The sequence below is a fragment of the Sphaerisporangium dianthi genome (genome assembly GCF_042654065.1).
GTDB classification, from domain to species: Bacteria; Actinomycetota; Actinomycetes; order Streptosporangiales; family Streptosporangiaceae; genus Sphaerisporangium; species Sphaerisporangium dianthi.
In genome coordinates, this window is record NZ_JBHSFP010000012.1 from 172,183 (window position 1) to 229,853 (window position 57,671).

45 protein-coding genes (2 of these 45 only partly in view) are annotated in these 57,671 nt (G+C 72.5%); 25 read left to right on the forward strand and 20 right to left on the reverse strand.

Annotated features, from left to right (window positions below):
• A protein-coding gene (locus tag ACFO60_RS19550; protein ID WP_380841919.1) for a hypothetical protein crosses the window boundary here: on the forward strand, positions 1-715 show its 3' portion. 245 nt of this gene lie to the left of the window's left edge; 715 of the gene's 960 nt are visible here — the last part of the coding sequence; its start codon lies off the left edge, out of view; the stop codon is at positions 713-715.
• A gap of 166 nt (positions 716-881) precedes the next feature.
• A complete protein-coding gene (argG, locus tag ACFO60_RS19555; protein WP_380841920.1) occupies positions 882-2,330 on the forward strand; it encodes an argininosuccinate synthase in 1,449 nt (482 codons plus the stop codon).
• A 94-nt stretch (positions 2,331-2,424) separates the two neighbouring features.
• On the opposite strand, the gene ACFO60_RS19560 is transcribed toward argG, so the two are convergent.
• A complete protein-coding gene (locus tag ACFO60_RS19560; RefSeq protein WP_380841921.1) occupies positions 2,425-5,811 on the reverse strand; it encodes a S8 family serine peptidase in 3,387 nt (1,128 codons plus the stop codon).
• Between the two features lie 291 nt (positions 5,812-6,102).
• Between ACFO60_RS19560 and ACFO60_RS19565 the strand changes: the two genes are divergently transcribed.
• From ACFO60_RS19565 to ACFO60_RS19575, 3 genes are all read left to right on the forward strand, one after another.
• A complete protein-coding gene (locus ACFO60_RS19565; protein ID WP_380841922.1) occupies positions 6,103-6,357 on the forward strand; it encodes a Smr/MutS family protein in 255 nt (84 codons plus the stop codon).
• A gap of 174 nt (positions 6,358-6,531) precedes the next feature.
• On the forward strand, positions 6,532-7,308 hold the full coding sequence (locus tag ACFO60_RS19570; RefSeq protein ID WP_380841923.1) for a pyridoxamine 5'-phosphate oxidase family protein: 777 nt from the start codon (positions 6,532-6,534) through the stop codon (positions 7,306-7,308).
• 124 nt (positions 7,309-7,432) lie between these two features.
• Positions 7,433-9,142: an AMP-binding protein gene (locus tag ACFO60_RS19575; RefSeq protein WP_380842002.1), complete on the forward strand. Its 1,710-nt coding sequence runs from the start codon at positions 7,433-7,435 to the stop codon at positions 9,140-9,142.
• A gap of 12 nt (positions 9,143-9,154) precedes the next feature.
• Here ACFO60_RS19575 and ACFO60_RS19580 read toward each other — a convergent pair whose 3' ends face one another.
• Positions 9,155-9,877, reverse strand: coding sequence for a GntR family transcriptional regulator (locus ACFO60_RS19580; protein ID WP_380841924.1), 723 nt, complete (start codon positions 9,875-9,877; stop codon positions 9,155-9,157).
• 290 nt (positions 9,878-10,167) lie between these two features.
• On the opposite strand from ACFO60_RS19580, the gene ACFO60_RS19585 reads away from it, so the two are divergent.
• The gene (locus ACFO60_RS19585; protein WP_380841926.1) at positions 10,168-12,060 is read left to right on the forward strand and encodes an acyclic terpene utilization AtuA family protein; all 1,893 of its coding nucleotides are present in this window, start codon (positions 10,168-10,170) and stop codon (positions 12,058-12,060) included.
• Here the strand turns inward: ACFO60_RS19585 and ACFO60_RS19590 are convergent.
• Positions 12,024-13,652 carry a polyketide synthase gene (locus ACFO60_RS19590; RefSeq protein WP_380841928.1) on the reverse strand — a complete coding sequence of 543 codons (1,629 nt, stop codon included), beginning with the start codon at positions 13,650-13,652 and terminating at the stop codon, positions 12,024-12,026. The genes ACFO60_RS19585 and ACFO60_RS19590 overlap by 37 nt on opposite strands.
• Before the next feature lie 617 nt (positions 13,653-14,269).
• The gene (locus ACFO60_RS19595; protein WP_380841929.1) at positions 14,270-14,611 is read right to left on the reverse strand and encodes a winged helix-turn-helix transcriptional regulator; all 342 of its coding nucleotides are present in this window, start codon (positions 14,609-14,611) and stop codon (positions 14,270-14,272) included.
• A 97-nt stretch (positions 14,612-14,708) separates the two neighbouring features.
• Here ACFO60_RS19595 and ACFO60_RS19600 point away from each other — a divergent pair, with 97 nt between their 5' ends.
• Positions 14,709-15,062, forward strand: a complete 354-nt coding sequence (locus ACFO60_RS19600) for a DoxX family protein (RefSeq protein ID WP_380841930.1) — start codon at positions 14,709-14,711, stop codon at positions 15,060-15,062.
• A 39-nt stretch (positions 15,063-15,101) separates the two neighbouring features.
• Here ACFO60_RS19600 and dhaM read toward each other — a convergent pair whose 3' ends face one another.
• Genes dhaM through dhaK form a run of 3 tightly spaced genes read right to left on the reverse strand, consistent with a single transcriptional unit; the run spans position 15,102 to position 17,201 of the window.
• Positions 15,102-15,494, reverse strand: a complete 393-nt coding sequence (gene dhaM / locus ACFO60_RS19605; RefSeq protein WP_380841931.1) for a dihydroxyacetone kinase phosphoryl donor subunit DhaM — start codon at positions 15,492-15,494, stop codon at positions 15,102-15,104.
• Positions 15,495-15,510: 16 nt separating this feature from the next.
• Positions 15,511-16,173 carry a dihydroxyacetone kinase subunit DhaL gene (gene dhaL / locus ACFO60_RS19610; protein ID WP_380841932.1) on the reverse strand — a complete coding sequence of 221 codons (663 nt, stop codon included), beginning with the start codon at positions 16,171-16,173 and terminating at the stop codon, positions 15,511-15,513.
• A 35-nt stretch (positions 16,174-16,208) separates the two neighbouring features.
• Positions 16,209-17,201 (reverse strand): dihydroxyacetone kinase subunit DhaK, encoded by a 993-nt coding sequence (dhaK, locus tag ACFO60_RS19615; RefSeq protein WP_380841933.1) that lies wholly within the window; start codon positions 17,199-17,201, stop codon positions 16,209-16,211.
• 230 nt (positions 17,202-17,431) lie between these two features.
• Between dhaK and ACFO60_RS19620 the strand changes: the two genes are divergently transcribed.
• From ACFO60_RS19620 to ACFO60_RS19630, 3 genes are all read left to right on the forward strand, one after another.
• Positions 17,432-18,205 carry a cyclase family protein gene (locus tag ACFO60_RS19620; RefSeq protein ID WP_380841934.1) on the forward strand — a complete coding sequence of 258 codons (774 nt, stop codon included), beginning with the start codon at positions 17,432-17,434 and terminating at the stop codon, positions 18,203-18,205.
• The gene (locus ACFO60_RS19625) at positions 18,202-19,956 is read left to right on the forward strand and encodes a thiamine pyrophosphate-binding protein (RefSeq protein ID WP_380841935.1); all 1,755 of its coding nucleotides are present in this window, start codon (positions 18,202-18,204) and stop codon (positions 19,954-19,956) included. Before ACFO60_RS19620 ends, ACFO60_RS19625 begins: the two co-directional genes overlap by 4 nt.
• Before the next feature lie 92 nt (positions 19,957-20,048).
• The gene (locus tag ACFO60_RS19630) at positions 20,049-20,792 is read left to right on the forward strand and encodes a lysophospholipid acyltransferase family protein (protein ID WP_380841937.1); all 744 of its coding nucleotides are present in this window, start codon (positions 20,049-20,051) and stop codon (positions 20,790-20,792) included.
• A gap of 18 nt (positions 20,793-20,810) precedes the next feature.
• On the opposite strand, the gene ACFO60_RS19635 is transcribed toward ACFO60_RS19630, so the two are convergent.
• The 6 genes from ACFO60_RS19635 to ACFO60_RS19660 all read right to left on the reverse strand — a co-directional run bounded on the left by ACFO60_RS19635 (position 20,811) and on the right by ACFO60_RS19660 (position 27,440).
• A complete protein-coding gene (locus ACFO60_RS19635; protein ID WP_380841938.1) occupies positions 20,811-21,194 on the reverse strand; it encodes an anti-sigma factor antagonist in 384 nt (127 codons plus the stop codon).
• Positions 21,194-22,795: a PP2C family protein-serine/threonine phosphatase gene (locus ACFO60_RS19640; protein WP_380841940.1), complete on the reverse strand. Its 1,602-nt coding sequence runs from the start codon at positions 22,793-22,795 to the stop codon at positions 21,194-21,196. The genes ACFO60_RS19635 and ACFO60_RS19640 overlap by 1 nt, the downstream gene beginning before the upstream one ends.
• A 535-nt stretch (positions 22,796-23,330) precedes the next feature.
• Entirely contained in the window at positions 23,331-23,999 is a 669-nt protein-coding gene (locus ACFO60_RS19645) for a lytic polysaccharide monooxygenase auxiliary activity family 9 protein (RefSeq protein WP_380841942.1), read from the reverse strand.
• Between the two features lie 167 nt (positions 24,000-24,166).
• The gene (locus ACFO60_RS19650) at positions 24,167-25,318 is read right to left on the reverse strand and encodes an ABC transporter permease (protein WP_380842004.1); all 1,152 of its coding nucleotides are present in this window, start codon (positions 25,316-25,318) and stop codon (positions 24,167-24,169) included.
• 5 nt (positions 25,319-25,323) lie between these two features.
• The gene (locus ACFO60_RS19655) at positions 25,324-26,496 is read right to left on the reverse strand and encodes an ABC transporter permease (RefSeq protein WP_380841943.1); all 1,173 of its coding nucleotides are present in this window, start codon (positions 26,494-26,496) and stop codon (positions 25,324-25,326) included.
• 2 nt (positions 26,497-26,498) lie between these two features.
• Positions 26,499-27,440, reverse strand: a complete 942-nt coding sequence (locus tag ACFO60_RS19660; protein ID WP_380841945.1) for an ABC transporter ATP-binding protein — start codon at positions 27,438-27,440, stop codon at positions 26,499-26,501.
• Positions 27,441-27,652: 212 nt separating this feature from the next.
• Here ACFO60_RS19660 and ACFO60_RS19665 point away from each other — a divergent pair, with 212 nt between their 5' ends.
• The gene (locus ACFO60_RS19665) at positions 27,653-28,180 is read left to right on the forward strand and encodes a DUF4342 domain-containing protein (RefSeq protein ID WP_380841946.1); all 528 of its coding nucleotides are present in this window, start codon (positions 27,653-27,655) and stop codon (positions 28,178-28,180) included.
• A 224-nt stretch (positions 28,181-28,404) separates the two neighbouring features.
• On the opposite strand, the gene ACFO60_RS19670 is transcribed toward ACFO60_RS19665, so the two are convergent.
• From ACFO60_RS19670 to ACFO60_RS19680, 3 genes are read right to left on the reverse strand one after another with little or no spacing between them, the layout of a single operon-like run.
• Positions 28,405-29,811: an NAD(P)(+) transhydrogenase (Re/Si-specific) subunit beta gene (locus ACFO60_RS19670; protein ID WP_380841947.1), complete on the reverse strand. Its 1,407-nt coding sequence runs from the start codon at positions 29,809-29,811 to the stop codon at positions 28,405-28,407.
• Positions 29,808-30,113, reverse strand: a complete 306-nt coding sequence (locus ACFO60_RS19675; protein ID WP_380841949.1) for an NAD(P) transhydrogenase subunit alpha part 2 — start codon at positions 30,111-30,113, stop codon at positions 29,808-29,810. The genes ACFO60_RS19670 and ACFO60_RS19675 overlap by 4 nt, the downstream gene beginning before the upstream one ends.
• On the reverse strand, positions 30,110-31,261 hold the full coding sequence (locus ACFO60_RS19680) for an NAD(P) transhydrogenase subunit alpha (RefSeq protein ID WP_380841950.1): 1,152 nt from the start codon (positions 31,259-31,261) through the stop codon (positions 30,110-30,112). Before ACFO60_RS19680 ends, ACFO60_RS19675 begins: the two co-directional genes overlap by 4 nt.
• A gap of 174 nt (positions 31,262-31,435) precedes the next feature.
• On the opposite strand from ACFO60_RS19680, the gene ACFO60_RS19685 reads away from it, so the two are divergent.
• The 5 genes from ACFO60_RS19685 to ACFO60_RS19705 all read left to right on the forward strand — a co-directional run bounded on the left by ACFO60_RS19685 (position 31,436) and on the right by ACFO60_RS19705 (position 37,509).
• Positions 31,436-32,056, forward strand: coding sequence for a 2-oxoacid:acceptor oxidoreductase family protein (locus tag ACFO60_RS19685; RefSeq protein WP_380841951.1), 621 nt, complete (start codon positions 31,436-31,438; stop codon positions 32,054-32,056).
• Complete coding sequence (porA, locus tag ACFO60_RS19690) at positions 32,049-33,296, forward strand: pyruvate ferredoxin oxidoreductase (RefSeq protein ID WP_380841952.1); 1,248 nt, start codon at positions 32,049-32,051, stop codon at positions 33,294-33,296. The genes ACFO60_RS19685 and porA overlap by 8 nt, the downstream gene beginning before the upstream one ends.
• A gap of 2 nt (positions 33,297-33,298) precedes the next feature.
• On the forward strand, positions 33,299-34,300 hold the full coding sequence (locus ACFO60_RS19695) for a thiamine pyrophosphate-dependent enzyme (RefSeq protein ID WP_380841953.1): 1,002 nt from the start codon (positions 33,299-33,301) through the stop codon (positions 34,298-34,300).
• Between the two features lie 17 nt (positions 34,301-34,317).
• Positions 34,318-35,943 (forward strand): NAD(P)-binding protein, encoded by a 1,626-nt coding sequence (locus ACFO60_RS19700; RefSeq protein ID WP_380841954.1) that lies wholly within the window; start codon positions 34,318-34,320, stop codon positions 35,941-35,943.
• A 354-nt stretch (positions 35,944-36,297) separates the two neighbouring features.
• Positions 36,298-37,509, forward strand: coding sequence for a right-handed parallel beta-helix repeat-containing protein (locus ACFO60_RS19705; RefSeq protein WP_380841955.1), 1,212 nt, complete (start codon positions 36,298-36,300; stop codon positions 37,507-37,509).
• 50 nt (positions 37,510-37,559) lie between these two features.
• On the opposite strand, the gene ACFO60_RS19710 is transcribed toward ACFO60_RS19705, so the two are convergent.
• Together ACFO60_RS19710 and ACFO60_RS19715 are read right to left on the reverse strand one after the other, a co-directional pair.
• Positions 37,560-38,351, reverse strand: a complete 792-nt coding sequence (locus ACFO60_RS19710; protein WP_380841956.1) for an SDR family NAD(P)-dependent oxidoreductase — start codon at positions 38,349-38,351, stop codon at positions 37,560-37,562.
• A gap of 48 nt (positions 38,352-38,399) precedes the next feature.
• Positions 38,400-39,290, reverse strand: a complete 891-nt coding sequence (locus ACFO60_RS19715; protein ID WP_380841957.1) for an NAD(P)-dependent oxidoreductase — start codon at positions 39,288-39,290, stop codon at positions 38,400-38,402.
• Between the two features lie 287 nt (positions 39,291-39,577).
• Between ACFO60_RS19715 and ACFO60_RS19720 the strand changes: the two genes are divergently transcribed.
• A complete protein-coding gene (locus ACFO60_RS19720) occupies positions 39,578-40,225 on the forward strand; it encodes an SgcJ/EcaC family oxidoreductase (protein WP_380841959.1) in 648 nt (215 codons plus the stop codon).
• Here ACFO60_RS19720 and ACFO60_RS19725 read toward each other — a convergent pair.
• Positions 40,212-40,931: a hypothetical protein gene (locus tag ACFO60_RS19725; RefSeq protein ID WP_380841961.1), complete on the reverse strand. Its 720-nt coding sequence runs from the start codon at positions 40,929-40,931 to the stop codon at positions 40,212-40,214. The genes ACFO60_RS19720 and ACFO60_RS19725 overlap by 14 nt on opposite strands.
• Before the next feature lie 154 nt (positions 40,932-41,085).
• Complete coding sequence (locus tag ACFO60_RS19730; RefSeq protein WP_380841964.1) at positions 41,086-42,294, reverse strand: MFS transporter; 1,209 nt, start codon at positions 42,292-42,294, stop codon at positions 41,086-41,088.
• 291 nt (positions 42,295-42,585) lie between these two features.
• Here ACFO60_RS19730 and mftA point away from each other — a divergent pair, with 291 nt between their 5' ends.
• The 8 genes from mftA to ACFO60_RS19770 form a co-directional block, all read left to right on the forward strand.
• Entirely contained in the window at positions 42,586-42,681 is a 96-nt protein-coding gene (gene mftA, locus ACFO60_RS19735) for a mycofactocin precursor MftA (protein ID WP_380841966.1), read from the forward strand.
• 13 nt (positions 42,682-42,694) lie between these two features.
• The gene (mftB, locus tag ACFO60_RS19740; RefSeq protein WP_380841968.1) at positions 42,695-42,958 is read left to right on the forward strand and encodes a mycofactocin biosynthesis chaperone MftB; all 264 of its coding nucleotides are present in this window, start codon (positions 42,695-42,697) and stop codon (positions 42,956-42,958) included.
• Positions 42,959-43,006: 48 nt separating this feature from the next.
• Positions 43,007-44,212 (forward strand): mycofactocin radical SAM maturase, encoded by a 1,206-nt coding sequence (mftC, locus tag ACFO60_RS19745; RefSeq protein WP_380841970.1) that lies wholly within the window; start codon positions 43,007-43,009, stop codon positions 44,210-44,212.
• Between the two features lie 1,220 nt (positions 44,213-45,432).
• Positions 45,433-48,219 (forward strand): ATP-binding protein, encoded by a 2,787-nt coding sequence (locus tag ACFO60_RS19750; protein ID WP_380841972.1) that lies wholly within the window; start codon positions 45,433-45,435, stop codon positions 48,217-48,219.
• A gap of 330 nt (positions 48,220-48,549) precedes the next feature.
• Positions 48,550-50,127, forward strand: a complete 1,578-nt coding sequence (locus ACFO60_RS19755) for an acyl-CoA carboxylase subunit beta (RefSeq protein ID WP_380841974.1) — start codon at positions 48,550-48,552, stop codon at positions 50,125-50,127.
• A 9-nt stretch (positions 50,128-50,136) separates the two neighbouring features.
• On the forward strand, positions 50,137-50,340 hold the full coding sequence (locus ACFO60_RS19760) for an acyl-CoA carboxylase epsilon subunit (RefSeq protein ID WP_380841976.1): 204 nt from the start codon (positions 50,137-50,139) through the stop codon (positions 50,338-50,340).
• A gap of 28 nt (positions 50,341-50,368) precedes the next feature.
• The gene (locus tag ACFO60_RS19765) at positions 50,369-51,121 is read left to right on the forward strand and encodes a thioesterase II family protein (RefSeq protein ID WP_380841978.1); all 753 of its coding nucleotides are present in this window, start codon (positions 50,369-50,371) and stop codon (positions 51,119-51,121) included.
• A gap of 138 nt (positions 51,122-51,259) precedes the next feature.
• Positions 51,260-57,671: part of an SDR family NAD(P)-dependent oxidoreductase coding region (locus ACFO60_RS19770; RefSeq protein WP_380841980.1), annotated on the forward strand (this coding region is incomplete at its 3' end). Its footprint extends 376 nt past the window's final position; the window shows 6,412 of its 6,788 annotated nt.

A 57,671-nucleotide genomic window follows, 5' to 3' on the forward strand; every position in this document is an offset into this window, starting at 1 on the left:
GGTCTCGTACGCCGTCACCAAGGACTCCGACGGGATCGTGTACGTCACGATCCGTGACTTCAGCGACGCCGATGGGCTGCGCCGGCAGTTGCGCGACCTCGACGTCCCGGCCATCGTCGACCACGTCCCCCACGGCACGTGGTGCCGGGATCCGCGCGGCACGGTCGTGCGGGACAAGCCCGCCGGCCTGTACTCGGTGCCGGAGGGCATCCCCGGCGACGACGGCTCCGGGTGGCGGATGCGGATCGACACCAAGCTCTTCAAGCCCGGTCAGACCTTCGTTTGGACCATCTCGGAAAGCCCCGGCGGAGGCAGCCGCACCAGCACGATCCTGTACCAGGGCCCGGTCGCCCCCTGCGCGCTCATCCCCGAACCGACCAGGAAACTGTCCGAGTCCGACCTGCCCTATCGGGTGGCGACCGTCGAGGGGCGCTCCCTCGCCGGTTTCCGCGTGGACGAGAAGACCGTGGGCGAGGTGCTGCCGGAGCTGCGGCGGCGCGGGCTCAAGGTCGTCTTCGCCGTCATGAGCATCCCCCCGGGCAACCCCGGCGGCTACGGCATCGTCCGCACCCAGAAGACCCCGGTCGGGGACGGCTGGGTCGTCTGGGAGGCGGAGGAGTCCACGCGGACCCCCGGTCTCGTCCGCCTCCTGGTCACCGAGCACCGCCTGGACGGCAACCCCGTCTACGGGGGGCCCCGCGACCGCGTCAGCTGAAGTGGGGGGATGAGCGAGTCGCTGTACGACCGGGTGGTCGTGCCGGGGCGTCGCCCCGGCCCCGGCGCCGCCGGCCTCCCGTGCCAGGGCCGGCCGGAAGGAGATCGCGCGTCATGGTCGCGACTGCGTTGCATGGTCATGCATTGGTGTGTATATACTTCTACTCGTGTCCAAGGTCCTCACTTCTCTGCCCGTCGGTGAACGTGTCGGCATCGCCTTCTCCGGCGGCCTCGACACCTCGGTAGCGGTCGCGTGGATGCGCGAGAAGGGTGCAGTGCCCTGCACCTACACCGCTGACATCGGCCAGTACGACGAGCCCGACATCGCCTCGGTCCCCGGGCGCGCCACGGCGTACGGCGCCGAGGTCGCCAGGCTGGTCGACTGCCGGTCGGCCCTCGTGGAGGAAGGTCTCGCGGCCCTGGCCTGCGGGGCGTTCCACATCCGGTCCGGTGGCCGCGCCTACTTCAACACCACCCCCCTCGGGCGGGCCGTCACGGGCACCCTGCTGGTGCGCGCGATGCTCGAGGACGATGTGCAGATCTGGGGCGACGGCTCCACCTTCAAGGGCAACGACATCGAGCGGTTCTACCGTTACGGCCTGCTCGCCAACCCCTCCCTGCGCGTCTACAAGCCGTGGCTGGACGCCGACTTCGTCAGCGAGCTCGGCGGTCGCAAAGAGATGTCCGAGTGGCTGCTCGAACGCGACCTGCCCTATCGCGACAGCACAGAGAAGGCCTACTCCACCGACGCGAACATCTGGGGCGCGACCCACGAGGCCAAGGCGCTCGAACACCTCGACGCGGGCATCGAACTCGTCGAACCGATCATGGGTGTGCGCTTCTGGGACCCCGCCGTCGAGGTGGCCGCCGAGGACGTCACGATCGGCTACCTGCAGGGACGGCCGGTGACGATCAACGGCAAGGAGTTCGCCTCCGCCGTCGACCTGGTGCTGGAGGCCAACGCCATCGGCGGCCGGCACGGCATGGGCATGTCCGACCAGATCGAGAACCGCGTCATCGAGGCCAAGAGCCGGGGCATCTACGAGGCGCCGGGAATGGCGTTGCTGCACGCGGCCTACGAGCGCCTGGTCAACGCCATCCACAACGAGGACACCCTCGCCAGCTACCACAACGAGGGACGGCGGCTGGGCAGGCTGATGTACGAGGGCCGCTGGCTGGACCCGCAGGCGCTGATGCTGCGCGAGTCGCTGCAGCGCTGGGTCGGCACGGCGGTCACCGGCGAGGTGACCCTCCGGCTGCGCCGCGGCGACGACTACTCCATCCTCAACACCTCCGGGCCGGCGTTCAGCTACCACCCGGACAAGCTCTCCATGGAGCGCACCGAGGACTCCGCCTTCGGGCCGGTCGACCGCATCGGCCAGCTGACCATGCGCAACCTCGACATCGCCGACTCCCGCGCCAAGCTCGAGCAGTACGCGGCGATCGGCATGGTCGGCAGCCGGCACCCGACGCTGATCGGCGCCGCGCAGGCGGCCTCGACCGGGCTGATCGGCGCGATGCACGAGGGCGGGGCCGAGGCGATCGCATCCCGCGGCGAGGTCCCGGAGGACGACGTGCTGCTCGACCACGCCGCGATGGAGTCCGGCACCGACTGACCGGCCACGACGCGGGCGGCCCGGCCGCCCGCGCCCACGGCGCCGCGCGTGCGGCGGGGCCCGGCGGTGGTGCCGCCGGGCCCCGCCTGGGTGCCTACTGGACGGTGATCTTGTCTACTTCGATGGTGATGCCCTTCACCTCGTCGGTGGAGGTCGCGGTCGTGACCGAGCCGACGCCCGAGGCGACGCCCTTGACCTTCATGGTGTAGGTCAGCTTGCCGCCGGGGGCGCCGGGGATGCTGCTGACGCGGTAGTCCTCGGTCGGCGGCCCGGAGATCTGGTCGCCGGCCGTGCCCTCGGCGTTCTCGGCGCCCACGGTCAGCCCGTAGGAGGCGCCGGGGTCACCGGGCAGGTTGGACGGATCGTAGGAGTAGGTGATGTCCTCGGCGCCGTTGACGCCGATCCACTGCTGGAACACCTTCAGCGCCGACGTGCCGTACAGGTTGACGCGCCACTCGAGGACGAGCCAGGTGTCGACGCCGTCGGTGAGCGTGCCGGCGAGGATGCCGGGCGCCCCGGTGCCGTCCAGGTCCGTCCAGTAGGGCGCCAGCACGTTGTTCGGCGGCGCCTGATCGGGCAGGGTCTGCGGGGTGAACGAGATGTCCGCCGACCCGTTGGTGCCGCCCGCGACGGCGTAGCCGTCGGAGACCACGCCGATGCGGGTGTAGCTGTTGCCCGCGTAGGTGAAGGCCGGGACGTTGAAGTTCACCGACTCCTCGTCGCCGATCGCGGTCGGCGTGATGCCGAAGGCGTCCAGCGGCAGGTAGCCCGCCGGGCCGGTGCCCGGGGCGATCTCCGGCCGGTCGGGCTGCCGCCCCGCCAGCTTGGCCTTGGTGGTGGCGATCTGGGTGCCCACCTTGGTCGCGCCGGTCACGCTGTTCAGCCGCAGCTTGAGGTCGAGCGTGCTCAGCGCGGTGACCTCGGTGTCCTTCAGGGTGGTGTTCTCCACCGTGACCGTGCAGGTGGACTCGCCGGTGTTCTTGGCGATCGTGGCCGGCGCGCAGGTCTGGTCGACCGGCACAGCGCCCTCCTGGCGGTAGAACGCCACCGGAAGGTGGAGATCCTTGGAGCCGCCGACCTGCTTGAGGTTCACCTGGCCGAAGTACTGCCCGTCGGGCAGGTCAGGTGCGGTGACCACGACGGTCAGCTTGACGCTCTTGCCCGGCTTCACGCTGAACAGCGGGGGCAGCACCGTGATGTTGGCGCCGCTCGGCGCGGTGCCGGAGGCGGTGTAGTTGAGCGTCTTGGTGGTGACGTTGGTGACCGTCCGCTTGGCGGTGATGATGCCGGGCATGACGGGCGCGTTCACCGACGGCAGGTTGAGGTCGATGCGGTTCAGCGGGTCGGCGGCGGAGGCCGCGTAGTTGACCGCCGTCTCGTCCAGGGTCAGACCGGGGTCGCCCGCCTTGGTGAGGTCGATGCGCCCGCCGCCGAAGTCGAACGGGTCGGCGGGGGTGACGCGGTCCTGCTTGGTGACCGAGGTCTTGGCCGTGGTCTCCAGAGCCGACTTGACCTGTCCCGGCGTCCAGTCGGGGTGCAGGGCGAACAGCAGGGCGCCCGCCCCGGCCACGTGAGGCGAGGACATCGAGGTGCCGGCGATCACCTGGTAGAGGTTGCCGGGCGGGCCTTCCAGGGGAGACTCGGGCGTCGGGGTGTGCCCGGCCAGGATGTGCAGGCCGGGCGCGGTGACGTCCGGCTTGAGGAAGTCGCCGGCCGGCCCCCGCGAGGAGAACGTCGTGATGGCGTCGCCCTGCCAGGTGGTCTTGGCGCCCTGCGGGAACGAGGCCTTGGCGCCGGGGTTGGCGGCCAGGAAGTTCAGCAGGGTCGTGCTGTCCGGCTGGTCGATGTGGACGGTCGGGAGCCAGTGGTTGTCGGTCATGACGTCGAGCGGCGTCGCGTTGTACAGGATCATGCCCGCCGCGCCGCCCTGCTTGACGGCGAATCCCTTGAGCACCCGGTTGGGGCCCCGCTGGCAGGCGACGATCTTGCCGGTGAACAGGCCCGGGGGCGCGGGGTTCACGCACAGCGGGTCGGAGTACGGCGCGGCCGCCGCCGACACCACCGGCAGCGGCGCGGCGATGCCCGGCGTGATCGAGGCGCCGGACACGGTGGCCTGGACGCCGCCGGTCCCGGTCAGCGTCACCGTCGAGCGGAACGTACGGGTCTGCGTGGAGGCGGCCACGGTCGTCACCCATGGCCCGGCATGGTCGGTCGTGCCCGCGCCCGGTCCCGCGTTGCCCGCCGAGGCGGAGACGAACACGCCGGCGGCGTAGGCGTCCAGGAACGCCAGTTCCACCGGGTCGCTGTAGGGGTCGGCGCCGCCCGAGATCGAGAAGTTGATCACGCGGACGCCGTCGAGGATGGCGCGTCCCACCGCCGCGGCGGAGTCGGAGGAGAAGCAGCCCTCGGCGCCGCAGACCTTGTACACCGACACGGCCGCCGCCGGGGCGATGCCGTGGATCGGGCCGCGGCTGACGCCGAGCGGGTTGGCGTTCGCCACCTGGCCGCCGGCCGAGGTGGAGGCGGTGTGGGTGCCGTGCCCGTTGGAGTCGCGGGCGCTGTCGGGGTAGACCTCGCCGCCGTAGATCAGGTTGTAGGTGTCGATGAACGGCCGGCCGCCGATGAGCTTGTTGTTGCACGCGAACGTGTCGGCGGCGGGCGTCAGCGGGTTGTCGCCGAAGTCGCACACCCGGGGCGTGCCGTCCTTGGTGGCCGGGGGAGCGGGCAGGCCGCCCGGGTCGGCGAAGGACGGGTGCTCGGGCCAGACGCCCGAGTCGAGGGAGCCGAAGATCACGCCCTTGCCGGAGGAACTGCTGCCGCCCAGCTTGCTGTAGATCGCCGGGGCGCCGATGAAGTCGGAGCTCGCGTCGGTCAGCGGCTGCTGCAGGTCGTCCTTCTGGACGGCGGCGACACCGGGCAGCTTCAGCAGCTCGGCGGCCTTGTTCGCCGGGACGCTGAGCGCGATGCCACCGTAGACGGTGCGCAGCTTCTGGCCGGCCCTGGCGCCGGGGACGCGCTTGCCGAGCTCGCCGAGGAAGGCGTTCTCGACGCTCTCGATGTGCTTCTGGTACTGCTTGGCGGCGGCGCTGTTGACGTCCAGGCTCTTGCCGGTCACCGAAGGGCTGGTGCCCTTGAGACCGTCGACCCCGCCCTTGTAGGCGGCCAGCGAGTCGTAGTCGAGCTTCACGACCACGGTGACGGGCTTGGCCGACGTCGCCGCGAACAGGGATTCATCGCTCTTGGCCAGCTTGCCGCTCGGGGACTTGGCCCCCTGGACGCGGCCGGCGGGGGTCAGCGGGGTGGCCTTCCACTTGCTGGTCGAACCGGTCGCGGGGCTCGCCGCGCCCGACGCCGCGCTCGGCGAGGGGTCGGCGGACGCCGGCATGGCCGGGCTCATCACCGCGACCATCGCGAGACCCGCGCCGACCGCCGCGACGCGGCGCGACCGGGATAAGAGAGTGGGAAGGGACTTACGTCGCACGACACCTCCTGGTGAACCACCGGGACTCGCCGCCCGGCGGGCATGGAGGAGCCGCGTCACCCGTACGCGCACGGGAAGGACCCCACCCTCCCCGTCGGGCGACACATGGCCGGCGACCCGTCAGGGTCGCCGAACTCAGACGGAGTCTAGATGCGCGCCACTTTTCCGCCTAGATCGATACAGCCCCCGATCAGAGGCAATATGTGACCAAATGTGGACATGGAACGGTTAGATGCTGTGATCGCCGCAGTTAGAAGAACGTTCCAAAGCGGGCCGCGTAGAATCACGGTCGTGAAGCTGAAGCTTGATCTCCACGACATCTACAACAAGGGCGGCGAGATCGACCGGGCGCTGCGCGGCATCATCCAGGAGGCGGTGCAGAAGAAGGCCACCGAGGTCGAGATCATCCCGGGCAAGGGGTCCGGCCAGCTCAAGAAGAAGGTGCTGCGTTTCCTCGACCAGAAGGAGATCAAGGCCCTCTACCACCGCATCGACAAGGACGCCAAGAACCACGGCCGCCTGTTCGTCTATTTCCGGTGGAAGTGACCGCCGCCGCTGTCATATGAAGCCGCCGCCGGAGACGCCGCCGGTCGCCGCCGCCGGACGTCGCCCCGGGCGTCGCGCGCCGGCGGCGTCTCGTATGGGGAAACCCCCGTGAACCTCTCAGGTCGGACGCTTTAGGCTGAACTCGGTCCTGATCAGGTAGCGGAAGGGGACGCGGTGCCGCAGAACGCCGAGTACGTCGAGGACAACGGATCCGCCTGCATGGCGGAGCGATTCGAGGAGGCCGCCGCGCAGATGCCCGGCGCGGCGTTCGCAGAGGCGCCCGGCGCGACGCCCGCGGAGGCGCCCGCCGCCGCCGGGACGTCGCACGAGGGGATCGTGGAGATCGCGTCGGCGGCCGACCTGCGCGAACTGCTGGGCGAGGCGATGCCCCGGGCGGTCACCAAGGAACGCAAGGCGCTGCACGAGATGGACAGGCAGTGGCTCGCGGCGTCCCCGTTCTGCCTGATCGCGACGTCGGGCGCGGACGGCACCTGCGACGTCTCGCCCAAGGGCGACCCGCCCGGGTTCACGGTCGTCCTCGACGACACCACGATCGCCATCCCCGAACGTCCCGGCAACCGCCGTGCCGACGGCTTCCTGAACATCCTGGCCAACCCGCACGTCGGCCTGATCTACCTCGTGCCCGGCCGCAACGAGACGCTGCGCGTCAACGGCCGGGCCCGGCTGGTGCGCGACGCCCCGTTCTTCGACCAGATGATCGTCAAGGGGCACCGGCCGGCGCTGGCCGTCGTCGTGGAGATCGAGCAGATCTTCTTCCACTGCGCCAAGGCGTTCATGCGCTCGGCACTGTGGAAGCACGACACCTGGAACCCGGGCGTCCTGCCGCCGCACCCGCAGATCGTCAAGCGCGTCCAGCACACAGACGAGAGCCTCGAAGAGCTCGAGCGGTACTACGGCGCCCAGTACGCCGAGCGCCTCTACCGCGGCTGACCGCCGCGGCGCGCCCCGCCGGATGCCGGGCCGGCCGCGGAGATTCCCGCCGGGGGCTGGCACGAAGCTCCATACGGGTCCACCATCCTGTGCAGGTGCGGCCGCGACAGGAGGAGACGGCATGATGCGGACCGGCGACGGCACGGAGGTGTTCCGAGGGGCCAGAGACTTCCTGCTGGCCCACCGCGAGGACTACGCGACCGCCTACGAGAAGTTCGAGTGGCCGGTGCTGACCCGGTTCAACTGGGCGCTCGACTGGTTCGACGTGATCGCCGAGGGCAATGACGCCCCCGCGCTGTGGATCGTCGAGGAGGACGGCGCGGCGCGGAAACTGTCCTTCGCCGACATGTCCCGCCGCTCATCCCAGGTGGCCGGCTGGCTGCGCGCCCAGGGGGTGCGGCGCGGCGACCGCCTGGTGCTCATGCTCGGCAACCAGGTCGAGCTGTGGGAGACGATCCTGGCGGCGATGAAGCTGGGCGCGGTGCTGATCCCCACGACGCCGCTGCTCGCGACCGCCGACCTGCGCGACCGCGTCGAGCGCGGCGGCGCCGGGCACGTGGTCGCCGGCGCCGCCGAGGCCGCCAAGTTCGACGGCGTGCCCGGCGCGTACACCCGCGTGGCCGTCAGCGGGCCGGTGCCGGGCTGGCTGCGCTACGCCGACGCCTACGGCGCCGACCCGGTGTTCGAGCCGGACGCGCCCACCGCCGCCGGCGACCCGCTGCTGCTGTACTTCACCTCAGGGACGACGGCGCGGCCGAAACTGGTGGAGCACACCCACGCCTCCTACCCGGTCGGCCACCTGTCCACCATGTACTGGATCGGGCTGCGGCCCGGGGACGTGCACCTGAACATCTCCTCGCCGGGCTGGGCCAAGCACGCCTGGAGCAATGTGTTCGCCCCGTGGAACGCCCAGGCGTGCGTGTTCGTGTACAACTACGCCCGCTTCGAGCCGGCGCGGCTGCTGCGCGAGATCGACCGCTGCGGGGTCACCGCCTTCTGCGCGCCGCCCACCGTGTGGCGCATGCTCATCCAGTCCGACCTGTCCGCGCTGCGCACCCCGCCGCGCGAGGTGGTGAGCGCCGGCGAGCCGCTCAACCCCGAGGTGATCGACCAGGTGCGCGCCGCGTGGGGGGTGACGATCAGGGACGGCTTCGGACAGACCGAGACCACCGTGCAGGTCGCCAACACCCCCGGGCAGCAGGTCAGGCCGGGGGCGATGGGACGTCCCGCGCCCGGGTACCGGGTCGTCCTGGTGGACCCGGTCACCGGTGAGCCTGCGCAGGAGGGCGAGATATGCCTCGACCTCGCCCACCGCCCGCTCGGGCTCACCGCCGGCTACCACGGCGACTCCGCGCGCACCGCCGAGGCCATGTCCGGCGGGTACTACCACACCGGCGACATCGGCTCGCGGGACGCCGACGGCTACATCACCTATGTCGGCCGCACCGACGACGTCTTCAAGGCGTCGGACTACCGCATCTCCCCGTTCGAGCTGGAAAGCGTGCTGATCGAGCACGAGGCCGTCGCCGAGGCCGCCGTCGTCCCGTCCCCCGACCCGGTGCGGCTGGCGGTGCCGAAGGCGTACGTGGTGCTGGCGGCCGGGTGGGACCCGACGGCCGCGACGGCGCAGGCCATCTTCGCGCACTGCCGGGCCCACCTCGCGCCGTTCAAGCGGGTGCGGCGGCTGGAGTTCGGCGAGCTGCCCAAGACCATCTCGGGCAAGATCCGGCGGGTCGAGCTGCGCGACGGCGAGCGGGAGAAGCACGCCACCGAAGACGAGCGCCCGGCCGGCGAGTACCGCGACTCCGACTTCCCCGCAGACCCGCCCCGGTAGGCCTGCCGCCGGTCAGGCGTCCGGGGGCCCCGCGGAGGCGGGGGCGGCGTCACGCTCGGTTTCGGCGATGCCGGGGGTGTGGATGAGGTCGACGTCCTCGGGGTCGGCGGCGACGCCGTTCTCGGCCGCGACCTGGGCCAGCAGCAGCTCGCCGGCGCGCGCGACATGCGCCCGCATCGCCGCGGCCGCCGCGGCGGCGTCACGGGCCTCCAGCGCGGCCAGGATGAGCTCGTGCTCGGCGGCGATGTCCACCAGCGAACGCGAGCGGTCGACGGTGGAGGGCCCCAGCGTCATCGTGGCGTCGCGCAGGTTGCCGACGATGCCGACGAGCCTGCGGTTGGCGCCGGCGTTCAGCAGCAGGTCGTGGAAGGCGCGGTCGTGACGCATGAAGAGCGGCTCGTCGTGGTCCTCGGCGGCGGCGCGCATCCGTGACAGCTCGCCGCGCATCGCCTCGATGAGCTCGGGGCCGGCGCGGCGGGCGGCGACGCGCGCGGCCGGCACCTCCAGCAGCAGCCGGAGCTGGAACACCTCGGCGATCTCCCTGGGGTCGCGCCTGAGCACCCGGAAGCCTCTGCTGCGCTCGAAGCGGACCATGCCGGTCTCGGCCAGCCGCAGCATGGCCTCCCGCACGGGGGTGCGCGAGACGTTGAGCTGCGCCGCGAGCTGGTACACCGAGTACAGCTCGCCGGGACGGAGCTCGCCGGAGTGGATGGCCTCGCGGACGGCCTCGATCACCTGCTCTGTGAGGCTAGACGCGCCGCCGACCGTTCGCACCGGGGGGACCTTTCCGCTTCGATTCGACCTCTGGGGGACTCTACCGCTGAATGCCCGGAAGAGCCCCTGCCGTCCCGATCCACGCGCGGATTCGGCGGACAGCGCACGCGCTCGCGGTCACCGTCCCGGACGCGCCGACCGGGATGATCATCCGTTCGCGACTCTGTGACAGGCCGCGAGCGATCGGGGATCATCGGCATTCCACGACCATCCGTGCGACGTGCGCACGTGTACAGACAGAGGAGGGCGTGATGAGCGCCGCGCGCCGCCCCATCCGCATCGCCAACGCCTCGGGGTTCTACGGGGACCGGGGCGCCGCCTTCGCCGAGATGGTCACGGGTGGGGACGTCGACGTGGTCACCGGTGACTACCTGGCCGAGGTCACCATGCTCGTCCTGGCGAAGGCGCGGGCACGCGACCCCGAGGCCGGCTACGCCGCGAGCTTCCCGGCCCAGCTCGCCCCCGTCCTCGGCGCCGTCCTGTCACGCGGCCTCAAGGTCGTGGTGAACGCGGGCGGGCTCAACCCGCGCGGCCTGGCCGATCGCCTCACCGCGCAGGCGCGCGCCGCGGGCCTGGCGCCGCGGGTGGCCTGCGTGGTGGGCGACGACCTGATGGAGCGCCTCGGCGAGCTCCAGGCCGCCGGTCACCCGCTGGCGCACACCGAGCGCGGCACCCCGCTCGCAGGGTCCGGGCTGACCCCGCTCACGGCGAACGCCTACCTCGGCGGGTGGGGCATCGTCCGCGCGCTGGAGGCGGGCGCCGACATCGTCGTCTGCGGCCGGGTGAGCGACGCCGCGCTCACCGTCGGGCCGGCGGCGTGGTGGCATGGCTGGGCCCGCGACGACTGGGACCGCCTGGCCGGCGCGGTCGCCGCCGGGCACGTCATCGAGTGCGGCGCGCAGGCCACCGGCGGCAACTACTCGTCGTTCCTGCAGGTCCCCGGCCTGACCCGGCCAGGCTTCCCGATCGCCGAGGTCGCCGCCGACGGCGGCGCCGTGATCACCAAGCATCCGGGCACCGGCGGAGCGGTGACGGTCGGCACGGTCACCGCGCAACTCGTCTACGAGATCCAGGGCACCCGCTACCTCAACCCGGACGTCACCACCCTTCTGGACACGCTGTCGCTGCGGCAGGCCGGCCACGACCGCGTCGAGATCGCCGGGACGCGGGGCGCGCCCCCGCCTCCCTTCGCCAAGGTCGCCGTCACCGCGCTCGGCGGCTACGAGAACGAGATCACCCTCGTGCTGACCGGACGCCACATCGAGCAGAAGGCGGAGCTGGTGGAGCGCGCCGTCCGCGAAGGGCTCGCCGAGGGCTGCTCGGCCGCCTTCCAGCGCGTCGGCACGGCAGCGCCGGACGCCGCCGACCAGAACGCCGCCTCCTGCCTGCTGCGCATCGCCGTCAAAGGACCGGAGGAGAAGGCGGTCGGGCGGTCGTTCTCGGGCCTGGTCGTCGGGCTCGCGCTCGGCAGCTATCCGGGCTTCTACGCCACCGGCGCTCCGCGGGGAGCCCACAGTTATGGGACGTATTGGCCGGCGACCGTCCCGGTCACCGAGGTGGACCACCAGGTGGTGCTGCCGGACGGGACCGTGGAGAGCGTCCCGTGGCCGCCCACCGCCCAGCCGCCCGAGGAACCGGCGTCCAGCGCGCCGCCCGGCGGCTCGGAGTCCACGCCGCGCGGCTGGGAGTCCACGCCGCCCGGCCCGGCGGCGGACGGGACCGCCGCCGGGCGGGACGCCGGAGCCGACGGCGCCGACGGGACGCTCGTGCGCGTGCCGCTCGGAGAGGTGGCCGACGCGCGGTCGGGGGACAAGGGCGGGAACGCCAACCTCGGCCTGTGGACGCGCGACGAGGAGTCCTACGCCTGGCTGCGCGGCGCGCTCACCGTCGACCGGCTGCGCGCGCTGCTCCCCGAGGCGGCCGACCTGCCGATCGACCGCTATGACCTGCCGAACCTGCGCGCGCTGAACTTCGTGGTGCACGGCCTGCTGGGCGAAGGGGCGACGGCGACCAGCCGCTTCGACGCCCAGGCCAAGGCGCTCGGCGAGTTCGTGCTGTCGCGCCTGGTCGACGTCCCGGCCGCCGTGGCCGGGGGCCGGGCGCGGAGTCAGTCGAGCCAGGGATGGGCGGCTCGCCAAGGGTAGAGGGGGAGGCGGACGAACACGGCTGCGGCGTCGAAGGCCCCCTCCCAGTCGATGGACTCCTCTCCGCGCATGTACCGGGCGGCGAGCGTGTCGAGCGCGGAGTCGGGAGACGTGCCGGGCCCGGGAGACGGGGCGGGGCCGAGGGACGGGATGGCGGCGGGGAAGGCGGCCAGCACCTTCTTCAGGTCATCGGCCGAGTCGACCACGACGGCGAACCGGCAGGGATGGTGGTCGCGGCGGGTGGCGGCGCTGTAGCACAGGTCGCGGATCGACGGCGCGTCGTCGCGTTCGAGCAGCGCGAGGTAGGCCTGGGCGAGCCGGGCCAGGGCCTCGGGGCTGCGGGCGGACATCGTGAACAGGTGACGCCGCGGCGCCGCGGCGGGGCGGGAGACGGCGACCGGCGCGCGCGCGAGCACGACGTGGACGCTGACCGAGGACGACCCTCTGCCGCTCACGCCCGCGACGGTCCCTTCGGGCAGCTCGTGCGCGGTGGCCGCCACTTCGGTGCGGGGCCGGTCGCACGGTGTCCGCGGCCGGGGGGCGCCGGCCGCCGGCGTCGAGGGGACCCGTCCCCGTTCAAGGCACATGGCGGTCCTCATCAGCCCCGCCATGCCCGAGGCGGCCGGCCGGGACGCGGCCCCGCCGGTGGCGCCGTCGTTGGCGCCGTCGTTGGCGACCGCCGACCCGAGGATGACGGCGCGGACCGCGTCCCCGTCCGCGAGGGCGCGCTCGAGGCTCTTCAGGACGATGATCCCGATGCCGTCCTCCCGGGGCGAGCCGTCGGCGTCCGCCCCGTGGGAGTTCAGCGCGATCATCTCGTCCAGGGCGATCTTCCCGTCCAGCGAGATCATCCCGTCCTGGGCGAACAGGGAGTTCTCCCGCAGGGCGGGCACGAGGCTCTCGCCGAACAGGACGTCCTCCTCGGCGAGCGATCGGAGGTTCACCCCGCCGGCCAGCGCGAGGCCGGCCTCGCCGGCGCGCAGGCTCTGGCAGGCCAGGTGGACGGCGGTCAGCGACGAGGCGCACGCGGTGTCCAGCGTGACGGCCGGCCCGCGCAGCCCGAAGGTGAGGGACAGCCGTCTGGCGGGCAGGCCGCCGTGGTCCCGGATGACCGACGGCCGGAGCGGGGCCTTGCGGTACCGGCGCCACGCGTGGCTCATGTGCGAGTCGCCGAGGAAGACGGCGGTGCGGCTGCCCGCGATGCGGCTCGGCGCGACGCCGGCGTCCTCCAGGGCCTCCCAGGCGGTCATCAGCAGAAGGCCCTGCAACGGGTCCAGACGGGCGGCCTCGTCGTGGCCGGCGCCGGTGAACGCCGCCTCGCGCGTCTCCGGAGGCCACCGGCGCACGTCCGGCGGAGGCCGCCGGGTGTTCGGCGGCGGCCGGTGCGCGTCCCCCGGCGACCCGCCACGGCGACCCGGCGGGTGCCGGAAGAGCGCCGGGGTGTGCGCGTGCGGAGCCTCCGCGCCGGAGCGGCCGGGTGGTGGTTCACCTGTGGCGTCCATCCCTTGTTCGAGCAGCCTCCACAGCTCCTCGGGACCGGACGCGTCCGGGAACCGGCAACCGATTCCGATGATGGCGATGGGTTCACTCATCGATGTCGCCCCCCACTGGCGTCAGCGCCCGGCACCCAGGACGGGATCCGGTCGCCGGCGGCCGCGGGCCCTTGAAAGGCCCGGCTGAATTATTCATGAGTATCTCTCATATCTGGGCGGCCAAAAGCACCCGACGAATGAGATGATTGAACGCCGGAACAGTACGCGTGCGAAGCACTCTCGAGAACGCGGCCGACTATCGGCGCCAAGTGAATCCCCCTGTGCAGGAAGGCCCATTTCCCTGCCCTAATCCGGTTCGGAACTCTAGATGTGGCGACGCCCCACGTCAAGGCGGATGATAGCGACGCACCAGGGCCGGGCGGCCGAATATCCGGCCTACAGGCCGCCGACCTGGGACGGGACGGGTCCAGGGAAATAGAAGTACAACCGCTACGCAACCGTAAGTTTCGCGCGGCGGGCCGCCGGCCGCGAGTTATGGCGAGACGCCGCGCGGCACTCCTCCGCCCGCTCGTCATCGTAATTCCCGTGACGGTTCCCGCACTTCTTCTGCCGCCGGGCCGTGATATGGCCCGGACGCGAAAGCCTCCCGCGAACCGGGTTCGCGCGCCGGAACCGCCTCAATGGACGACGCCTCGCCGCGCACGCCCGGCGGATGTTCAGTGAGAGCGCGCCGACGGGCCGAGGAAGGTCTCGCCCCATCTGGACAGCTCGTGGACCGACCGGCGCAGCCCTTCGCCGGCGATGGTGAGCCGGTAGTAGACCTCCACGGGCGGCCCGGTCTCGACGTGCCGTTCGACCAAACCGACCTCGGCGAGTTCGGCGAGGCGTCGCGACAGCATGGGGCCGCGGATGCCGGGGATGATGCGTTCGAGCTCGCTGAACCGCGCGGGGCCGTCGAGCAGCGTCCCGAGGATCAGGCCGTTCCACCGCTTGCCAAGCAAGGCGAACACTTCGAACAGGTGGCCGCACGCCGCCTGATCCACCCGCTCCCCGTCCATGGGGCAAGTCTAACCCGCTTGCGGGTTCTAAAAGAGAAGTAGATACTCATCATGAATCTGAGTCGTTTTGAGTACTAGAGTTCTGGAGAACCTCCCAGTGAACATCGCGGTCATCATCCTGTCCTTCCTGCTCGCGCTCACCTTCGCCTTCTCCGGCGTCAGCAAGCTGGCCGGCGCCGCGACGATGCGGCAGAGCGCGGAACACCTCGGCATCGACTTCTCCAAATACCGCCTGATCGGGGTGCCCGAGGTCGCAGGCGCCGCCGGCCTGATCGCCGGTCTGTGGGTCGTCCCGCTGGGCATCGCCGCGGCCGTGGGCCTGGCCCTGCTGATGGTGGGCGCGGTGGTGGTCCACATCCGGGCGCACGACGGCGCCGACAAGACCGCCCCCGCCGGGGTCCTGGCCCTGCTCTCCCTGGTGCTCGCCGTCCTGCTGCCGCTGGCGGTCTAGCGGCGGGAGGGCCGGGGGCTCCGCGAGCGACGCGCGGGGTCAGAGCTTGCGGTAGGTCCTGGCGTCGTCCGCGGCGTCGAGGACGGACGGCAGTGGGGCGCCGGTGGCGGCGAGGACGGCGGCGGAGATGGCCCCTTCGACGAACGGCACGTCGGCGACGACCACCGTGGGGGGCCGCTCGAACAGGCGGGCCGTCAGCACCGAACTGCCCAGGTCGGGGATCATGAGCACGCCGATGCCCTGGTCGACCTCCTCGATCGCGGCGGCGATCTTGTCGGCGCTGGTGCCGCAGCCGCCGTCGTCGGTCCCCCCGGCCGGGGCGACCCGCACGTGAGGGCCGGCGATCTGCCTCACCAGCGCGGCGGTCTCCCTGGCCAGGGCGTCGCTGTGCGAGACGAGGACGATGCCGACCTGCTCGCCGGGGATGGTCACCGGTCATCCACGTCGTTCACGCGCCGGCCACCGCTCGCAGGGCGGTGAACAACAGCGCGGTGGAGGCGGCGCCCGGATCCTCGTGACCGATGCCGCGCTCGCCCAGGTAGCTGGCGCGTCCCTTGCGCGCCTGGAGCGGGACGGTCGCCCGAACCCCCTCCCGCGCGGCCGCGAGGGCGGCGTCGAACGCCTCCCCGGGCTCGCGTCCGTCGCGTGCGGCACCGGCCAGGGCACGGGCCGCGGGAGCCAGGGCGTCGACCATGGTCTTGTCGCCCTCGCTCGCGCCGCCGAGTTCGCGCACCCCGGCCACCGCCGCCTCGAACGCGGCGGCCAGTTCGGTGAGCGTCACCGCCGTCTCGCCGTCCGGCGCCGAGCGGACCGCCTCACCGGCCGCGGTGGTGAGGGTGGCGCCCATCCGGCGGAAGGCGGTGCCGTACAGAGGGCCCGAGGCGCCGCCGACCTTGCGGATGAGGGTCGTACCGGTGAGGGTGAGGACCTCCCCGGGGGTGTCGGGGGACGCGGCGGACAGGGCCTCGCGGACGGCGGTGAAGCCCCGGTCGAGGTTGGTCCCGTGGTCGGCGTCGCCGATCGCGGCGTCGAGCCGCGTCAGGTGGTCACGGTGGGCGGCGATGGTCCGCGCCGTCTCCTCGATCCAGGCGGTGAAGAACTGGGAGTTCATGAGGGTCGCGACTCCTTGGGACGGCGGCTCGGCGTTCATCGGCCCCAGCGGAGGGCGGCGGTCTGCACGGGGGCGTCCCAAAGGCGGGTCAGATCGTCGGTCAGCAGGCAGACCGTGACCGAGAAGCCCTGCATGTCGAGACTGGTGACGTAGTTCCCCACCAGGCTGCGCGCCGGGACGGCGCCCCTCTCGCGCAGGTAGGCGGCGACCTCGGCGAACACCACGTACAGCTCGATGAGCGGGGTGGCGCCCATGCCGTTGACCATCACGAGGACGTCGCCGGACAGCGGCAGGTCGTCGTCGACGGCGTCCATGGCGATGCGGGTGAGCTCGCGGGCGGTGGCGGCGGGGGCGCGCGTCCTGCCCGGTTCGCCGTGGATGCCGATGCCCAGCTCGACCTCGGTGTCGCTCAGCTCGAAGGTCGGCTTGCCCGCCGCCGGGACGGTGCACGACGACAGCGCCACGCCGAACGACCTGCTGCGCGTGTTGACCTGCCCGCCGACCCGCGCCACCTCGCCCAGCGAGGCCCCCGTCTCGGCGAGCGCCCCGGCGATCTTCTCGACGAAGACGGTGGCGCCCGTGCCGCGCCGCCCGGCGGTGTAGAGGGAGTCCTTCACGGCCACGTCGTCGTTGACCAGGACGGTGGCCACCTCGACGCCCTCCTCGGCGCACAGCTCCGCGGCCATCTGGAAGTTCATCACGTCACCGGTGTAGTTCTTGACGACGTGCAGCACCCCCGCGCCGCCGTCCACGCGGTGCGAGGCCTCGATGACCTGGTCGGGGACGGGCGAGGTGAAGATCTCGCCAGGACAGGCGGCGTCCAGCATGCCGTGGCCGACGAAGCCCGCGTGCAGCGGCTCGTGGCCCGAGCCGCCGCCCGAGACGAGGCCCACCTTGCCCGGCGTCGGCGCCGACCGGCGATAGACGATCTTGTTTGCCAGGTCGACCCGCAGGTCCGGGTGGGCCTCGGCCATCCCGGCGAGCGCGTCGGTCACGACGGAGTCGGCGGCGTTGATGAGCTTTTTCATGACCCGGCCCTCGCCTTGTGTTGGTGGTCTCTCGGCCAATCTCTCCCCGTTCGCCTCACACGGCAAGCACGCCGGTGACACCGCCGCCCGGCCCGCTGCCCGCCCGGCCGGTCCTGGCCACCCTCCACTGTGTGATGCGCCGCCGCTGGAGCACCGGCCTCCCGCGGCTGATGACGGGGAGCCTCCTCAAGGAGGATCATCGGTTCCACGATCACGAGCGGGAGGCAAGGATGTCGGTGTTGAGCAGTCTCGTCGAGGAGATCCGGAACGGCGCGATCGAGGTGGTCGACCTCACCGCGCCGCTGAGCTCTGAGACGCCGATCCTCCAGCTCCCCGAACCGTTCGGCAACACCGTGCCGTTCCGGCTCACCGAGATCAGCCGCTACGACGACCGGGGCCCCGCCTGGTACTGGAACGACATCGTCACCGGCGAGCACGTCGGCACCCACTTCGACGCGCCGGTCCACTGGGTCACCGGACGCGACGGGGAGGACGTCTCCCAGGTGCCGCCCGCGAAGCTGATCGGGCCCGCCGCGGTGCTCGACTTCACCGCGCACGCCGCCCGCGACGCCGACTTCCTGCTGCGGATCGAGCACGTCCAGGCGTGGGAGAAGGTCAACGGGCCGCTGCCGGACGGCGGCTGGCTGCTCTACCGCACCGGCTGGGACGCCCGCGCCGGCGACCAGGCCGGCTTCCTCAACGCCGACGAGACCGGCTCGCACACTCCCGGGATCTCGGTGGAGTGCGCGCGCTGGCTGGCCGAGGACACCCCGATCCGCGGCATCGGCGTGGAGACGGTCGGCACGGACGCCGGCGCCGCGCACTCCTTCGACCCGGCGTTCCCCTGCCACTCCTTCCTGCTGGGCGCCGGCAAGTACGGGCTGACCCAGCTCCGCAACCTCGACCGGCTGCCCGTCACCGGGGCGGTCGTCATCGCCCCGCCGCTGCCCATCGTGGGCGGCTCGGGCAGCCCGGCGCGCGTCTTGGCCCTCGTCGAACGATGATCGTCGCCCGTGCCGCCGGCCGCGTGCTCGCCGAGCTGGGCGTCGGCACCGCCTTCGGAGTGGTCGGCAGCGGCAACTTCCACCTCGTCAACGCGCTGGTGGAGCACGGCGCGCGGTTCGTCGCCGCCCGGCACGAGGGGGGCGCGGCCACCATGGCGGACGCCTACGCCCGCATGAGCGGCGCCGTCGGCGTCGTCAGCGTCCATCAGGGACCGGGGCTGACCAACGCGATGACCGGGATCACCGAGGCGGCCAAGAGCGGCACGCCGCTGCTCGTCCTGGCCGCCGAGGCGCTCGAACCGCGCTCCAACTTCCACATCGACCAGAGCGCGCTGGCCGTCGCGGTCGGGGCGGTTCCCCTCCGGGCCGAGTCGGCCGCCACCGCCGTCGCCGACGTCGCGCGGGCCTACCGTCTCGCGGCCGGCGAGCGCAGGACGGTCGTGCTCAACCTCCCGCTGGGAGTGCAGAGCGAGCACCTCGAGGACGGTTTCGCCATCCCCGGAGGCAGAGGAGGCGAGGCGGGAAAGGACCCTCTGCCCGCCTTTCCCGCGCACGAGGGCGCCGGGCGCCCGTCCCCGCAGGAGGTCGCCGAGCTGGCGAAGGTGCTCGCCGGGGCGCGCCGCCCGGTCTTCGTCGCCGGCCGGGGAGCGCGCCGGGCGCGGCGCGAGCTGGAGGCGCTGGCGGAACGCACGGGCGCGCTGCTCGCGACCTCGGCCGTCGCCCGGGGCCTGTTCACGGGAAGCCCGTGGAACCTCGACGTCAGCGGCGGGTTCGCCTCGCCGCTCGCCGCCGAGCTGATCCGCGACTCCGACGTGATCGTCGGCTGGGGCTGCTCGCTGAACATGTGGACCATGCGGCACGGCGCGCTCATCGGGCCGTCCGCCACGGTCGTCCAGGTCGACCTCGACCCCGCGGCCATCGGCGCGCACCGTCCCGTCGGCCTCGGCGTCGCCGGCGACGTGGCGGCCACCGCTCGGGCGGTCGCCGAGGCTCTGGCTCCCGGCATCGGCGGCGAGGGCGGGCACGAGGCCCTCGACCCCCGCCCAGGCGGCGAGGGCGGGCGCCAAGCCCCCGGCCCCCGCCCAGGCGGCGAGGGCGGGCGCACTCCCGCGCTGGCGGCGCGCATCGCCCGCGAGATCGCCTGGAGGGACGTCCCCTACACCGACGGCTCGCAGGACGGCCGCATCGATCCCCGCACCTTGTCCATCGCCCTGGACGACCTGCTCCCCGCCGCACGGGTCCTCGCCGTCGACTCCGGCAACTTCATGGGCTACCCGTCGATGTTCCTGTCGGTCCCCGACGAGAACGCCTTCTGCTTCACCCAGGCGTTCCAGTCGATCGGGCTCGGCCTGGCGACGGCCGTGGGCGCCGCGCTGGCCCGTCCCGGCCTGCTGCCCGTCGCGGCGCTCGGCGACGGCGGGGCGCTGATGGGCATCGCCGAGTTGGAGACCGTCGTACGCCTGGGCCTGCCCATGGTGATCGTCGTCTACGACGACGAGGCGTACGGCGCCGAGGTGCACCACTTCGGCCCGCAAGGGCACGCTCTGGACCAGGTGCGGTTCCCGCCGTGCGACTTCGCCGCCATCGCCCGCGGGTACGGCTGCGCGGCGGTGACCGTACGGGAACGCGCCGACCTGGCGGAGGTGTCGCGGTGGCTGGCCGGCCCGCGCGACCGGCCGCTGCTCGTGCACGCCAAGGTCACCGCCGACCGCGGCTCCTGGTGGCTGGAGGAGGCGTTCCGCGGCCACTGAGACCAGAAAGGCACCCTCCGTCCGGCTCTTCGGCACGAACATCACGGCCGGCGGGTGCGGCATGTCCTCCGTCCGCACGTTACGGTGCAGGCATGGCTGAGATCGTGTACCCCCTGGTGATCGCGTCCGCGCGCGGGCTGTTCAAGGCGCTCGACCTGAGAATCGACGTGAGAGGAGCCGAGCGGGTGCCGAAGAGCGGGGGAGCGGTGCTGGTCGGCAACCACGTCAGCTACCTCGACTTCATCTTCGTCGGCTACGGCGCGTGGCCCTCCAGGCGTCTTGTCCGCTTCATGGCGAAGAAGGAGGTCTTCACCAACCGGGTGTCCGGGCCGCTGATGCGCGCCATGCACCACATCCCGGTCGACCGGGCGGCGGGCGCCAGCGCCTACGGGGCGGCGCTGAGGGGCCTGCGGGCAGGGGAGGTCATCGGCGTGTTCGCCGAGGCCACCATCAGCCGCTCCTTCACCGTCAAGGAGATCAAGAGCGGCGCCGTGCGCATGGCGGCCAGGGCGGAGGTCCCGCTGATCCCCGTCACCGTGTGGGGAACCCAGCGCATGTGGACCAAGGGCCGGCCCAAGCGGCTCACCCAGCGGCACATCCCCATCACGATCGACATCGGCGAACCGCTGTACCCCAAGCCCGGCGAGGACCTCGAGGAGGTCACGGCCCGCCTGCGCGCCGTGATGGCGCAGCGGCTGGACCACATCCAGCGCACCTACCCCGGCGACGGCGACGGCGCCTGGTGGCAGCCCGCCCACCTCGGCGGCACCGCCCCCACACCCGAGGAGGCCGCGGCCCTGGACGCCGCCGAACGCGAGTCCCGCGCTCGCGACTGACCCTCGCCGGCGGCGAGATCAGTCGTCGGAGACGGAGGCGGGAGCGGCGGCGAGGGCTTCTTCCAAGGTCGGGTAGACCGGGATGCGGGAGGCCAGGCCGGTGATCCACAGGACGCGGGCGGCGCTGCGCTGGATCGCGACCAGGCCGAGCCACCCGCCCGCCTCCCTGGACCGCTTCCAGCAGTTGACGAGAAGCCCGGTGGACCGCGAGTCGAGCAGGTCGAGGTCGAGAAGGTCGATCACCAGGTCCGGCCCGCACTGGGCGAACGCCCGGTCCAGGAATTCCTCGAAGGTCAGCCGGACGGCGTAGTCGAGGGTGCCCTTGAGCGTCACCAGCCCGATGGCACCGCGACGTTCCGCGGCGAATCGGGCGGCGTCGGTGGAGACGTGCAGATCAGACATCAAGCGCTCTCCTGGGCGTTCGGCGTCACATGGGCGACGAGAATGCAGGTGTCGTCGCTGGTGTTGCTGGGCGCCAGGGCTTCCATGACCGCGGACAACCTGTCGGCGGGCGCCGAGCGCATCACGCCGGCGATGGTCGCCGCCAAGATGTCCAACCCCTCATAAAGATCACGGCCGGGTTGTTCGATCAGACCGTCGGTGTACATCACCAGAAGGTCGTCGGGCTCCAGGTGAATGTTGGCGTGAGTATAGCTGGCATCGTCGAACACCCCGAGGAGCACTCCAGGATGCAGCACCCGCTGCACGGAGTTCCCGCGCACGAGCAGCATCGGCGGATGCCCGGCGTGGGTGAAGGCCAGCACGCGGTCGCGCCGGTTGTACCGCGCGACGACGGCGGTGGCGAGCACGTCCGGGCGGACGGAGCGCAGCAGGCGGTTGAGCGCCCCGAGTATGCGGTCGGGGTCATGGTCGGCGAAGGCCAGGCCGGTGATCGCGTGCCGCAGCTTCGCCATGGCCGACGCGGCGGGCAGGCCGCTGCCGGCGACGTCGCCGACGGCCAGCAGCACCTGCTCCTCGCTCAGCGGCATCGCCTGGTACCAGTCGCCGCCGAGCAGGGCCGTCTCGGCGGCGTCATAGCGCACGGCGACCCGCAGACCCGGCAGATTGATGAGGCTCTCCTGCACCGGCATGATGATGTGCTGCAGTTCGGCGGTGAGCCGCAGTTCCTCCTCCAGCCGTCGCCGGGTCAGGGCGAGCTGGTCGTCGGCGTGCCGCCAGTCGGTGACGTCCTGCGCCACGCCGTGGACCTCGACGGCCTGGCCCGTGGCGTCCCTGGCGGCCTCGGCCACGATGCGCAGGTGGCGCAGCGCGTCCCCCACGTACACCCGGATCTCGAACTCCTGGGGGCCCTCGGCGTCGGTGATGCCGGCCAGGGCCCGGTGGAGGATCGGCCGGTCTTCCACGTGGGTGATGGTGGCGTAGCCGGGCAGGGCGAGGGGCCCGTCGGCGAGGTCGCGGCCGTGGATGGCGTACATGTGGTCGGACCACTCGGCTTCGCCGGTGACCAGATTCCAGTAGCCCCACCCGAGGTGGCCCAGGCGCTCGGTGTGCGCGAGCCGGGAGGCCATCCGCTGCTCGTCGTCGTCGCGCACCCACGTCGCGAGCAGCCCTCCGGCGACGCGCGACGCCTTCACGGTGAAGACGGAACGACGCTGGACGCCTTCGACGTCCTGCACATACGTGTAGCGGGCGACCTCCTCAGGGCCGCCGGTCTCCATCGCCCGCAGGTAGCCCTGCCACAGCGGGCTGCCGGCGATCGAGGGGTAGGACGAGAGCGCCCGCAGGCCGACGAGCTCCTTGCCGGTGCGCCCGTGCGCGTCCTTGGCGTGCGGGGTGGCCGCGCGTGTCTCGAAGTCGACGATCCGGCCGTCCGCGCCGCGGATCGGCGCGTACCAGGCGACCTGGGCGGCGACGCCGTCCAGCACGGCCTGGATCAGGGCGACCGAGCCGGTGTCGAGCCGGGTGGTGTCCTTCACGGCGCCGTCCACCGGCGGCGCCACGGAGGCCGAGCGCAGGACGCGCTCACCGCCGTTCCCAGCCATCAGCCACCTTCCACGGGACGCGCGTCGCCGGGACGCCGAGACGTCTGTCGCCTCGGCACCACGGAATTCCGGGGCCGAGAGTGATTCTGCGGTGACCTTACCAACGACGTCGCCCACTCTCCGAAGCCCGCTGTCTGGGGCACCCGCTCGCGCGCTTCCCCGGGGAACGCCGGTCCGCGGACGGCGGGGCTCGCGCCGGGCGGCGTTCGCGGTGCGTTCAGGTGAAGGGTCGCTGGCCGCCTTCACGGGGACATGGTGTCGCGCCAGGCACTGGAGTGCTGAAGAAGAGTAACGCGCGAGGGCGGGGGATGGGCAACCGCCCGCCGTGGGACGATTCCGTATCGATCGCCGGGGACGTCCCCGGAGCCGGGACGCGTGGGCGTTCCAGGAGCCCGGCGCCGGGGAGCGCCGGACGGCCGCGGCTCGGCGCGTGGCCTCGGCAAAGAGGCTCCGCCGGACGCGGCGGCATCCGGCGGAGCGGTCGGTGCGGTTCCCGCATCGAGGTGGTGGTCCTGCGGCCGAGCGAGCCGGCCGGTCAGGCGAAGTTCACGTCGCTGCAGATGTAGTACGCCTGGTCCATGTGCGAGGCCTGCCAGATGGTGTAGACGATGGCGCGCCCCGAGTGGCCGGAGGTGTTGACGGTGATCGAGTAGTTCTGGCTCTGGCCGTACCTGCCGGTGGTGGTGACGAGCTGCAGGTCGTTCCAGGTCAGCGACTGGGTGATGGGGTTGAACCCCTGGCGGGTGATGTAGACCTTGAAGTAGTCCGCGCCGTGGCTGGCCTGGTCGTACAGCTTGATGGTGAAGTTGTTGGAGATGGTGGTCGCCTTCCAGTTGCCGACGGCGTCCATGGCGTTGTAGCGGCCGCCCTCGGCGTGGCCGCCGCTGCACAGCTGCCCGTTGGGCACCGCGGCCTGGTGGTTGCCGCCGACCCCGTTGCGGTAGAGGCCGTTCCAGTTCCACATGGCGTTCGCGTTGGCCTGCCATGCCTGCCAGCACATCGGGTCCTGCTGCTGCATGTTCGGGTTCAGATGGTCGTTGCCCCAGCGCTGGTGACACCCGTAGACGCGGGACGCCGGGTCGATGACCGAACCGTGGGCGGAGGCGGTGTCGAACCAGGGGACCAGGGCCATCATGGCCGTGATCAGCAGGACGAGGGCGCGGATGGTCCAGCGGGGCTGCCGCGCCGATTCAGGACGTTGCATTGTTGCGATCTCCGTCTTCCGGTGGGGGTTCCGGGGAGTGGGAGCGCTCCCATTGTTAGGGGAATGTTAACTGACAAAAGGCGGTAATGAAACCTAACGCCATGAAGTTGAAACGTTCAGAAGGCGCGACATATCGCATCCTCGCGCCATTGTGAAGTCTCCGCAGGTCAGGAGGTCAGCGCCTTGCCGAACCGCCAGGCGCCGGCCAGGAACAGGGCGGCGGCGTAGGCGAGCAGCATGCCCAGCTCAGGCAGGATGTCGCCGATTCCGCCACCCCGCCGGACCAGCTCGGCGAACCCGTCGGCCGCCCAGGCATGCGGCGTCAGATGGGCGACGGCGCGCATCGTGTCCGAGAAGAGCTCGATGGGCACCATCGAGCCGCCCAGGGCGCCGAGCCCGAGACCGATGAGCACACCCAGGCCGCCGGCCTGCTGCTCGCTGCGCAGCACCGCGCCCACCAGCATCGCGGCGCCGCTGCCGACGAGCGCGAACGCCGCCAGCAGCGCGCCCGCCCCCAGCGGATCGCCCCAGTTCACGCCGAACAGCAGCGCCGAGCCGACCATGATGATCAACCCTTGCAGCAGCGCGACGGCGATCCGGCCGGCCGCCTCGCCCAGCATGATCGTCCGTACCGGGGTCGGCGTGGCGGTCATGCGCCGCGAGACGCCGAGACGGCGGGTCTCGATGAGCGCCACGGCGCCGGTCAGCGAGGTCAGGAACACGAACAGCAGCAGTTGCGACGCGGCTCCCACGTCGTAGGTGCTCAGGGTGGCCGGGAACAGCGCGGTGCCGGTGGTGCGGACCGTCACCCGCACCGCCGGCACCAGCGGCCCGAAGGCGTCGGCCGCAGTCAGCGCCTCGCCGAACGAGCCGGTCCCGTGTGCGGCGGCGAACCGGGCGGCGCGCAGCGTTCCCGCCTCGCGCGTCACCACGGCCTGCACGGTGACGCCGAGCTGCTGGGCGAGCCGGTCGGGCCGGGCGAGGTACCGCAGCGCCGCCTGGCCGCCCGACCCGACCGCCGCGCCATAGCCGGCCGGGATGACCAGCCCGGCCTGCAGGCCGCCGCGCTCGACCGCCGTCCGCAGGTCTCCCTCATCGTCGGCCGCGACGACGGCCACGCCGGGCGTGTGCCGCAGCGCGTTCACCACGCGGGCGGCCAGCGGGCCGCCGTCCTGGTCGAGGAGGCCGAGCCGCGGGGTGGAGGCGCCGCCGAACGCCATGCCCAGCACCAGGATCAGCGCCAAGGGGAAGATCAGCATGAAGAAGAGGTTGGACCGGTCGCGCGCCAGGCGCCGGAGCGCGACCCCTGCGATCAGCATGGCTTTCACGGGCGCAGCATCCTTCCCATGCGCAGTGCCGCCACGCCGGTGGTGACCGCGGCGAAGCCGAGCATCGCCACGACCGGCGCCCAGACGACGGTGACCGATCCGCCGGCGGACAGGTCGGCGAGCCCCTGCAGGAACCACTGGTGCGGGGTGGCGCGACCGAGCCAGACGAGCACGCCGTTCGTCTGCGGAAGAGGGACGAAGACCCCGCCGAGCATGCCCAGCACGATGGCGCTGATGGCCTGCCAGTTGCCGGCCTGCTCGGCGGTGCGGGCGAAGGTGGCCACCACGCTCATCACGCCGGTCGCGGCCAGCACGCCCGCGACCACCAGCGCGGCGACGCCGAGCGGGTCGCCCCACCGGGCGCCCAGCAGCAGGCTGGTCGCGACGATGAGCACGGTCATGCTGACCAGTCCGACGGCGACGCTGCCGGCCAGCTTGCCCCACAGGATGGACCGGCGCGGGATCGGCGCGGCCAGCAGCCGGGCCAGCGTGCCGTCGCGGCGCTCCTGCAACAGGCCGGCGACGCCGAACTGCACGGTGAAGAACAGGAAGAAGACGGCCATGCCGGCGGCGAAGTAGGTGCGCAGGGACAGCTCCCGGCGGGCGGCGCCGACGTCCCGCACGGTCACCGGGGCCCGGACCTCGGCCACCTGGGCGGCGAGGCGGGCGGCCTGCGCGGGGTCGGCGGACGCGCCGCGCAGGGTGAGCGCGACCGCCAGGCCGGCCGAGTGCGACTCGGCGGAGAACGACTCGGCGATGGCCCTGGCCACCTGCGCCCCGATCTGCGCGTCGGCGCCGGCGATCACCTTGATCTCGGCCGGGCGGCCGGCCCGGACGGCGGCGGAGAGACCGGGCGGGATCACGAAGGCCGCCGCGACCTCGCCGCGTGCCGCCAGCGCGGCGGCCTCGCTCTCCGAGGCGGCGGTCGTGGTCCGGATCACGCCTTGCCGTTCCAGCGGGCGCAGCCCGTCCACGAAGGCGGTCGCGACGCTTCCCTGGTCCAGGTCCGCGACGGCGTAACGGGCGATCCCGTCGCCGCCTACGCCGGAGAAGACGAGGCTGAAGATCGCGGCGAGGCCGAGCGGCACGATGACGGCGAACAGCGGCAGGGACCTGTCCCGCAGGCGCTGGCGCAGGTCCTTGACGATGATGCTCAGTACGGCGGACATGCTCAGTCCCTCAGCGCTTTGCCGGTGAGGTGGAGGAACACCGACTCCAGGTTCGGCCGGCGCACCTCCACAGAACGCACCGCGGTGCCGGCGCGAGAGGCCGCCTCCAGCAGGCGCGGCAGCACGGCGGGAGCGTCGTCGACCAGCAGGTCGATCACGCCGTCCCGCGTCCCCGCCTGGCGCACGGCGGGCAGGCCTTCCAGGGCGCGCACCACCTCGGCCGGGTCGCCGTCGGCGGTGAAGGTGATCCGGTCGTGTTCGCCGACCATGCCGACCAGCTCGTGCGGAGTGCCCTCGGCCTGGAGGCGGCCGAGGTCGATGATGCCCACCCGGTCGCAGAGCCGCTCGGCCTCCTCCATGTAGTGCGTGGTGTACAGCACTCCGATGCCCTCGCCGGCGAGGCGCTCGACGCTCTCCAGGATGGCGTTGCGGCTCTGCGGGTCTACTCCCGCGGTCGGCTCGTCCAGCACCAGCAGCCGGGGCCGGTGCAGCAGGCCGAGGCCGATGTTGAGGCGGCGCTTCATCCCGCCGGAGTACTCCTTGACCAGGTCCTTCGCCCGGTCGGCCAGGCCGATGACCTCCAGCGCCTCGGCGACCCTGGCCTTGGCCGCTCCGCGCGCCAGACCGTACAGGGAGGCGAAGAAGCGCAGGTTCTCCCGGCCGGTGAGGTCGGGATACAGGGCCAGTTCCTGAGGGACGTAGCCGACCAGCGCCTTGCCCGCCACGTCGTTCACCGTGTGGTCGCGGCCGCAGAGGAGCACCTCGCCGGCGTCGCGCTCCAAGATCCCGACGATCATCGAGATCGTCGTCGTCTTGCCCGCGCCGTTCGGGCCCAGCAGGCCGTACGTCTCGCCCTCGGCGATGCGGAACCCGACGTCGTCGACGGCCACCACGTCGCCGTACCTCTTGTGCAGGCCCTTGCAGACCATTACGTCGGCCGCCATGCCCGCCCACCGCCTTCCCGGCGCCGGACATCGCCGGCGTCCCGCGGCCCCGCCGTGGAGTCCGGCCCGGGCCCGCCGCCCATCGTCGCCGCCGCCGGGCGGCGGGGAAAGGGGCCTCCCGCCGCCTTCCGCGGGACCTTCGTCCCCGGCGCGGGGGCCGCGACCTCGGCATGCTGGTAACCGCATCGACACCGGCGGAAGGAGCCATGGAGATGACGGTCACGAGGCAAGAGGTACGGGTCCGCGGCGGGGAGCTGGCGGTCAAGATCAAGGAATTCATCCACGAGGGCAACGTCCAGCGGGTCAAGATCAAGAACTCCCGCGGGCACGTCGTCATGGAGATCCCGGTCACCGTCGGCGTGGTGGCGTTCATCGCCGCCCCCGTCGTCACCGCCGTGGGGGCCCTGGCCGCGCTGGCGGCGGAGTGGTCGGTCGAGACCGAGCGCGTGGAGGAGACCGCGTCAGGCCCGCAGGACGGGGCCGCGCCCCTTCTGGAGCGCGCCGAGCCGCCCAAGCCGATCCAGCCGCCCAAGCCGGCCGGGCCCGTCGGGTCGGCCAGGCCCGTCGGTTCCGCCAAGCCGGCTCAGCCGGCCGAGCCGGTCGAGACGGTCAAGCCGGTCGAGACGGCCGAGCCGGTCGAGACGGCCAAGCCGCTCAAGCGGATCAAGCCGGTCCAGGCGGCCAAGCCGGCCGAGACGGCCAAGCCGGCCGAGACGGCCAAGCCGGTTCAGCCGGTGTGACGCCGGGGGAACGGCTGACGACGTGGCGCGGACGGCCCCCACGTGCCGCCCGCGCCACGATCATGCCGTCGCCGGGTCGCCGGGTCGCCGGGTCGCCGGGTCGCCGGGTCGCCGGGTCGCCGGGTCGCCGGGTCGCCGGGTCGCCGGGTCGCCGGGTCGCCCGGCCGTCACGCCGCCGGGTGGCCTTCGGCGGGCCTCGCGGCCCGCGGTAGACCGCACGGCGTTCAGCCGACGAGTGTCTTGACGGCCGCCGTGATCTCCGCCATCGCCTTCTTCGCGTCGGCGAAGTACATGCCGGTCTTCGGGTCGGTGTACAGCTCGTTGTCGATCCCGGCGTACCCGTGCCCCATCGACCGCTTGACGACGATCACGCTCTTCGCCCGGTCGACGTCCAGGATCGGCATGCCCGAGATCGCGCTGCCGGGGCGGCGGGCGGCCGGGTTGGTGACGTCGTTGGCGCCGACCACCAGGGCGACGTCCACCCGCGGGAACTCCGGGTTGACCTCGTCCATCTCCTTGAGCTGCGAGTACGGCACGCCGGCCTCGGCGAGCAGCACGTTCATGTGGCCGGGCATCCGCCCGGCGACCGGGTGGACGGCGTAGGACACCTCCACCCCGCGCCGTTCCAGGATCTCGGCCAGGTCGTGCAGCCCGTGCTGGGCCTGCGCCGCCGCGAGCCCGTACCCGGGCACGAACACCACCTTGGCGGCATAGGCGAGCTGGACGGCGACGTCGTCGGCCGAGACCGCGCGCACCCGCCCGGCGCCCGCGGTGACCGGGGCCGCTCCGTCGGCGGTGCCGAAGCCGCCGGCGATGACGTTGCCGATCGACCGGTTCATGGCGGCGGCCATCAGGCGAGTGAGGATGGCGCCGGACGCGCCGACCAGCGCCCCGGCGATGATCAGCAGGGTGTTGCCGATCACGAACCCCGCCATCGCGACCGCGGTGCCGGTGAAGGCGTTCAGCAGGGAGATCACGACGGGCATGTCCGCGCCGCCGATCGGCAGCACCATGGCGACGCCGAACGCCAGGGCCGCGAGCGCCAGCACGGCGAGCGGCGCCGTGCCGCCCACGCCGGCGGCGAGCATCACCGCCGCGACGCCCATCGCCGTCGCCAGCGCCAGGCTGGTCCAGCGGGACCCTGGGAACACGATGGGACGGCCGGGCACCACGCCCTGCAGCTTGCCGGAGGCGACCAGCGACCCCGAGAAGGTCACCGCGCCGATCACCGTGTCCAGGGCGAGTGGCACGGAGTTCCGGACGTCCATCGGCGCGCCGCCGAGCCGCAGGAAGTCGTGCACCCCGACCAGGGCGGCCGCGCCGCCGCCGACCGCGTTGAACAGGCTGACCAGCTGCGGCATCGCCGTCATCTTGACGCGGCGGGCGCCCACCAGGCCGGCGCCCGCGCCCGCGACGGCGCCCGCCGCGACCACGAGCAGCGCGGCGGGACGCGCGGTCCCCGCGTGGAAGAGCACGGCCAGGGCCGCGACGATGCCCGCCGTCATGCCGCCGGCCGACAGCAGGTTGCCGCGCCGGGCGGTGACCGGGGAGTTCATCAGGTGCAGGCCGAGCACGAAGCAGGTGGCCGCGGCCAGGTAGACCAGGCGGATCACCGTGTCGAAGGCGCTCATCGGGTCGTCTCTCCCGAGTCCCGGCGGGGGCGGAACATCTCCAGCATCCGGTCGGTGACCACGTAGCCGCCGAAGACGTTCATCGCCGCGAACGCCACCGCCACGAAGGCGATCGCGTAGCCGAGCGGGCCGTCGGCGGTGACGGCGATGAGCACGGCGCCCGCCAGGACGATGCCGTGGACGGAGTTGGCCGCCGACATCAGGGGCGTGTGCAAGGTGGTGGGCACCTTGCTGATGACCTCGAAGCCCGCCAGCAGGCTCAGCACGAAGACCGTCAGGTCGCTGACGAACTCGGGGTTCACGTGGAGCCTCCGTCCTGGCGCGCCGCGGTGGCCGCGCCGTTCACCGGGTGGACGATCCGCCCGGCGTGCGTGACGACGACCCCCGCCTGGACGGCGTCGCCGAGGTCGATGGCAAGCGCCCCGTCGGGCATCAGGTGCGCCAGCAGCGCGCAGACGTTGCTGGAGTAGGCGGTGGACGCGGCGGCTGGCATGGTCGAGGCGAGGTTCCCCGCGCCGATCACGGTGACCCCCTCGCCGGTGACCACCGTCTCGCCCGGCACGGACGCCTCGACGTTGCCGCCGAACTCCCCGGCGGCCAGGTCCACCACGACCGACCCCGGCCGCATGGTCTTGAGCCCGGCCTCGGTGACCAGCAGCGGCGGGCGGCGGCCCGGCACCTGGGCGGTGGTGATGACGATGTCGAAGCGCGCCACGTGCCCGGCCAGTTCTTCCTGCTGGGCCTGCCGCTCCGGCGCGGTGAGGGCCCGGGCGTACCCGCCCTCGCCGGCGGCGGACGCGGCCGACGCGAGCCCCAGGAACGCCGCCCCGAGCGAGGCGACCTCCTCGCGTGCGGCGGGCCGCACGTCGAAGCCCGTGACGACGGCGCCGAGCCTGCGGGCGGTGCCGATCGCCTGCAGTCCCGCCACCCCGGCGCCGAGGACCAGCACCTGGGCGGGGGGCGCGGTGCCCGCCGCGGTGATCAGCAGGGGGAACAGCCGCCCGTAGGCGCCGGCGGCCAGCACCGCAGCCCGGTATCCCGCGATGGTCGCCTGTGAGGTCATCGCGTCCATCGGCTGCGCCGCGCTGATCGTCCGGGGCAGCCCTTCGAAACAGATCGCCGTGACCCCGCGCCCGGCCAGCGCGGCGATCTCCGCTGGGGCGGGCCGCGACAGCCCGATCACCACCTGGCCGCGCCTGAGGCCCGCCGCCGCCGGCGGGCCCACGGTCAGCACCGCCTCCGCCCGCGCGTACAGCTCGTCGCGGGTGGCGATCTCGGCGCCTGCCTGGATGTACGCGCCGTCGGAGAACCAGGCGGCGGCCCCGGCGCCCGACTCGACCAGTACGCCGATCCCGGCCTTCCCGAGCCGCGCGACACCGTCCGGGCTCAACGCGACCCGCCGCTCGCCGGGTGCGGTCTCCTTCACGACGCCTGCCTTGGTGGCGTTCATCGGTCTCCCCTTCGCACGTCCTTGCGCCAGCTTGCTGGGCCCGATGCCGTGTGCCGACGGGCCGAAGGGCCTGTGGTCACGTCGGGGAGGCCTGTTCCCGCGGGACTTACGGCCCTGCAAGTGATCTCGGAACGCGGTTACACAGAAAGCCGGCGAAGCAGGAGGGAGGCGGCGATGTTCCAGATACGGATCCATGGGCGTGGCGGCCAAGGGGTGGTCACCGCGGCGGAGATGTTGTCCATCGCCGCCTTTCTCGAAGGAAGGTACGCGCAGGCGTTCCCCACGTTCGGCTCCGAGCGCACGGGGGCGCCCATCATGGCGTTCTGCCGCATCGACGACCGGGAGATCCGGGTGCGCGAGCCGATCGTGCGGCCGGACGCGCTGATCGTCCAGGACGCGACGCTGCTCGGCCGCCCGGGCCTGTTCGCCGGGCTCAACCCCCGCGGCTACGTGCTGATCAACTCCGCGCGCGGCCTCGCCGAGCTCGGCCTCACCGGCCCGGCCACCGCGTTCCTGCGCGAACGGCTGCTGACGGTCCCGGCGACGGAACTGGCGCTCAAGCACCTCGGCCGGCCGGTGCCCAACGCGGTGCTGCTCGGCGCGTTCTCCGCGATGAGCGGCGTCGTCTCGCTGGAGTCGGTGCAGGCGGCCGTCCGGCAGAAGTTCTCCGGCCGGACCGCCGAGCGCAACGTGGCCGCCGCCGCGGACGCGCACGCGTACGTGCTCACGGAGATGGCGCTGCTGGCCGGCCCGCGCGGCCATGCCTGGACAGGACTGGAGCCGGCCGATGCTTAGGCAGATCGAGGGATCGCGCGCGGTGGCAGAGGCGGTGGCCCTGTGCCGCCCCGAGGTGATCTGCGCCTATCCCATCTCGCCGCAGACCCACATCGTCGAGGCGCTCAGCGCGCTGGTGAAGTCCGGCGAACTGGCCCCGTGCGAGTTCGTCAACGTCGAGTCGGAGTTCGCGGCCATGTCGGTCGGCATCGGCGCCTCCGCAGCCGGGGCCAGGACGTACACGGCGACCGCGAGCCAGGGCCTGCTGTACATGGCCGAGGCGCTGTACAACGCCTCCGGGCTCGGCCTGCCGATCGTGATGACGGTCGCCAACCGCGCGATCGGCGCGCCCATCAACATCTGGAACGACCACAGCGACACGATGTCCCAGCGCGACTCCGGCTGGATCCAGCTGTACGCGGAGAACAACCAGGAGGCGCTGGACCTGCACGTCCAGGCGTTCAGGATCGCCGAGGAGCTGTCGGTGCCGGTGATGGTGTGCATGGACGGCTTCGTCCTCACCCACGCCTACGAGCGGGTGGACATGCCCGCCCAGGAGCAGGTGGACGCCTTCCTGCCGCCCTACGAGCCACGCCAGGTGCTCGACCCCGACGACCCGGTGTCGATCGGCGCGATGGTCGGGCCGGAGGCGTTCACCGAGGTCCGCTACCTGGCCCACGCCTGCCAGACGCGTGCGCTGGACCTCATCCCCGAGGTCGCCGCCGATTTCGAGGCCGTCTTCGGGCGGCGGGCCGGCGGGCTGCTCGGCACCTACCGCACCGAGGACGCCGAGACCGTCGTCGTGGCGCTCGGCTCGGTGCTCGGCACCGTCAAGGACGTCGTCGACGAGCGGCGCGAGGCCGGCGTGCGGATCGGCGCCGTCGGCCTCACCGCCTTCCGCCCCTTCCCGCGGCGCGCGCTGGCGGAGGCGCTGAAGGAAGCCCGGACGGTCGTGGTGCTGGAACGGGCGCTGGCGGTCGGCGTCGGCGGCATCGTCACCGCCGACGTGCGCGCCGCCCTGCCCGCCGGCCGGGCGGACTCCTGCCACACCGTCATCGCCGGCCTCGGCGGGCGGCCTGTCACGAAGAAGTCGCTGCACCGGCTGTTCGCCGACGCCGCGGCCGGGCGCCTGGACGAGCTGACCTTCCTCGACCTGGACCAGGAACTGGTCGATCGGGAGCTGCGCCGCACGAGCAAGCGCCGCCGGTCGGGGCCGAGAGCGGAGAACATTCTCCGCGACCTGGCGACGAGAGGAAGATAGAGATGGCCGCCAAGCAGATCAAGTTCTACCAGGTCGGCAGCTTCGCGGTCGGCAACCGCCTTCTGGGGCCGCGTGACCGGTCCGTCCAGGCCGACCCCGAGCGGGCCAACTCCCTGGAGTCCGGTCACCGCGCCTGCCAGGGATGCGGCGAGGCGCTCGGCGCCCGGTACGCCCTGGACGCGGCCATGCGCGCCACGGGCGGCCGGATGGTCGCCGTGAACGCCACCGGCTGCCTGGAGGTCTTCTCCACCCCCTACCCCGAGACCTCGTGGCAGGTGCCGTGGATCCACTCCCTGTTCGGCAACGCCCCCGCCGTCGCCACCGGCGTCGCCGCCGCGATGAGGGCCAAGGGCCGCTACGACGTGCGGGTCGTCGGCCAGGGCGGGGACGGCGGCACCGTCGACATCGGCTTCGCCTGTCTGTCGGGCATGTTCGAGCGCAACGACGACGTGCTGTACATCTGCTACGACAACCAGGCGTACATGAACACCGGCGTCCAGCGCTCCGGCGCCACGCCGCCCGCGGCGCGCACCACGACGACCCAGACCGTCGGCGACCACCCGGGCAACGTCTTCGGGCAGGGCAAGAACGTCCCGCTCATCGCCATGGCGCACGAGATCCCCTACGTCGCCACCGCGACCGTCGCCGAGCCGCGCGACCTTGAGGAGAAGGTGGGGCGGGCCATGGGGATGCACGGCGCCCGCTACCTGCACGTCCTGGTGCCCTGCCCGCTGGGCTGGGCCACCGTCTCCTGCGAGACCGTCCACGTCGCGCGGCTGGCCAAGGAGTCGGGGCTGTTCCCGGTCTTCGAGGCCGAGCACGGCGAGGTGACGTCCGTCTCCAAGATCCGCCGCCGGGTGCCGGTGGAGGACTTCCTGCGGCTGCAGGGCAGGTACGCGCACCTGTTCGGCGACTCGCCGGACACCGCCACCCTCGCCCGGCTCCAGGCGATGGCCTACCGCAACATCCGCCGGTTCGGCCTGGTGGACCACCTTCCTGACTAGCGAGTTGGTGACCAGACATGGACAAGCCGTTCGCGATCACGCTCGACGTCGGATCGAGCCTCGCCAACAAGACCGGCGCGTGGCGGACCGAACGGCCCGTCTACGTGGACCGCCTGCCCCCGTGCAACCAGGCGTGCCCGGCGGGGGAGGACGTCCAGCAGTGGCTGTACCGGGCCGAGGACGGCTCCTACGAGGCCGCCTGGCGCAAGATCATGGAGGACAACCCGTTCCCGGCCGTCATGGGGAGGGTCTGCTACCACCCCTGCCAGACCGAGTGCAACCGCGGGCAGCTCGACGAGGCCGTCGGCATCAACGCGGTCGAGGCCTTCCTGGGGGACGAGGCCATCCGCAGCGGCTGGACGGTCGCGGTCGAGGCCCCGCCGTCCGGCAAGCGGGTCCTGGTGGTCGGCGCCGGGCCGTCCGGGCTGTCGGCCGCCTACCATCTGGCGCGCCTCGGGCACGCCGTCACCGTCATGGACGCCGGCGACGCCGCAGGCGGCATGATGCGCTACGGCATCCCGCGTTACCGCCTGCCACGCGAGGTGCTCGACGCCGAGATCCGGCGCATCACCGGCATGGGCGTCGAGGTCGAGCTCGGCCGCACGGTGACCGACCTGCCCGCGGCCATGCGCGAGGGCGGCTTCGACGCCGCCTTCCTCGCCGTCGGCGCCCACATCGGCCGGCGGGCCTACATCCCCGCCGGCGACACCGCCCGCGTCCTGGACGCGGTGACGATGCTGCGCGGCATGGAGGGCGAGGGGCCGCCGCTGCTCGGCCGGCGCGTCGTCGTCTACGGCGGCGGCGACACCGCGATGGACGCCGCCCGCACCGCCCGCCGGCTCGGCGCGACCGACGCGGTCGTCGTCTACCGGCGCATCCGCGAGCGCATGCCCGCGCACGCCTTCGAGGTCGAGGAGGCCGTCGAGGAAGGTGTGAGGATGAAGTGGCTGTCCACCATCGCCCGCGCCGACGGCGAGCGCGTCATCGTCGAGAAGATGCGCCTGGACGAAGCCGGCTTCCCCCAGCCGACCGGGGAGCTGGAGGAACTGGAGGCCGACACGGTCGTGCTCGCGCTCGGCCAGCTGCCGGACCTGTCCCTGCTGCGCGGCCTGCCCGGCGTCGAGGTGGCGGACGACGTGGTGAAGATCGGCGAGGACTTCGCGACCGGGTGCCCGGGGGTGTTCGCCGGTGGTGACATGGTGCACTCCGAGCGCACCGTCACCGTCGCCGTCGGCCACGGCAAGAAGGCCGCCCGCCACATCGACGGCTACCTGCGCGGCACCGCCTACCGGCCCGCGCCGCGCCACGCGCCCGCCACCTTCAACGTGCTCAACACCTGGTACTACAGCGACGCCCCGGCGACCGTGCGCCCACGGCTCGACCTCGCCCGGCGCACCTCCACCTTCGACGAGGTGCAAGGCGCACTGGACGAGTCGACCGCGCTGTTCGAGGCGCGGCGCTGCCTGTCCTGCGGCAACTGCTTCGAGTGCGACAACTGCTATGGCGTGTGCCCCGACAACGCGGTCATCAAGCTCGGGCCGGGGGAGCGGTTCGAGATCGACTACGACTACTGCAAGGGCTGCGGCCTGTGCGCCGCCGAATGCCCCTGCGGAGCCATCACCATGACCCCCGAGACCGGCTGACGGGCCGGGCCGCCCGCACGCGAGACGCCAAGCCGTGCGGGCCGGCCGCCGAGGGCGGCCGCGACGTGATCGTCTCCGCACTCGGCGTGCTCGGCATCACCGCGCCGGCACGCCCATCGCATCGCCGCGCCGGGTCACAACAAAAGATCACAAGATGATCCCTGAAGCTGTCATGATGTGGCCGGACCACGGGGGAGGCGGAGATACGGGGAAGCCTCATCGCCGCACGCCCCCGCGAACCTCCATAGGACTTCAAAGGGGACAGAAGTGTCGAAAATCCCTGCACGGCTCCGTTCGGCGGCCCGCTTACCATTCCGGTCGGCGACCGGCTCTCCGCTCCTCACCGCCCGCCGCATGCGCGCCCGTCCGCTGGCGGGCGGCATCGCGCTGGCGCTGGCCGCCACCGCCGTCGCGGTGGCCCTGCCCATCGCTCCCGCGTCGGCCGCCCGCATCGACGTGACCTGCGACAACACGGCGGGCGACGCCGCCACCATGCAGACGGCCATCGACGCCTCCCGCGAGGGCGACGAGGTCGTCTTCAAGGGTCCGTGCCTGATCAACGCCACGATCACCCTCCGGGACCGCCGCACCTACCGCGGCGACGGCAAGGCGGGCACGGTCATCAAGCAGGCGGACGGCGCGAACCTGCCCGCCATGCTCGCCTCGGAGTCGTGGGTCGACGACGCCGAGTACAGCTCGGACACGGTGCGGGTCGAACGGCTCACGCTCGACGGCAACCGGGACACCAACACCGGGACCGTCGGCCTCATGCTGCGGTCGTGGAACGCCAGGATCTACGACGTGGACATCTACGGCGCCCCCTCCGACGGCATCCGCATCAGCAACCCGTCCAAGAACGGCACCCTGCTGCAGAACAGCATGGTGAACAGCATCATCAGCGACGCCGACATCGAAGGGTCGGGCGGCTCGGGCCTGCGGGTGGTGGACCCGGGCAACTCCGTCACCGACTGGACCTTCCAGCGCTCCTGGATCGGCTTCAGCGACGGGAGCGCCATCGAGTCCGACAACGCGGCCGGGTGGACCTTCAGCGACCTGCACCTGTACGCCACCCCCAAGCACGCGATCGACGCCCACCGCTGCTTCGGCACCTCGATCCAGAACAACTACATCGAGGACTTCGGCACGGAGGGGACGGCGAACCAGACCTACTACGGCGTCCGCTGCGACCTGCAGGGCGAGGCCGCCACCACCATCACCGGCAACCGCATCCACCGGTTCCTGCCGCCGCCGGACGTCCTGGCCACCTACAGCAAGGCGCGCAAGCTCGGCATCGGGCCCTTCCCGCGCGCCCGTCAGCTGACCGGCCCGCTGCCCCGTGACGCCAAGTTCGTCTACCTGGCGCTCGACGAGGTCAACTACGGCACCGGGCACGCCGCGGTGACCGGCAACACCATTCTCGGCCAGGGCACCAAGCGCGAGACGGGCATGCTGTTCAAGAAGGGCCAGGGCGAGGGCATGTCCATCGTCACCAGCGGGAACCTGGTCGACAACATCGACGACCCGCGCGTCACCGGCCCCGGGGTGCGGCTCTCACGCGGCTACTGACCCCCCGCCGTCGCCGGCCCCCCGCCGAGGCGGAGGGCCGGCGACGGCGTTCACCACGGGATCGGGCCGTCGGCGCCGAAGCAGCCGCCCGTGGGGCCGTCGGGGCCCAGCGTGGCCAGCCGCACGGCGACCTCGGCGCCGTCGGCCGCGGTGCGCGCGAGGCCGCGCAGGGCCGGTGCGAAGGCCGTCGCGCACGGCCCCGGGTCCGCCGCGTTCACCAGCACCCCGTGCGCGCGCAGCGCGTTGGCGTACTGCACGGTCAGCGCGTTGACCGCCGTCTTGGACGGCGCGTACGCCGCCGTGGGCGGCCTGCGGGCGAACGGTCCCGCAGGGTCGCTCATCAGCGCCAGCGAGCCGAGACCGCTGGTCAGGTTCACGACGCGCCCCGCCGCCGAGCGCGTCAGCAGCGGGATCATCGCGGAGGTCACGGCGATCACGCCGAAGACGTTGGTCTCGAAGACCTCCCTGATGGCGTCGAGATCGGCGTCGCAGGGATCCTGTCCCGGCAGGTCGCCCAGGATGCCGGCGTTGTTGACCAGGACGTCGAGCACGCCGAACTGCTCGGCGGCGTACTTGGTGGCGGCGTCGATCGAGGCGCGGTCGGTCACGTCCAGCGTGAGCGCGCGCACGTCCGCGCCCGTCGCCGACCGCAGCGCGGCGGCGGCCTCCTCTCCCCGGCGCGGGTCGCGGGCGCCGAGCAGCACGGTCATGCCGAGCCCGGCCAGCTGGGCGGCGATCTCGCGGCCGATGCCCTGGTTGGCGCCGGTCACCAGCGCGACCAGCGGACGGGCGCCGTTCGCGGGCGCGAGGCCGTTCGTGGTCATGGGGCTGTTCGCGGTCATGGGCGGGCACCGCCTCGCCCGCGTGCCGGCCGTGCGCGGCCGGCCATGTCAGGCATCGCCCGCGGCGGAGCGGCCGTCACGGTGCTCGGCGCGGAGCACCTCGACGACGGCGGCGATGTCGGCGCCGCTGCCGCAGTGCTCCGCGGCCTGCTCGTACCGGCGCCCGACCAGCCGCGCGATCGGCAGCGACAGCCCGTGCGCGTCCGCGGTGTCGACCAGGTGCCGCACGTCCTTGGCGCCGAGCCGGGTGGAGAACCAGCCCTGGTGGTCTCCGCCGATGATGTCGTCGAGGCGGTTGCGGATGCCGATCGGCACGGTCGGCCACTGGTCCAGCACCTCGCGCAGGAGCTTGATGTCCAGCTCCGCGGCCTCCGCGGTCGCGACCACCTCGGCGACCATGGCGATCTCGGCCATCAGCAGGTAGTTGTTGAGCAGTTTGAACGTCGTCGCGCTGCCGGGGTCCTCCCCGCAGAACCAGTGGACGTTGAACAGGCGGACCCAGAGGGGCTCCAGCCGGTCGACCAGGCGGCGCTCGCCGCCCAGCAGGCCCGAGGCCATGCCGTCGAGAACGGTCTTCGGCGCGGCGATGATCGGCGCGGCCACGAAGCGGTGCCCGGGGGCCATGTCCGCGAGCCGGCGCGAGGTCCGCGGCGAGACGGTGCTCATGTCGACCACGACCTGCGAGTCGGGAGCGGACCGCTGTTCGGTGATCCGCTCCATGACGTCGAGGACGGCCCGGTCGTCGGCGAGCGACATGATCACTGTGTCGGCGTCCCGCGCGGCCTCCGCGGCGGAGGACGCCTCCACCGCCCCGGCCGCGACCACCTCCCCGGCCTTGCCCGGCGTCCGATTCCAGACGCTGAGCCGATGCCCCTGAGCGGTCAGCCGACCGGCCACCGCGCGCCCCATGTTGCCCATTCCAAGGACAGCTATCTGCATATGTCATCCCCCCTGTCGCCATTGTCGTGCTCTTTCCGTCGGCCACGGTGCAGGCTCGCTGGAGAAAAGGCGGAGATGGAAGTCTGCTGGGGGAGGTGCGATGCAATGTGCCGGCTGACCAGCAAGTATGGTTCGCTCTGCTTTATCGGTTATTGTGCGCTAGGTGATGGTTATATCGGGATCATACGCCCGAATTGAGTCGCATAGCGGGACACGCGGGCGCATGGCCGGACCGGCGGGCGAACCGCATATATGTTGGCTCGGAGAGCGGATGAACGGGGGCATGAATGGAAATCCGTCGGCGCAGGACGATGAACAGCGGTCTGATGCTCGTCGGGGGCGCGGTCATGGCGCTGTCGTGCGCGCTGCCGCCCGCGGCGGCGGCGACGTCCCACGGGCCGGGGGGCTCCGATCCCGACCTCGCCGTGTTGAGCGACATCTGGCGGCGGCAGGCCGAGGCGTGGGTACGGGGGGACGCCACCGCCTACGCCGCGGTGTACACCCCGGACGCCGATCTGGTGAACATCAAGGGCGAGCACCTGCACGGGCGTGCGGTGATCGCCGCCCGCCTCAAGCACTACTTCGGCAACCAGCTCAAGGACACCCGGTTGCTGCGGCTGACCGAGAAGATCCGCATGGTGTCGCCCCTGACCGCGGTCATCATCAGGAAGGACTGCGTGCTGTACGCCGCCGAGACGGACTGCCGCCCGGCCAACCTCTCCATCAACAGCAGCGTCGTCGTCAAGCGCGGCGGCCACTGGTTCATCGAGTCGTTCCACAACACGCTGGTCAACCAGCAGGACGAGCGCCAGCGCCCGTTCCGCACGGCCGCCGCCCCCGTCGCCACGGCCGGCCCCGCCGCCACGGCCGGCCCCGGCGTCCAGTCCGCTCCTGAACCGCCGTCCCCCGCGCAACGCCGGCTCAGGAGCCGGTGATCCGGCGGATCATCTCGACGGCATCGCCGACGCCGAAGAAGGCGATGCCCGAGGCGAACCCCACGAGGATGGAGAACGCGCACCCCTGGCCGCCGGCCATCCGCGAGGACGCGGGCCGGTCCTCGGCGATCGCCCGCCACAGCGGCCGGGGTTCGAGCGCCACGAACATGATCGCCCCGACCTGGCCGACGGTGAAGACCCAGAACCACGCCCAGCGGTTGCCGAGCCGAGGCCGCGGCGTGCCGAGCATGACGAGGAAGGTCAGGACCCAGGCGGCGCCCGGCAGCCACCCCCCGTACGGGACCGGGATGTCGAATGGCCAGCGGGGGATGAGGTTGTTCCGGCGGGCGGTGGTGTCGCGCCAATCGATCGGAGGGAGCACGCGCACGGCACCGAGATCCTTCCGCAACTCGGCCTGCGCATAGCCGTCACCGGGAAGGCTCAGGCCCGCCCGATGCCAGGCGAGCGCCCCGGTCGACCACCGCAGGTCGCGGAGGGCCCCCTCGGATTCCTCCACGATGGCGTAGGTGACCTCACCCGTCCGCAGCGCCGCCCGGAACTCCGCGGTGGGGCGGATCGGTGGATCGACGGTCAGCGCGGACATCAGCACATCCCACAACATCACCACGAGCAGCAGCACCCGCCCCCACAACAGTGCCGCCGCGAACAGCCCACGCAGGACAGGTCTCTCCCGATGCGTATCCACCACTCTCCCCGTCGTGGACGCCCCCTGGTTTCGCCACTCTGCTGTCATCCCGCAAAGAAGGCAATAGCCGGCGCCGCACCGGTTGGGAGCCCGGCCCGGCGAAGGCGAGTGGTCACGAGGGCTGAGCGGTAAGGCGTTGGCGACGGCCAGGGCCTTAAGGGGGATGACCGGTGGCCGATGGGGCGGGCGGCTCGGGCGAGCACGACTCGGGCCGGACGCCAGGAGACGGACGTGCGGGACGACGTGCGGGACGACGAGCGGGCAGGAGCAGGGGAACGAGGAGGAAGGCCGCGCCGGCGGTGAGGAACGCCGCCGACCCCGACGTGCCCGCGATGCCCTCGGCCAGCACGACCACGCCCGGCAGGACGGGCTGGGCGACGCCCCACGACAACCCGAGGAAGGCGAACCATCGGGGGCGCTCGGCCTCGGGCGCCGCGTCGGCGACCAGCGACATCCACCGGCCCAGCAGCACGCCGTTGACGGCCGTCCACGCCAGATAGGCCCCGATGATGAGCACGAGGCCCTGCGCGCTGGCCATCGCCACGGCCAGCACGCCGAGCGCGACGGCGCCCGCGGCCAGAACCGCCGCGTGCGGACGCGCGGCCAGCGGCCGCCGCGTCGCCCACAGGGCCACCGGCGCCAGCAGGGCGGCGCCGGCCAGCACGAGGCCGGGAAGCCACGCGGGGGCGCCGCGTCGCAGCAGCGTCAGCGGCAGGAACATCACCACCGCCAGGTAGCCGACCGCGAACGCGGTGCCGGCGAGCGTGAACCGCACCAGCACCGCCGGCGGCCGCCATCGCCCTCTGCGGGGGGACGGCGGCGCGAGGCGGTCGCGCGGCAGGAACGCCAGCGCCAGGGCGGAGGCGCCCAGGCAGGTGAGGGCGTCGACGACCACCAGCCACCGCACTCCGAGGGGGAGGAGCACCGCGGCGATCAGCCCGGCCACCGCGCCCGCCGCCACCAGAGCGTTGCCCAGCAGCCCGTACATCTCTTGGCGGCGGCCTCCTTCGGTGACCGCCGCCACCAGCTCTTGGCTCGCCGGCTCGTAGATCTCGAAGGCGAGGCCCACCAGGGCGACGGCGACCAGCACCTGGCCGGGGGTGCGCGCGAACGCCAGGATCAGCAACGACAGCCCCGTCGCGCCCAGGCCGGCGGACACGGTGAGCCCTGGCGGCAGCCGGTCGAGCAACAGGGCACCGCCCCAGCGGGAGAGCAGCGCCGCGACCCCGAAGATCGCCAGCGCGGCCGGCGCGAGGTCGGGGCCGGCGAGGACCGCGAGGAAGGCGAGCGCGTACGCCCCGAGCTGGTTGAGCACCCGCACCCACAGCAGTGCCTTGGCCGCTCCCTGCAGCGCAGCGAACACCCCTTACCTCCGTCGTGACCGGCGAGCCCCCGCACCCCCGGCGAGCAGGCGGGCGCCATCCTGGCAGCCGGCACCGACAATCCGGCGCCCTGATCCCTTCCGTCCCCGGCGCGGAGGGCGTGCGGGGATGGCGGGAGGCAGGTGGACGCACGTCCATTACAGGGGGGTGGCCACCCAGGTTAGGGGCCCGTAAACGCGCGGGCCGTCTCTTTCCGCCGGAGATCGGCTCGATTAGCGTCATGCCGGTCACCGCACAAGACCGTTCATCTATCTCGCAAGGGCAGGTATCCCATGTTCGAGACGGAAAACGCCGCAGCCGACTCTGAGGTCGAGGACGAGCTCCTCATCGAAGAGATCTCGATCGACGGCATGTGCGGCGTCTACTGACAGGAGGGACGCGGTGTTCGACCCTGATCGGCCGTACCGCTGCTCGCCGCAGGTCGCGTTGCGTCCCGAGCCCTTCGGCGCGCTCGCCTACCACTTCGGCACCCGCCGGCTGTCGTTCCTGAAGACCCCCGCGCTGGTCGAGGTGGTGCGCGGGCTTGAAACGTGCGAGAACGTGCACACCGCTCTGCGGGACGCGGGCGTGCCGGCCGAACAGCTCCCGGCCTACCTGAAGGCCCTGGCCGGGCTGGCCGAGGCCGGAACCATCGAATCACGCTGATCCCTCGAAACGCTGGTCACCGAACCGAGATCGTGGGGAGAACACGGCATGAAGCTGGTCGACCACTTCCAGTCGGGGCTGGCAGCCCCGATCTGTCTCACCTGGGAGCTCACCTACGGCTGCAACCTGTCGTGCGTGCACTGCCTGTCGTCGTCGGGAAGGCGCGACCCCCGGGAGCTGGACACCGACGAGTGCAGAGCGGTCATCGACGAGCTGCAGCGGATGCAGGTGTTCTACGTCAACATCGGCGGCGGAGAACCGACGATCCGGCCGGACTTCTGGGAACTGGTGGATTACGCCACCGCGCACCAGGTGGGGGTGAAGTTCTCCACCAACGGTGTCCGGCTCACCGCGGACCGCGCGCGGCGGCTGGCGGCCAACGACTACGTGGACGTGCAGATCTCGCTCGACGGCGCGACCGCCGAGGTGAACGACGCCGTGCGCGGCGCCGGCTCCTTCGCCATCGCCACCACGGCGATGCGCAACCTGGCCGACGCCGGCTTCGCCAACTTCAAGATCAGCGTCGTCTTCACCCGGCACAACGCCGGTCAGCTCGACGACTTCGCCGCCATGGCCGCCGAGTACGGCGCGCAGCTGCGGATCACGCGTCTGCGTCCGTCCGGGCGTGGCGCGGACGCCTGGCACGACCTCCATCCGACCGGGCGCCAGCAGCGCGAGCTCTACGACTGGCTGCTGGCCAACGGGGACAAGGTGCTGACGGGCGATTCCTTCTTCCACCTCAACGCGCTGGGCTCGACGCCGCTCCCTGGACTGAACATGTGCGGAGCCGGCCGCGTGGTCTGCCTGATCGACCCGGTCGGCGACGTGTACGCGTGCCCGTTCGCCATCCATGAACGGTTCCGCGCCGGCAACGTGCGCTCGCCGGGCGGCTTCACGGGGGTGTGGCGGGACTCCGAGCTGTTCGCCGAGCTGCGCGCGCCGCAGAGCGGTGGCGCGTGTTCCGCATGCTCGGCCTACGACTCCTGCCGAGGCGGATGCATGGCCGCGAAGTTCTTCACCGGCCTGCCGATGGACGGCCCCGACCCCGAATGCGTGCGGGGGAACGGCGACCTCGCTCTCGCGTCCGTCGACGCCGCCGCGGTGCCCCGGCCGGGGGCCGACCACTCCCGCCGCCCCCGGCGGGCCGGAGCCGGCGAACCGGTCATGGTCGCGATCGAGCCCAGAGAGCGGACCCGGGCCCGTGCCGATCGCGCCTGCGACACCAGCCCGCTCGCCGGGTTCCGGCCCGCCTGACGACCGGGCGCCGCGCGTGCGGCGGATCCGCCCGTCGGCCCAAGGGGCACCCGGCTGATCTTCTTCGGCGGAGGACGGGCGGCGGGCCCGCCTGCCGGCCCGGCCGCCGTTCCCCGGCGGACGCCGAGCCGCGCGTGCCACGGGGTGAAAGCACGATCCGGGCCGAGCGACCACCGCCGGCCGGTGCGCCGGCGTGGTCCGTGCGCCACCGTGGTGGCGGCCGGTCGCTGTGCGCGGGGGCGGGATGACCGGGCGCGCGGGAGTGATCGCCGGAGTATCCGCGGCGGCTGACGGGCGTGCGGGGAACAACTGACGCAGCGTCGCGCCGGCGTCCGGAAGGGCGCAGCTGCCGCGTGGTTTCCGGAGCGTGGGCCGAGTACGCGGCCTGCCACGGTGCGTGCGCGCGGAAAGCGCGCGACGGGCACGGCGAGGTCTCGCGAAAGGACGCTGTGAACGGCGTCGCGAATGGGCGCCGCCCAAGGGGCCGGGAAGGCGTCGCGGACGCGTCGTGACGGCCACCGGAGGTCCTCGTGCGGCCGTCCCCCGCTTCCTGGCCTGGCCAGGGCGCCGGACGACGGAAAGCATGAATGAAAAACGAACGGCCGGCGACGGGCGGAAGAATGCCGGCGCGATCGGGCGGCGAGCCCCTACCTCGGCGGCCCTAGGGGCGCGTAAAGATCTTGTTCAATTGCACTCCAGCCGAAAAATTGGTTTTTCCGAATGTCCCGAATTAGTGTTTCGCGGGTGTTTCCTGTGCGGCATCCAGAGGCGATTGGGTCCTCACTTGATAACTCTGTGTGGCGGTCGCGGCCGCGGCCGGGCGCCTGCCGGGGAACGAAGTAAGGACGCGGGCGCGAGGATTATCGCCGACGGCCCTCGTCGTCGCCGGCCGTCGCCGGATGCTGGCTGTGAGCGACGATATGGCCTGTGACCTGCGAATAAGAGCAGCCAAGCCTCCGGCGGCCGCAGAACGCGCCCCCGCCGGCGACCGAGTCCGGTCCAAGACTTCTTGCTGTGGAACGCACCAGGAGTACGTGAGTCTCTTGCCTTGCTAAAGCGCCATGTTTATCGTTAGCAATAACTAGACGGATGTGCGTACACGAGGTCTAGGCGCCAGTGTGACCGTCCAACTCCTCGTCCCGACGGTCGACAGATCGAAGCACGCGCCGAGCCTTTGGTGTCAGCATGCCGCAGGAAAGTTGCCGAGTCTGGGGGCTACCATGCTCGTCGAACGGAGCGTTGAGGAATACTTACTCGACGGGGTAATTGAGGACTGCGCCGAAGGTGGGGCGCAGGTCGTCCTGATCGGAGGCGGCCTCGCCAGCGGGAAGACCGCGCTGCTACGCGCGTTCTGGGAACGCGCGTGCGACAAGGGGGCGCTGCTCCTCAGCGCCACGGGGTCGCGCGCGGAACGCACCTTGCGCATGGGCGTGCTCGGGCAGCTGGTCAGGAGCGAGGCCGTCCCGGCCGAGCTGGCCGCCCTGGCGGCGGAACTGGCCTCGGGTGAGATCGACGCCCATGGCAGGGACGACGGCGATTCGGTCGTCTTCACGCCCGCCGCCGCCGCCTTCGCGCGCCGGGTCTGCGAAATGGTGCTCGAACTGGCCAGGGAGCGGCCGGTCGTGATCGCGGTGGACGACGTCCACTTCGCCGACGGCCCATCCCTCCAGGTGCTGCTCTACCTGATCCGCCGCATGCGGCGGTCCCAGGTGTGCCTGGTGCTCACCGAGTGGGCGCAGCCCTACCCGACCCGTCCCTGGTTCCGGGGAGAACTCACCCGGCACCCCTACCGCCAGATCCGCCTGGCGCCGCTCTCCCACAGGGGCGTCACGGAGCTGGTCACCTCGGAGCTCGGCCAGTCCGGCGCGGCCGGCCTGACACCCGCGTTCCACGCGGTGACCGGCGGGAACCCGCTGCTGGTCCGAGCGCTGGCGGCCGACCAGCTCTCTCCCGCGGCACGTCCGATCAACATGGCCGGAGAGCTTCTGGTGAGCTCCGCCTTCGTGCAGGCCGTGCTCGACTGCCTGCACCGGTGGGAGCCGAGCCTGCTGGAGGTGGCCCGCGGCGCCGCGCTGCTCGGCGAGGACATCACGTCGAGCCTGATCGGGCACCTGACCGGAATGGAGCTGGACTCCGTCACGCAGGTCCTCGACGTCCTCACCGAGGCGGGACTGCTCGTCGGAGGACGGTTCCGTCACCCGTCCGCCGAGGCCGCCGTCCTGGACGGCATCCCCCCGCGCGAGCGCGCGGCGATGCACCTGCGGGCGGCCGAGATGCTCTACCAGCGCGGCATGGCCTCGGCGAGGATCGCCCGGCACATCGTCGCCGCCGACCAGGTCGCCCGGCCGTGGGCGATCAAAGTGCTGCGCGACGCCGCGGAGCAGGCGTTCGCCATCGACGACGTGGAGTTCGCCGGACGCTGCCTGAAGCTCGCGCTCAGGGGCGGCCCGGACGAGCGCGAGCGCGCGCTGATCACAATGGCGCTCGCCACGGTCGAGTGGCGGGACAACCCGTCCGCGGCGGCGCGGTGGCTCACGCCGCTGCGGGAGGCGCTGTTCGACCGCGTCCTCACCGGCAGGGACGCGGCGGCGGTGATCAGGTGCCTGCTGTGGCAGGGCGACCTGGAAGGGGCCGCCAAGGCCCTGGCGGTGCTGGTCGACTCCAACGACCCGGCCGACGCGCAGATCGTCGCCGAGCTGCAGCTCACCTACCACCTCATCTACGGGACGCGCCAGGGCCCGGCGTTCAGGGAGACGGCGTGGACGGCCTGCGGCGGCGCCGTCCCGGGCAACGGCAACCCGTGGACCCGGACGGTGGCGACGCTGACGACGATGCTGCACCGCGGCGTGCGCGACGACGTCGTCAGCAGCGCGCGGCACCTCCTGCAGAGCTCGCCCCTGAGCGACGCGACGCTGGAGATCGTCATGACCGCGCTGCTCGCCCTGACGTACGTGGACGAGCTCGACAGCGCCACCACCTGGTGCGACATGCTGCTCGACGAGGCCATGCGGCGGCGCGCCGTCACCTGGCAGGCGCTGCTCGGAAGCGTCAGCGCGGAGATCGCGCTCCGGCGGGGCCAGCTGGAGTCGGCGGAGGAGAAGGCGCGTTCCGCGCTGGACCTGCTGCCCGCGCAGAGCTGGGGGATCCTCATCGGCTACCCCCTGTCCACGCTGCTGCTGGCCACCACGGGCATGGGCCGGCACGACCAGGCCGCGAGCATCATGCAGTGCGTCGTCCCGCAGTCGATGTTCGATACGGTCATCGGCGCGCGGTACCTGCACGCCCGCGGCCACCATTTCCTGGAGACCGACCGGGTGCTCGCCGCGTTCAGCGACTTCCACCGCTGCGGCGACCTGATGCGCGAGTTCGACCTCGACACTCCCGCGCTGGTGCCGTGGCGCAGCGACCTGGCGATGGTGCACCTGCGCCTGGACCAGTGCCAGACGGCGAGGGCCCTGCTGTCCGAGCAACTGGAACGGCTCGGCGGCATCAGCCGGCACATCAAGGGGATCACCCTGCGGGTGATGGCCGCGAGCAGCGACCTGCAGCAGCGGCCCGCGCTGCTCAGGGACGCCATCGACAACCTGCAGCGCTCCGGCGACCGGCTGGAGCTGGCACGCGCCCTCGCCCTGCTCAGCGAGGTCTACCACGAGATCGGGGAGTTCGGCCCGGCCCGCGTCATGGCCTACCGGGCGAGCCGGGAGGCCAAGGCCTGCGGCGTGGACATGGAGATCCCGCTCCTGGCGGGGGCCCGCGGCCACGAACAGGTGGACCCGGAACCCGAGCAGGGCGAGTCGGTGCTCAGCGAGGCCGAACGCCGGGTCGCCTCGCTGGCCGCGCTCGGGCACACCAACCGGGAGATCAGCCAGCGGCTGTACATCACGCCGAGCACGGTCGAGCAGCACCTCACCCGGGTGTACCGCAAGCTCAACGTGGCCGGCCGCAAGGACCTGCCCGCGGAGCTGTCGCCGAATGGCGTCGCGCCGCTGGGCGCCGCCTCCGGCTGACCCGCCAGACAGGAACACAGCCTTATCCGTCGCCGCCCGAAGCCGGGCGGCGACATTTCTGGGACCGCATTCTTTTCAGCTCGCCCATCGACGAATCCCGAACCCCGTGATTTCCCTCGCGCCGTGACTTTGCGCGCTCAAAATCGCGCCCGGCGCGAGGGTGCGGGATAGGGGGGAACAATTAGGGGACGCCGGTATCGGTTAAGGGGATCGAGCGGCTGGTGCATCCCATCGTCGCCCCGTTTAGATGAATGTCGATCGGCCGATTCCGCGGCCGTATCCGGATAATCGGATGGGTGGCGTATGACTGTCACTTACAACCATGTCGCGGTGGACGAGGAAAGCCTGTCCTCGCGCCACGACGCGAGAGCGCGCGTGGCCGAGCTGCACGCGCTCAAGCACGACGTGTCGCAAGGACTGTCGCCCCGCGCGACGCAACAGCAGCACGCCAAGGGGAAGCGGACCGTCCGCGAGCGGCTGGACCTGCTGTTCGACCAGGGCACCTTCCGCGAGATCGAGCAACTGCGCCGGCACCGTGCCACCGGCTTCGGCCTGGAGGACCGGCGCCCGCACACCGACGGCGTGGTGACGGGCTGGGGCAAGGTGATGGGCCGCACGGTCTTCGTCTACGCCCACGACTTCCGCATCTTCGGCGGGTCGCTCGGCGAGGCGCACGCCGAGAAGATCCACAAGGTGATGGACCTGGCGGAGTCCGCCGGCGCGCCGCTGGTGAGCCTCAGCGACGGCGCGGGCGCCCGGATCCAGGAAGGCGTCACCGCGCTGGCGGGCTACGGCGGGATCTTCCGCCGCAACGTCAAGGCGTCCGGCGTCATCCCGCAGATCAGCGTCATGCTGGGACCGTGCGCGGGCGGCGCCACCTACTCTCCGGCGCTCACCGACTTCGTCTTCATGGTGCGCGACACCTCCCAGATGTACATCACCGGACCCGACGTGGTGCACGCGGTGACCGGCGAGAAGGTGACGCACGACCAGCTCGGCGGCGCCGAGGTGCACACGACGATCTCCGGCGCGGGGACGTTCCTGTACGACGACGAGGCCGAGTGCCTGGAAGACGTCCGGCACCTGCTGGCGATGCTGCCGGCCAACAACCGGGAGCTGCCGCCGGTCGTCGTGACCGGAGACCCGCCCGACCGGCGCAACGAGGCACTGCTGGACCTGGTGCCCGCCGACCCCAACCACGCCTACGACATGCGGTCGGTCATCGAGGAGATCGTCGACGACGGTGACCTGTTCGAGGTGCACGCGCTGTGGGCCACGAACATCATCTGCGGGTTCGCCCGGCTCGACGGGCACGTGGTGGGCATCGTGGCCAACCAGCCGGCGTCGCTCGCCGGCGTGCTGGACATCCACGCCTCCGAGAAGGCGGCCCGGTTCGTGCAGCTCTGCGACGCCTTCAGCATCCCGCTGGTCACGCTCGTCGACGTGCCGGGGTTCCTTCCCGGCCGCGACCAGGAGCACAACGGCATCATCCGGCACGGCGCGAAGCTGCTCTACGCCTACTGCGCGGCGACGGTCCCGCGCATCCAGCTGATCCTCCGCAAGGCCTATGGCGGGGCCTACATCGTGATGGACTCCCGGTCGATCGGCGCGGACCTGTCCTTCGCCTGGCCGACGAACGAGATCGCGGTGATGGGCGCCGAGAGCGCGGCGAACGTGGTGTTCCGCCGGGAGATCGCCGCCTCCCCCGACCCCGCCGTGGCGCGGGCTCACCGGATCAAGCAGTACCAGCAGGAACTGATGCATCCCTACTACGCGGCCGAGCGCGGCCTGGTCGACGACGTCATCGACCCCGCTGCCACCCGCCCCGTCCTGATCGACGCGCTGGCGATGCTGCGCGGCAAGCACGCTCCGCTGCCGTCGCGCAAGCACGGCAACCCGCCGATCTAGGTCCCGTCGATGGACGACGCGAACGCCGCCCCGTTCTTCCGCGTCCTGCGGGGCAGCCCGGACGAGGTCGAGATCGCCGCCCTGGTGGTGGCCCTGCTCGCCGTCTCCCGCGCCGGAGCCGCCACCGGCGGCCAAGCCCGGCGCATCTCGCGATGGCGGCCGGAGAACGACTACCACGCGCCAGGGGCCTGGACATCCGGCCGGCGCGACTGACAGCCCGAGAATGGAGAGTCGAGCGGACATGACTGGCACATCCATAGAGACCGGCGCGTGGGTCCGCCGGTTCCACCCGTCGCCCCAGGCGGAGACCCGCCTGATCTGCTTCCCGCACGCGGGCGGGTCGGCCTCGTACTACTTCCCGGTGTCCCGCGCGCTCGCCCCCGCCGTCGAAGTGCTCGCCATCCAGTACCCCGGCAGGCAGGACCGCCGCACGGAACGCTGCGTCGCCGACGTCCGCGAACTGGCCGACCTCGTCGTCGCCGAGCTCCGGGCATGGACGGACCGGCCGATGACGCTGTTCGGGCACAGCCTGGGCGCCACGCTGGCCTTCGAGGTCGCGCTGCGGCTGGAGGCCGAGGACGTCACACCGCTCGGCCTGTTCGCCTCCGGCCGCAGGGCGCCGTCATGCCACCGCGAGGAGTACGTGCACCTGTCGGACGACGAGGGCCTGATAGGGACGCTGAAGCGGATGAGCGGCACCGACTCCCAGATGCTCGCGGACGAGGAGATGCTGCGGATGATCCTGCCCGCCGTGCGCAGCGACTACAAGGCCGCCGAGACCTACCGGTACCGGCCCGGGCCAGGGCTGCGCTGCCCGATCACGGCGCTCACCGGCGACGACGACCCTGAGGTGACCATCGACGAGGCCCGCCGGTGGGGCGAGCACACCACCGGCCGGTTCACCCTGAAGATATTCCCCGGCGGGCACTTCTACCTCAACGAGCACGCCGCCTCGGTAATACAGGGGATCAGCGAGCACATCGCCGCACGATAAACGTGTTAGGGGGTATCGGGGGGATCTTAGGGGCTTGGCTCCCCACCCCGGCCTCACTAGATTTCAAATCGATTTTCGCGTACTCCGCGCGGCTTCGGCGCCACGCATATATTGCGTACGTATTAAGGGGTGCCCTCGGTGAACGACGAGGAAAAGCTTCTCGAATACCTGAGGCGGGCGACCGCCGAACTGCGCGACACCCGCCGGCGGCTCGAAGAAGCCGAGACCGCGCGGATTCCCGGCACGGCGGAAACCGAACCGATCGCCATCGTCGGAATGGCGTGCAGATATCCCGGCGGGGCGACCTCGCCTGAGGAACTGTGGCGCCTGCTCCTCGCGGAGACCGACGCGATCGGGAGCTTCCCCGCCGACCGCGGCTGGGACGTCGACGACGTCTACGACCCCGAGCCCGGCGCACCCGGCAAGACCTACGTCCGCGAAGGCGCCTTCCTGTACGACGCGGCGGAGTTCGACCCCGCCTTCTTCGGCATCTCGCCCCGCGAGGCCGTCACGATGGACCCCCAGCAGCGGCTGCTGCTGGAAACCTCGTGGGAGGTCTTCGAGCGGGCCGGCATCGACCCCGCCACCCTGAAGGGCAGCCCGACCGGGGTGTTCACCGGGATGATGTACCACGACTACGCCGAGAACCACAGCACCGGCTCGGTCGCCTCCGGGCGGGTGTCCTACGTGTTCGGCCTCGAAGGGCCCTGTGTCACCGTCGACACGGCGTGCTCGTCGTCCCTGGTCGCCCTGCACCTCGCCGTGCAGTCCCTGCGCACGGGGGAGTGCTCGCTCGCCCTGGCCGGCGGCGTCGCCGTCATGGCGACCACCGACACCTTCATCGAGTTCAGCAAGCAGCGCGCGGTCTCCTTCGACGGCCGCTGCAAGTCGTTCGCCGCGGCGGCCGACGGGACCGGCTGGGGCGAAGGCGCCGCGGTGCTGCTCGTCGAGCGGCTCTCCGACGCCCGGCGCAACGGCCACCCCGTCCTCGCCGTGATCCGGGCCAGCGCCACCAACCAGGACGGCGCGAGCAGCGGGCTCACCGCGCCGAACGGCCCCTCCCAGCAGAGGCTCATCCGCGCGGCGCTCGCCGGCGCCGGCCTCACCGCGGCCGACGTGGACGCGGTCGAGGCGCACGGGACGGGCACCCGGCTCGGCGACCCGATCGAGGCGCAGGCGCTGCTGCTCACCTACGGCCGCGACCGGCCGGCGGACCGGCCGCTGTGGCTCGGCTCGCTCAAGTCCAACATCGGGCACACGCAGGCGGCGGCCGGCATCGGCGGCGTCATCAAGATGGTGATGGCCATCCGGAACGCGATCCTGCCCAAGACGCTGCACGTGGACGAGCCGACGCCGAACGTGGACTGGACGGCCGGGAACGTGCGGCTGCTGACCGAGAGCCGCGCATGGCCGGAGACCGGCCGCGAGCGACGGGCCGGGGTGTCCTCGTTCGGCGTCAGCGGGACCAACGTGCACGTGATCCTCGAACAGGCCGCGGACGACGACGCCTCCTCCGGCGCCCGCGTCACCTCAGGCGCGGGCGCCGGTTCCGGCGGCAAGGCCCCGTCAGGCGAGGAGACCGAACCGGGCGCGGCCGGCCGCGACGGCGAGCACGTCCCCTCCGTCCCCGCCGTGACGCCGTGGGTCCTGTCGGCGAAGACGGCCGACGGGCTCCGTGCGCAGGCCCGACGCCTGCGCACCCACCTCGGCGACCGGCCGGACTCCGACGCCCGGGACGTCGGCCTGTCACTGGTCACGACGCGGGCCGCGCTGGAGCACCGCGCGGTGGTGCTCGGGACCGACCGCGACGGCCTGCTGTCCGGCCTGGACCTGCTCGCCGGGCAGGGCGCCGGCGTCACCGGCACCGTGACCGGGCCGGCCCGGACCGTGTTCGTGTTCCCCGGCCAGGGCTCGCAGTGGGCGGGCATGGCCGTGGAACTGCTCGACTCCTCCCCGGTCTTCGCCGAGTGGATCGCGAAGTGCGCGGCGGCGCTGCGGCCGCTCGTGCCGTGGGACCTGCCGGCCGTGCTGCGCCGGGAGCCCGGCGCGCCCACCCTGGACGCCGTCGACGTCGTCCAGCCCGTGCTCTGGGCCGTGATGGTCTCGCTCGCCGAGCTGTGGCGCTCCCACGGCGTGCGGCCGGCCGCCGTCGTCGGCCATTCCCAGGGCGAGATCGCCGCCGCCTGCGTCGCGGGCGCGCTGTCACTGGAGGACGGCGCCCGCGTGGTGGCCCTGCGCAGCCGGATCATCGCCGTCGAGCTGGCCGGCAAGGGCGGCATGATGTCGGTGCCGCTGCCGGCCGAGCAGGCGCTGGAGATGATGCGGCCGTGGGGCGAGCGGCTGAACCTGGCCGCGGTCAACGGCGCCCGGTCGGTGGTCGTCTGCGGCGAGACCGGCGCGCTGGACGAGCTGTACACCCAGATGACCGGCGACGGGCTGCGCCCCCGCAAGATCACCGTGGACTACGCCTCGCACTCGCCGTACGTCGAGGTCATCCGCGAGCAGCTGCTGTCGGTCCTCGCCCCGGTGAGCCCGCGCGAGTCCACGGTCGCGTTCTACTCCACGCTGACCGGCGGGCTGCTGGACACCACCGAGATGACCGCGGACTACTGGTACGCCAACCTCCGCCACACCGTCCGCTTCGAGGAGGCGACCCGCGCCCTCCTCGACGACGGCGCGCGGGTGTTCGTCGAATGCAGCCCGCACCCCGTGCTGCGCGTGGGCCTGCAGGAGACCCTGGAAGCCACCGGCGCGACCGCCGCGCTCGTCGGATCACTGCGCCGCGACGACGGAGGCATGCACCGCTTCGCCACCTCGCTCGCCGAAGCCTACGTCCAGGGCGCCACCGTGGACTGGGCCGCCTTCTACGCGGGCACCGGCGCCCGCGTGGCCGACCTGCCCACCTACGCCTTCCAGCGGCAGCGCTACTGGCTCGACGCCCCGGCACGCGCCGACGTGTCCGCCCTCGGGCAGATCCCCATCGAGCACCCGCTGCTCGGCGCGGCGGTCGCCCTCGCCCAGGACGGCGAATACGTGTTCACCAGCCGGCTGTCCCGGCGATCCCACCCCTGGCTCGCGGACCACGACGTGCTGGGCGCCGTGCTGCTCCCCGGCACCGCGTTCGTCGAGCTGGCCGTCCGCGCGGGCGAGGAGGCCGGATGCGACCTGCTCGAGGAGCTGATCCTGCACGCCCCCCTGCCCCTGCCCGCGGAGGGCGGCGTCCAGGTACAGGTCATCGTCGGCGCGAGCGACGAGTCAGGCGCGCGCCCGGTGTCCGTTCACTCCCGCGCCGACGCCGAGGACCGTCCGTGGGTGCGCAACGCGAGCGGCAGGCTGGCCGCCGGGGCGCCTCCCGCCTCCTTCGACCTGGCCGAATGGCCGCCGCGGGACGCCGTCGGGCTGGACGTGGACGGCGCCTACGACGCCCTGCTCGGCCGCGGCTACGCCTACGGCCCGGTGTTCCAGGGCCTCACGGCGGCGTGGCGGCGCGGCGGCGAACTGTACGCCGAGATCGCGCTGCCCGAGCAGGCGCACGCCGAGGCCGGCCGGTTCGGGCTGCACCCCGCGCTCCTGGACGCGGCGATGCACGTGGGACTGGTCGCCGGCCAGGAGGACGGCGGGCAGGAGACCCTGCTCCCGTACATCTGGAACGGGGTCTCCCTGCACGCCGCCGGCGCCACGGCCCTGCGGGTGCGCATCGCCTCCGACCCCGGCGACGCGACCGCCATCGCGGTGGCCGACCAGTCGGGCGCGCCGGTCATGTCGATCGCGTCACTGACGGCCAGACCCGTCTCCGCCGAACAGCTCGACGCCGCCCAGGCCGGGCCGTCGCCGTACCGGCTGGAGTGGACGGCCCTGCCGGCCGCCGCAGCGGACGCGCCCGCCCTCCCCGACCTGGAGGAGGCCCGCGCGGCCATCGACGCCGGCGCGGCCCCGCCCCCGGCCGTCCTGACGACCTGCCTCGCGGAGGACGGGCCCGACGTCCTCGCCGGCGTGCGATCGACCGCCAACCGGGTCCTGTCCACCATGCGGGAATGGCTGGCCGACGAGAGGTTCGCATCCTCCCGCCTGGTGCTCGTGACCAGGAACGCCGTGCCCGGCGGCCCGGACGCGGGCGGCCCGCCCCAGCTGACCGCCGCCCCGGTGTGGGGCCTGGTCCGCGCGGCGCTCGCGGAGAACCCCGGCCGGTTCGCCGTCGTCGACCTCGACGACCACCCCGACTCGGCGCGGGCCCTGGACGCCGCGGCCGGCTCCGGAGAACCCGAGATCGCGATCCGGGAAGGCAGGGTCCTGGCGCCCCGCCTGGCCCAGGACACCTCCGAGACCCTCGCGCCCGCCATCGACCCGGACGGCACCGTGCTGGTCACCGGCGGCACGGGCGGCCTCGGCGCCCTCGTCGCGCGGCGCCTCGCCGCCCGCCACGGCGTCCGGCGGCTGGTACTGCTGAGCCGGCGCGGCCCCGGCGCCCCGGGCTCCGCCGAACTGGTCGAGGAACTGGCCGCGCTCGGCGCGGAGGCCGTAGTGGCCGCCTGCGACGTGTCGGACCGGGACGCACTGGCCCGCGTGCTGGACGCCATCCCCGCCGAGCACCCGCTGACCGGCGTCGTGCACACCGCCGGCGTGCTCGACGACGCCCTGCTGGCCGCGCAGACGCCCGAACGCCTCGACGGCTCGCTCCGCCCGAAGGCCGACGCCGCCTGGCACCTGCACGAGCTGACGGCGGGCGCCGACCTCTCGTTCTTCGTGATGTTCTCCTCCATCGCCGCCACCCTCGGCGCCCCCGGCCAGGCGAACTACGCCGCGGCCAACGCCTTCCTGGACGCGCTCGCCGCGCACCGGCGGGCGTCCGGCCTGGCGGGCACTTCACTGGCCTGGGGCCTTTGGGAAGGCGCCGGCATGGGCGAGTCGCTGGACGAGTCGCACACCGCGCGGCTGCGCCGCCGCGGCTACCCGCCGCTGACGATAGACGACGGCCTCGCCCTGTTCGACGCCGCGCTCGCCTCCGGCCGCGCCTGCCTCGCCCTGATGCGGCTCGACCTCGCCACGCTGCGAGCCCAGGCCGCCGACGTGCAGCCGATGCTGCGCGGCCTCGTGCGCGTCCCCCCGCGCCAGAGCGCCCGCGGCGCGGCACCCCAGCGGTCGCTCGCGGACCGGCTGGCCCGCATGCCGCAGGCCGAGCGCGAGACGACGCTGCTCGACCTCGTCCGCACCCGGGTGGCCGGCGTGCTCGGCCACCCCGCCAAGGAGTCCGTCGACCCCGAGCGCGCGTTCAAGGAGCTCGGATTCGACTCGCTGCTCTCCCTCGAACTGCGCAACCAGCTCAACGCCGCGACCGGCCTGCGGCTGCCCGCGACGCTCGTCTTCGACCACCCGACGGCCAAGGCGGTCGCCCTGTACCTCGTCTCCGCGCTCGTGGGCGCCGCGGCCGACGTCCCCGCCGTGGCCGCGGTCACGGCGGCGAACGGGTCCGGCGACGACCCCATCGCGATCGTCGCCATGGCGTGCCGCTTCCCCGGCGGGGTGACCGGCCCGGACGAGCTGTGGCGCATGCTCGCCGACGGCAAGGACGCGATCACCGCCTTCCCCGCCGACCGCGGCTGGGACCTCGACGACCTGTACGACCCGGCGCCGGGCCGTCCAGGCAAGTGCTACACCCGCAACGGCGGCTTCCTGCACGACGCGGCCTCGTTCGACCCCGGGTTCTTCGGGATCAGCCCCAACGAGGCGCTCCTCATGGACCCGCAGCAGCGGCTGCTGCTGGAGGCGTCATGGGAGCTGTTCGAGCGGGCCGGCATCGACCCGGCGACGCTGAAGGGCAGCCCGACCGGCGTGTTCGCCGGAGTGATGTACCACGACTACGCCCTCAACAGCGCGACGGGGTCGATCGCCTCCGGCCGCCTGTCCTACAACTACGGGCTGGAGGGTCCCGCCATCACGGTGGACACCGCGTGCTCGTCGTCGCTGGTGGCCCTGCACCTGGCCGTGCGGGCGCTGCGGTCGGGCGAGTGCACGCTGGCCCTGGCCGGCGGCGCCACCGTCATGGCGACCCCGGAGACGCTCATCGACTTCAGCCTTCAGCAGGGGCTCTCCGCGGACGGCCGCTGCAAGTCGTTCTCGGAGGCGGCCGACGGCACCGGCTTCTCCGAGGGGGCCGGGCTGCTGCTGCTGGAGCGGTTGCCGGACGCGCGGCGTAACGGGCATCCGGTGCTGGCGGTGGTGCGCGGGTCGGCGGTGAACCAGGACGGCGCGTCCAACGGGCTCACGGCGCCGAACGGTCCGTCGCAGCAGCGGGTGATCCGTCAGGCGCTCGCCGACGCGGGGCTGTCGGCCTCGGACGTGGACGCGGTGGAGGCGCATGGGACCGGGACGACGCTGGGTGATCCGATCGAGGCGCAGGCGTTGCTGGCGACCTATGGGCAGGATCGTGATCGTCCGTTGTGGTTGGGGTCGATCAAGTCGAATATCGGTCATACGCAGGCTGCTGCGGGTGTGGCCGGTGTGATCAAGATGGTGCAGGCGATGCGCCATGGGGTGATGCCTCAGACGTTGC

Bases quoted from the DNA above. Each gene is read 5' to 3' on its own strand.
- dhaK (WP_380841933.1), bottom strand. From the start codon at position 17,201: ATGAAAAAGCTCATCAACGCCGCCGACTCCGTCGTGACCGACGCGCTC.
- ACFO60_RS19710 (WP_380841956.1), bottom strand. From the start codon at position 38,351: ATGACCGCGAACAGCCCCATGACCACGAACGGCCTCGCGCCCGCGAAC.
- mftC (WP_380841970.1), top strand. From the start codon at position 43,007: ATGAAGCTGGTCGACCACTTCCAGTCGGGGCTGGCAGCCCCGATCTGT.
- ACFO60_RS19590 (WP_380841928.1), bottom strand. From the start codon at position 13,652: ATGAGTGAACCCATCGCCATCATCGGAATCGGTTGCCGGTTCCCGGAC.
- ACFO60_RS19625 (WP_380841935.1), top strand. From the start codon at position 18,202: ATGATCGTCGCCCGTGCCGCCGGCCGCGTGCTCGCCGAGCTGGGCGTC.
- ACFO60_RS19680 (WP_380841950.1), bottom strand. From the start codon at position 31,261: ATGAACGCCACCAAGGCAGGCGTCGTGAAGGAGACCGCACCCGGCGAG.
- ACFO60_RS19650 (WP_380842004.1), bottom strand. From the start codon at position 25,318: ATGCTGATCGCAGGGGTCGCGCTCCGGCGCCTGGCGCGCGACCGGTCC.
- ACFO60_RS19640 (WP_380841940.1), bottom strand. From the start codon at position 22,795: ATGGCTGGGAACGGCGGTGAGCGCGTCCTGCGCTCGGCCTCCGTGGCG.
- dhaL (WP_380841932.1), bottom strand. From the start codon at position 16,173: ATGAACTCCCAGTTCTTCACCGCCTGGATCGAGGAGACGGCGCGGACC.
- ACFO60_RS19750 (WP_380841972.1), top strand. From the start codon at position 45,433: ATGCTCGTCGAACGGAGCGTTGAGGAATACTTACTCGACGGGGTAATT.
- ACFO60_RS19700 (WP_380841954.1), top strand. From the start codon at position 34,318: ATGGACAAGCCGTTCGCGATCACGCTCGACGTCGGATCGAGCCTCGCC.
- ACFO60_RS19585 (WP_380841926.1), top strand. From the start codon at position 10,168: ATGAGCGCCGCGCGCCGCCCCATCCGCATCGCCAACGCCTCGGGGTTC.
- ACFO60_RS19765 (WP_380841978.1), top strand. From the start codon at position 50,369: ATGACTGGCACATCCATAGAGACCGGCGCGTGGGTCCGCCGGTTCCAC.
- ACFO60_RS19655 (WP_380841943.1), bottom strand. From the start codon at position 26,496: ATGTCCGCCGTACTGAGCATCATCGTCAAGGACCTGCGCCAGCGCCTG.
- ACFO60_RS19720 (WP_380841959.1), top strand. From the start codon at position 39,578: ATGGAAATCCGTCGGCGCAGGACGATGAACAGCGGTCTGATGCTCGTC.
- ACFO60_RS19635 (WP_380841938.1), bottom strand. From the start codon at position 21,194: ATGTCTGATCTGCACGTCTCCACCGACGCCGCCCGATTCGCCGCGGAA.
- ACFO60_RS19760 (WP_380841976.1), top strand. From the start codon at position 50,137: ATGGACGACGCGAACGCCGCCCCGTTCTTCCGCGTCCTGCGGGGCAGC.
- ACFO60_RS19695 (WP_380841953.1), top strand. From the start codon at position 33,299: ATGGCCGCCAAGCAGATCAAGTTCTACCAGGTCGGCAGCTTCGCGGTC.
- ACFO60_RS19685 (WP_380841951.1), top strand. From the start codon at position 31,436: ATGTTCCAGATACGGATCCATGGGCGTGGCGGCCAAGGGGTGGTCACC.
- ACFO60_RS19670 (WP_380841947.1), bottom strand. From the start codon at position 29,811: ATGAGCGCCTTCGACACGGTGATCCGCCTGGTCTACCTGGCCGCGGCC.
- ACFO60_RS19715 (WP_380841957.1), bottom strand. From the start codon at position 39,290: ATGCAGATAGCTGTCCTTGGAATGGGCAACATGGGGCGCGCGGTGGCC.
- porA (WP_380841952.1), top strand. From the start codon at position 32,049: ATGCTTAGGCAGATCGAGGGATCGCGCGCGGTGGCAGAGGCGGTGGCC.
- ACFO60_RS19660 (WP_380841945.1), bottom strand. From the start codon at position 27,440: ATGGCGGCCGACGTAATGGTCTGCAAGGGCCTGCACAAGAGGTACGGC.
- ACFO60_RS19705 (WP_380841955.1), top strand. From the start codon at position 36,298: ATGCGCGCCCGTCCGCTGGCGGGCGGCATCGCGCTGGCGCTGGCCGCC.
- mftA (WP_380841966.1), top strand. From the start codon at position 42,586: ATGTTCGAGACGGAAAACGCCGCAGCCGACTCTGAGGTCGAGGACGAG.
- ACFO60_RS19575 (WP_380842002.1), top strand. From the start codon at position 7,433: ATGCGGACCGGCGACGGCACGGAGGTGTTCCGAGGGGCCAGAGACTTC.
- ACFO60_RS19630 (WP_380841937.1), top strand. From the start codon at position 20,049: ATGGCTGAGATCGTGTACCCCCTGGTGATCGCGTCCGCGCGCGGGCTG.
- ACFO60_RS19595 (WP_380841929.1), bottom strand. From the start codon at position 14,611: ATGGACGGGGAGCGGGTGGATCAGGCGGCGTGCGGCCACCTGTTCGAA.
- ACFO60_RS19645 (WP_380841942.1), bottom strand. From the start codon at position 23,999: ATGCAACGTCCTGAATCGGCGCGGCAGCCCCGCTGGACCATCCGCGCC.
- ACFO60_RS19665 (WP_380841946.1), top strand. From the start codon at position 27,653: ATGACGGTCACGAGGCAAGAGGTACGGGTCCGCGGCGGGGAGCTGGCG.
- ACFO60_RS19620 (WP_380841934.1), top strand. From the start codon at position 17,432: ATGTCGGTGTTGAGCAGTCTCGTCGAGGAGATCCGGAACGGCGCGATC.